At 61.6% G+C, this 57,671-nt stretch carries 48 protein-coding genes; 23 read left to right on the top strand and 25 right to left on the bottom strand.

What is annotated here, in order from left to right:
• Positions 1-310 precede the first annotated feature (310 nt).
• The 6 genes from FSO04_RS22985 (at position 311) to FSO04_RS22960 (ending at position 11,117) form a co-directional block, all read left to right on the top strand.
• On the top strand, positions 311-1,723 hold the full coding sequence (locus FSO04_RS22985; protein ID WP_154562819.1) for an efflux transporter outer membrane subunit: 1,413 nt from the start codon (positions 311-313) through the stop codon (positions 1,721-1,723).
• Between the two features lie 212 nt (positions 1,724-1,935).
• Entirely contained in the window at positions 1,936-4,542 is a 2,607-nt protein-coding gene (locus FSO04_RS22980; protein WP_154562774.1) for an FHA domain-containing protein, read from the top strand.
• Positions 4,520-5,893 carry a beta-barrel domain-containing protein gene (locus FSO04_RS22975; RefSeq protein WP_168435797.1) on the top strand — a complete coding sequence of 458 codons (1,374 nt, stop codon included), beginning with the start codon at positions 4,520-4,522 and terminating at the stop codon, positions 5,891-5,893. The genes FSO04_RS22980 and FSO04_RS22975 overlap by 23 nt, the downstream gene beginning before the upstream one ends.
• A 37-nt stretch (positions 5,894-5,930) precedes the next feature.
• A complete protein-coding gene (locus tag FSO04_RS22970; protein WP_154562772.1) occupies positions 5,931-6,683 on the top strand; it encodes a peptidylprolyl isomerase in 753 nt (250 codons plus the stop codon).
• Between the two features lie 22 nt (positions 6,684-6,705).
• Entirely contained in the window at positions 6,706-9,762 is a 3,057-nt protein-coding gene (locus FSO04_RS22965) for a peptidase domain-containing ABC transporter (RefSeq protein WP_154562770.1), read from the top strand.
• Entirely contained in the window at positions 9,759-11,117 is a 1,359-nt protein-coding gene (locus FSO04_RS22960; protein ID WP_168435796.1) for a sigma-54 interaction domain-containing protein, read from the top strand. The genes FSO04_RS22965 and FSO04_RS22960 overlap by 4 nt, the downstream gene beginning before the upstream one ends.
• 35 nt (positions 11,118-11,152) lie before the next feature.
• On the opposite strand, the gene FSO04_RS22955 is transcribed toward FSO04_RS22960, so the two are convergent.
• The 3 genes from FSO04_RS22955 to FSO04_RS22945 all read right to left on the bottom strand — a co-directional run bounded on the left by FSO04_RS22955 (position 11,153) and on the right by FSO04_RS22945 (position 13,271).
• Positions 11,153-12,004, bottom strand: coding sequence for a hypothetical protein (locus tag FSO04_RS22955; protein WP_154562766.1), 852 nt, complete (start codon positions 12,002-12,004; stop codon positions 11,153-11,155).
• A gap of 203 nt (positions 12,005-12,207) precedes the next feature.
• Positions 12,208-12,978 carry a PP2C family protein-serine/threonine phosphatase gene (locus FSO04_RS22950; RefSeq protein WP_168435795.1) on the bottom strand — a complete coding sequence of 257 codons (771 nt, stop codon included), beginning with the start codon at positions 12,976-12,978 and terminating at the stop codon, positions 12,208-12,210.
• A 5-nt stretch (positions 12,979-12,983) separates the two neighbouring features.
• Positions 12,984-13,271: a hypothetical protein gene (locus FSO04_RS22945; protein WP_154562764.1), complete on the bottom strand. Its 288-nt coding sequence runs from the start codon at positions 13,269-13,271 to the stop codon at positions 12,984-12,986.
• A gap of 459 nt (positions 13,272-13,730) precedes the next feature.
• On the opposite strand from FSO04_RS22945, the gene FSO04_RS22940 reads away from it, so the two are divergent.
• Both FSO04_RS22940 and FSO04_RS22935 read left to right on the top strand, forming a co-directional pair.
• Positions 13,731-14,234: a lecithin retinol acyltransferase family protein gene (locus tag FSO04_RS22940; RefSeq protein ID WP_154562762.1), complete on the top strand. Its 504-nt coding sequence runs from the start codon at positions 13,731-13,733 to the stop codon at positions 14,232-14,234.
• Between the two features lie 63 nt (positions 14,235-14,297).
• Entirely contained in the window at positions 14,298-14,552 is a 255-nt protein-coding gene (locus FSO04_RS22935) for a hypothetical protein (protein WP_154562760.1), read from the top strand.
• Here FSO04_RS22935 and FSO04_RS22930 read toward each other — a convergent pair.
• Entirely contained in the window at positions 14,549-15,427 is an 879-nt protein-coding gene (locus FSO04_RS22930) for a LysR family transcriptional regulator (protein WP_154562758.1), read from the bottom strand. The two genes, FSO04_RS22935 and FSO04_RS22930, sit on opposite strands and share 4 nt — an antisense overlap.
• A 99-nt stretch (positions 15,428-15,526) precedes the next feature.
• Between FSO04_RS22930 and bla the strand changes: the two genes are divergently transcribed.
• Positions 15,527-16,462 (top strand): class A beta-lactamase, encoded by a 936-nt coding sequence (gene bla, locus FSO04_RS22925; RefSeq protein WP_154562756.1) that lies wholly within the window; start codon positions 15,527-15,529, stop codon positions 16,460-16,462.
• 167 nt (positions 16,463-16,629) lie between these two features.
• Here bla and tehA read toward each other — a convergent pair whose 3' ends face one another.
• Positions 16,630-17,637: a dicarboxylate transporter/tellurite-resistance protein TehA gene (tehA, locus tag FSO04_RS22920; RefSeq protein WP_154562754.1), complete on the bottom strand. Its 1,008-nt coding sequence runs from the start codon at positions 17,635-17,637 to the stop codon at positions 16,630-16,632.
• Between the two features lie 303 nt (positions 17,638-17,940).
• Here tehA and FSO04_RS22915 point away from each other — a divergent pair, with 303 nt between their 5' ends.
• Positions 17,941-18,705 (top strand): IclR family transcriptional regulator, encoded by a 765-nt coding sequence (locus FSO04_RS22915; protein WP_154562752.1) that lies wholly within the window; start codon positions 17,941-17,943, stop codon positions 18,703-18,705.
• Here FSO04_RS22915 and FSO04_RS22910 read toward each other — a convergent pair.
• From FSO04_RS22910 to FSO04_RS22890, 5 genes are all read right to left on the bottom strand, one after another.
• A complete protein-coding gene (locus FSO04_RS22910) occupies positions 18,693-19,517 on the bottom strand; it encodes a citryl-CoA lyase (protein WP_154562750.1) in 825 nt (274 codons plus the stop codon). The two genes, FSO04_RS22915 and FSO04_RS22910, sit on opposite strands and share 13 nt — an antisense overlap.
• 2 nt (positions 19,518-19,519) lie before the next feature.
• Complete coding sequence (locus tag FSO04_RS22905) at positions 19,520-20,719, bottom strand: CaiB/BaiF CoA transferase family protein (RefSeq protein WP_154562748.1); 1,200 nt, start codon at positions 20,717-20,719, stop codon at positions 19,520-19,522.
• Between the two features lie 43 nt (positions 20,720-20,762).
• The gene (locus FSO04_RS22900; protein WP_154562746.1) at positions 20,763-22,196 is read right to left on the bottom strand and encodes an MFS transporter; all 1,434 of its coding nucleotides are present in this window, start codon (positions 22,194-22,196) and stop codon (positions 20,763-20,765) included.
• A gap of 123 nt (positions 22,197-22,319) precedes the next feature.
• The gene (locus FSO04_RS22895; RefSeq protein WP_154562744.1) at positions 22,320-22,670 is read right to left on the bottom strand and encodes a response regulator; all 351 of its coding nucleotides are present in this window, start codon (positions 22,668-22,670) and stop codon (positions 22,320-22,322) included.
• 6 nt (positions 22,671-22,676) lie between these two features.
• The gene (locus FSO04_RS22890; protein ID WP_154562742.1) at positions 22,677-23,015 is read right to left on the bottom strand and encodes a hypothetical protein; all 339 of its coding nucleotides are present in this window, start codon (positions 23,013-23,015) and stop codon (positions 22,677-22,679) included.
• Between the two features lie 304 nt (positions 23,016-23,319).
• On the opposite strand from FSO04_RS22890, the gene FSO04_RS22885 reads away from it, so the two are divergent.
• The 3 genes from FSO04_RS22885 to FSO04_RS22875 all read left to right on the top strand — a co-directional run bounded on the left by FSO04_RS22885 (position 23,320) and on the right by FSO04_RS22875 (position 26,075).
• On the top strand, positions 23,320-24,366 hold the full coding sequence (locus FSO04_RS22885; RefSeq protein WP_154562740.1) for a phytoene/squalene synthase family protein: 1,047 nt from the start codon (positions 23,320-23,322) through the stop codon (positions 24,364-24,366).
• 192 nt (positions 24,367-24,558) lie between these two features.
• On the top strand, positions 24,559-25,710 hold the full coding sequence (locus tag FSO04_RS22880) for an acyltransferase family protein (RefSeq protein ID WP_154562737.1): 1,152 nt from the start codon (positions 24,559-24,561) through the stop codon (positions 25,708-25,710).
• A 116-nt stretch (positions 25,711-25,826) separates the two neighbouring features.
• The gene (locus FSO04_RS22875) at positions 25,827-26,075 is read left to right on the top strand and encodes a hypothetical protein (RefSeq protein ID WP_054035535.1); all 249 of its coding nucleotides are present in this window, start codon (positions 25,827-25,829) and stop codon (positions 26,073-26,075) included.
• A gap of 303 nt (positions 26,076-26,378) precedes the next feature.
• Here FSO04_RS22875 and FSO04_RS22870 read toward each other — a convergent pair whose 3' ends face one another.
• From FSO04_RS22870 to FSO04_RS22855, 4 genes are all read right to left on the bottom strand, one after another.
• Positions 26,379-26,696 carry a DUF4148 domain-containing protein gene (locus FSO04_RS22870; protein ID WP_154562735.1) on the bottom strand — a complete coding sequence of 106 codons (318 nt, stop codon included), beginning with the start codon at positions 26,694-26,696 and terminating at the stop codon, positions 26,379-26,381.
• 227 nt (positions 26,697-26,923) lie between these two features.
• The gene (locus tag FSO04_RS22865; protein WP_154562733.1) at positions 26,924-27,787 is read right to left on the bottom strand and encodes an ABC transporter permease; all 864 of its coding nucleotides are present in this window, start codon (positions 27,785-27,787) and stop codon (positions 26,924-26,926) included.
• A 16-nt stretch (positions 27,788-27,803) separates the two neighbouring features.
• A complete protein-coding gene (locus FSO04_RS22860; protein WP_097395642.1) occupies positions 27,804-28,598 on the bottom strand; it encodes an ABC transporter ATP-binding protein in 795 nt (264 codons plus the stop codon).
• Positions 28,599-28,665: 67 nt separating this feature from the next.
• Entirely contained in the window at positions 28,666-29,685 is a 1,020-nt protein-coding gene (locus FSO04_RS22855; RefSeq protein ID WP_154562731.1) for an ABC transporter substrate-binding protein, read from the bottom strand.
• 283 nt (positions 29,686-29,968) lie between these two features.
• On the opposite strand from FSO04_RS22855, the gene FSO04_RS22850 reads away from it, so the two are divergent.
• From FSO04_RS22850 to FSO04_RS22825, 6 genes are all read left to right on the top strand, one after another.
• A complete protein-coding gene (locus FSO04_RS22850) occupies positions 29,969-30,646 on the top strand; it encodes a response regulator (protein ID WP_027778124.1) in 678 nt (225 codons plus the stop codon).
• The gene (locus tag FSO04_RS22845) at positions 30,636-32,030 is read left to right on the top strand and encodes a sensor histidine kinase (RefSeq protein ID WP_154562729.1); all 1,395 of its coding nucleotides are present in this window, start codon (positions 30,636-30,638) and stop codon (positions 32,028-32,030) included. The genes FSO04_RS22850 and FSO04_RS22845 overlap by 11 nt, the downstream gene beginning before the upstream one ends.
• 185 nt (positions 32,031-32,215) lie before the next feature.
• Complete coding sequence (locus FSO04_RS22840) at positions 32,216-33,598, top strand: sensor histidine kinase (RefSeq protein ID WP_168435794.1); 1,383 nt, start codon at positions 32,216-32,218, stop codon at positions 33,596-33,598.
• A gap of 25 nt (positions 33,599-33,623) precedes the next feature.
• The gene (locus FSO04_RS22835; RefSeq protein ID WP_154562727.1) at positions 33,624-34,322 is read left to right on the top strand and encodes a response regulator; all 699 of its coding nucleotides are present in this window, start codon (positions 33,624-33,626) and stop codon (positions 34,320-34,322) included.
• A gap of 229 nt (positions 34,323-34,551) precedes the next feature.
• Positions 34,552-35,307 (top strand): COG4705 family protein, encoded by a 756-nt coding sequence (locus FSO04_RS22830; RefSeq protein ID WP_154562813.1) that lies wholly within the window; start codon positions 34,552-34,554, stop codon positions 35,305-35,307.
• 74 nt (positions 35,308-35,381) lie between these two features.
• Entirely contained in the window at positions 35,382-35,801 is a 420-nt protein-coding gene (locus tag FSO04_RS22825; RefSeq protein ID WP_233464950.1) for a histidine kinase, read from the top strand.
• 95 nt (positions 35,802-35,896) lie between these two features.
• On the opposite strand, the gene FSO04_RS22820 is transcribed toward FSO04_RS22825, so the two are convergent.
• Positions 35,897-36,175 carry a transposase gene (locus FSO04_RS22820; protein WP_154562725.1) on the bottom strand — a complete coding sequence of 93 codons (279 nt, stop codon included), beginning with the start codon at positions 36,173-36,175 and terminating at the stop codon, positions 35,897-35,899.
• Between the two features lie 435 nt (positions 36,176-36,610).
• On the opposite strand from FSO04_RS22820, the gene FSO04_RS22815 reads away from it, so the two are divergent.
• Positions 36,611-37,492 (top strand): EAL domain-containing protein, encoded by an 882-nt coding sequence (locus FSO04_RS22815; protein WP_154562723.1) that lies wholly within the window; start codon positions 36,611-36,613, stop codon positions 37,490-37,492.
• A gap of 208 nt (positions 37,493-37,700) precedes the next feature.
• On the opposite strand, the gene FSO04_RS22810 is transcribed toward FSO04_RS22815, so the two are convergent.
• From FSO04_RS22810 to FSO04_RS22795, 4 genes are all read right to left on the bottom strand, one after another.
• Positions 37,701-38,969: an isoprenylcysteine carboxylmethyltransferase family protein gene (locus tag FSO04_RS22810; RefSeq protein ID WP_154562721.1), complete on the bottom strand. Its 1,269-nt coding sequence runs from the start codon at positions 38,967-38,969 to the stop codon at positions 37,701-37,703.
• A 77-nt stretch (positions 38,970-39,046) separates the two neighbouring features.
• On the bottom strand, positions 39,047-40,543 hold the full coding sequence (locus FSO04_RS22805) for a collagen-like triple helix repeat-containing protein (protein WP_154562719.1): 1,497 nt from the start codon (positions 40,541-40,543) through the stop codon (positions 39,047-39,049).
• 267 nt (positions 40,544-40,810) lie between these two features.
• Positions 40,811-41,971 carry an iron-containing alcohol dehydrogenase gene (locus FSO04_RS22800; RefSeq protein WP_154562811.1) on the bottom strand — a complete coding sequence of 387 codons (1,161 nt, stop codon included), beginning with the start codon at positions 41,969-41,971 and terminating at the stop codon, positions 40,811-40,813.
• 165 nt (positions 41,972-42,136) lie between these two features.
• Positions 42,137-43,651, bottom strand: coding sequence for an MFS transporter (locus FSO04_RS22795; protein WP_233464954.1), 1,515 nt, complete (start codon positions 43,649-43,651; stop codon positions 42,137-42,139).
• Between the two features lie 319 nt (positions 43,652-43,970).
• On the opposite strand from FSO04_RS22795, the gene FSO04_RS22790 reads away from it, so the two are divergent.
• Entirely contained in the window at positions 43,971-44,888 is a 918-nt protein-coding gene (locus tag FSO04_RS22790) for a LysR family transcriptional regulator (protein WP_154562715.1), read from the top strand.
• A 55-nt stretch (positions 44,889-44,943) separates the two neighbouring features.
• Here FSO04_RS22790 and FSO04_RS22785 read toward each other — a convergent pair whose 3' ends face one another.
• Entirely contained in the window at positions 44,944-47,133 is a 2,190-nt protein-coding gene (locus tag FSO04_RS22785) for a TonB-dependent siderophore receptor (protein WP_154562713.1), read from the bottom strand.
• Between the two features lie 412 nt (positions 47,134-47,545).
• Between FSO04_RS22785 and FSO04_RS22780 the strand changes: the two genes are divergently transcribed.
• Complete coding sequence (locus FSO04_RS22780) at positions 47,546-49,774, top strand: NADP-dependent isocitrate dehydrogenase (protein ID WP_154562711.1); 2,229 nt, start codon at positions 47,546-47,548, stop codon at positions 49,772-49,774.
• Between the two features lie 161 nt (positions 49,775-49,935).
• On the opposite strand, the gene FSO04_RS22775 is transcribed toward FSO04_RS22780, so the two are convergent.
• The 5 genes from FSO04_RS22775 to FSO04_RS22755 all read right to left on the bottom strand — a co-directional run bounded on the left by FSO04_RS22775 (position 49,936) and on the right by FSO04_RS22755 (position 56,496).
• A complete protein-coding gene (locus FSO04_RS22775) occupies positions 49,936-50,163 on the bottom strand; it encodes a hypothetical protein (RefSeq protein WP_154562709.1) in 228 nt (75 codons plus the stop codon).
• A gap of 398 nt (positions 50,164-50,561) precedes the next feature.
• Positions 50,562-51,368 (bottom strand): alpha/beta fold hydrolase, encoded by an 807-nt coding sequence (locus FSO04_RS22770; protein WP_154562708.1) that lies wholly within the window; start codon positions 51,366-51,368, stop codon positions 50,562-50,564.
• Positions 51,369-51,506: 138 nt separating this feature from the next.
• Positions 51,507-52,901: an MFS transporter gene (locus FSO04_RS22765; RefSeq protein WP_154562707.1), complete on the bottom strand. Its 1,395-nt coding sequence runs from the start codon at positions 52,899-52,901 to the stop codon at positions 51,507-51,509.
• Between the two features lie 140 nt (positions 52,902-53,041).
• Positions 53,042-55,279, bottom strand: a complete 2,238-nt coding sequence (locus tag FSO04_RS22760) for an acetate--CoA ligase family protein (RefSeq protein WP_154562706.1) — start codon at positions 55,277-55,279, stop codon at positions 53,042-53,044.
• Positions 55,280-55,287: 8 nt separating this feature from the next.
• The gene (locus FSO04_RS22755; RefSeq protein WP_154562705.1) at positions 55,288-56,496 is read right to left on the bottom strand and encodes an acyl-CoA dehydrogenase family protein; all 1,209 of its coding nucleotides are present in this window, start codon (positions 56,494-56,496) and stop codon (positions 55,288-55,290) included.
• A 143-nt stretch (positions 56,497-56,639) separates the two neighbouring features.
• On the opposite strand from FSO04_RS22755, the gene FSO04_RS22750 reads away from it, so the two are divergent.
• Positions 56,640-57,491: an IclR family transcriptional regulator gene (locus FSO04_RS22750; protein WP_174825306.1), complete on the top strand. Its 852-nt coding sequence runs from the start codon at positions 56,640-56,642 to the stop codon at positions 57,489-57,491.
• Positions 57,492-57,671: the final 180 nt, after the last annotated feature.

Below are 57,671 nucleotides of genomic sequence, written 5' to 3'. Positions count from 1 at the left end.
AGGCTCTCAGGCCTCCGCGGGACGCGCAAGCTCAGGCAACCCCCGCGCGTCAAAAAGATTTCGCATCCAATCGTTCTTTCCACACGACCCCAGCGTCACCGCCCGATCCCCGCGCCGACCTTCCTGCACCGCTTCGATGGTGAAGCCGGGCAGGACATGCTTTACTTAAATAGCGCGTTCTCCTCGTGCAACGTAGCCGGTGTCATCGGAGAAAATCGTGTCAGCGTTGCTTGATTCAATGGTTCGTCAGCGCTTTTTCAACGCCACAGCGCGGTGCTGTCCTGGCCGCCGGCCGGCGAGTGCGAGCCGCATGGCAGCGGCGCTGCGCGGACTCTGCGCTGCAACGGTTTGCGCACTGTCGCTGAGTGCGTGTATCGATGTCGGCATGCCCGACTACAAGCGGCCGGATACGCCTGCCAAGGCGTCCTGGTCGGATCAGAAAGGCTCGCCGGTATCGGCGGCCGCGACCATCGAGCCGGACTGGTGGAAAGGCTTCCACGATCCGTATCTGGACACGCTGATCGCGAAAGCGATCGCGAGCAACTTCGATATCAAGGTGCTGGCCGCACGTATTGACGTGGCCGGCACGCAGATCGGCGAGGCCAAGGCAGGCGCGTTGCCGACCATGGATCTCGGCGGCGGCGCCGATTTCGAAAAGACTACGCGTCAGACGTTTTCCAAACAGTACAACGTCGCGACGCAGGTGAGCTGGGACATCGATATCTGGGGAAAAGTGGAGAAGGGCGTGCAGGCGCAAAAGGCCGAGTTCCACGCCAGCGAAGCGGATTGGCGCGCCGGCTATCTGGAACTGGTGGCGAACGTCTCGAGTACCTACTTCCAGATTCTGCAATTCGACGACCAGATCGAGCAGCAGCAACAAACGCTGGTCACGAACCGGCAAATTCTCACCATCTACGACGGCCAACGCCGCAACGGCCTCGTGCCGCAAACCCAGGTATTGCGCCAGCAAGCCGAGATCAACCGTCTAACGAATCAGTTGCTCGAACTGCGCCGCTCGCGCGATGTCGCGAACAACGCGTTGTGCACGCTGCTTGGTGTGCCGGCGGGTGAGTTCCAGTTGCCCAAGGGACATTTGCAGCAACGCGTGCAACTGCCCGTGGTGCCGGACGGCCTGCCCGCGCAACTGCTTGCGCGCCGGCCTGACGTGGTGGCCGCCGAGTTCAGAGTGCTGGAAGCTTACGACCTGGTCGGCCAGGCCAAGCTCGCGCAATTGCCCACCATCAACCTCACCGGCCACGGTGGCACCGCGAGTTTCGCGTTGACCGATTTGCTGAAGTCGTTCACCTACGGATTCATGCCCAGCATCAACATCCCCCTGCTCGATCCCGGCGTGCGGGCTCATGTGAAGGTCACGCAAGCGCAATCGACGGTCGCGGAACAACAGTACCGCGTGGCCGTCATGGGTGCGTTCGAGGAAGTGGAGAATGCGCTGGTCAATCTGAATTCGCACAAGGCGCAGCGGGTGGAATTGCAGCAGGAGGTGTCGCGTTTACAAATCGTCGCCGAGCAGATCCAGTCGCAATTGCGTCTCGGCGTGGTGTCGCAACTGGAAGTTTTCGAAACCGAGCGGACCTTGCTGGAAGCGCAGCAGGAACTGCTTTCTAACCATCAGTTGATTCTGTCCGACACGGTGTTGCTTTATAAGGCGCTGGGCGGCGGTTGGCCGAGCGTGGATGTGCAGGCGGAAGTAAAGGAACACTGAGCTAATCCGAGGCACGATTCGGCTGCATATGACGCATGAATGGCCCTTTCAACCGACGATCAGAAAATTGACACTTGCCATGCGTGACTTAAAATTTGTAAGGAGCCCGGTTCTGCCGGGCTCGCTAAAATATCCGCAATTCGCCGTAGTTCTTCTTGCCGTTCCCGTTGCGCGCTCGTCGCAGCGGGTAAACGATTAGTGATCCAGATAAAATGACTACCGGCGAAGCCCAGATTGCTGAGATGCGTGCAACACAGGACTCCGCGTTCGACGTGGTGCTGTCGCCGGTTGCGTCCGCGCAGCGTCCCGCACTCGACGCGATCCGGATCGTCGACAGCCTGTTCGCGATCGGCCGCAGCGAAGCGCCATTCACCGACTATCCCGCCGAACGCCTTACCCGCCTGTCGCGCCGCCATGCGCGGGTTTTTACGGAGCACGGCGCCGTCTATGTCGCCGATCTCGGCAGCAAGAACGGCACGACGCTCAACGGCAACGCGGTGCGGCAAGCCCCCGCGCGGCTGCGTGCCGGCGACGAACTATGTTTCGGCGGCGAGCTTTGCTACCGCGTGAGTATCGAGCCGCGCACGCGGATCGTCGTCGCGCGCGCGGCGCCCGCACCCGGCCTGCTGCTGGTGCCGCAGCGCGACGACCTCGAGCTTCAGCCGATCGACGTGCAGGCGTTCCCCTTTCTCATCAGCAAGGCTGACGAGGTTTTCTCGCGCTACAAGGATCGCTATCCACATCAGGTCAACTACATCTCGCGGCGTCATGCCCACATCTTTCTGAAGGGCGGTGAGCTCTACCTCGAAGATCTCGGCAGCACCAACGGCACATTCGTCGGCGGAAAGCGGCTCGACGAAACCGCGGTGCCGCTTGTGGAGGGGGACCTCCTTGCATTTGGCGGCGACCACTTCGTCTACAGGGTGACGCTGCAGAAACCCCCCGAAGTCGAGCCGACCGTGACCCAGCTATTCCTCAATCCCGCTACTGACGAGGCCGCCGACACGGACAAGACCACGTTCGTTGGCGCCGCGCATTCGTTCCTCGATATCTTTTGCGTGGACCCAGGGCTACAACGCGAAGACGAAGTCAACGAAGCGGCGCAGGCCGCATCCGCGCACGCGAAACGCGACACGCCGACAGGCGGTGCGAATACCACGAACGGAACTAACGGCACGCATGGCGCAAACGGCACTCATGGCAAGCAAAGCGCAAACGGCGCACATGGCACGAACGCAGCACAGAGCCGGCCGCAGCGTTGGCGGCTGCTCGCGGGAGAACTCAGCAAGGCCTTTGCGGGTGGCGATCACACCCTGTCGCGTCGCGCCGTATGGTGGAGTGGCGCGGCCTTCGCCCTTCTGGTGGCCATTGCGCTGACGCTCTACTTGCGCGGTTCGTCAGAGCGCGAGTTAAGAAACCTGCTGGCGAGCGGCGATTACACCAGCGCGGTGACGGCGGCAAACGGCTATCTGGCGCAGCACCCCGCCGACACGAAAGTCAGTGCGTTGGCGAGCGAAGCGCTACTGAAGGCGAAACTCCCCGGCTGGCTGGGTACGCTGCAAAAGGCGCAGTTCGATCAGGCCGACACGCTGCTCAAGGAGATGAGAGCGTTGAGTGCGAACAATGCGGACGCCACTTCTCTGGTCGGCGAATTGCAGTGGGTGGGCGACCTGGAGCGTTTCGTGGCGGGACGCGGCGGGGTGGACGCACCAATCCGCATGTACGCCGACGAGGCGACCATCAGCGGCCTGCTGCAACGCTGGGACGACGACGCCAGGGGCCATCAGCGCGCACTCGACCGTATTGCCTCGTATGTGCCCATTTTTGCGGAGCCGTACGCGCAGGCGTTGAGCCATCTGCGCAAACTGGAAAGCGACGACTCGGTCTATCTCGCCGCCATCGACCGCCTGAACGGCACCATTCGCACCGAACTGGCGCGCGACAAACCCGACGCGCTGCCTGCCGTTCTCGACGATTACGCGCAGCGCTATCCGCGCCTCGCCGGCCTCGATCGTGTGCGGGAAGATTTGCGCCACTACACCGATGTGCTGAACGCGGCGCTCAGCCGGCAACTGACGCCATTGCTTGCCTTGCTGAAGACGGTGCGTTTCAACACCCCGCCGTTTCAGGCGCAGTTTCAGCAACTGTCCGCGAGCCGTTTGCCGTCCGCGGACGTCATCCAGCGTCATGACACGGCGACCGCTGCCTGGCAGCGCGGCGACACCCAACAGGCGCTGGCGGATTTGCAGGCCATGCCTGCCGGGCCGTGGTCCGACGTGATCGCCGCGGAACTGGCGCACAAGAAAGCGCAGCTTGACCAGTTCGCCGACTTGCAGAAGACGCGCGGCGGCAAGGACTATGACGAGCGCCTGCTGTCGTTCTACGCCAGTCTCGATCCGGTGGCGGACATGTGGTTCGTGCAATCGATCCAGAAAGACGTCGCCGCGCTGCACGACAAAGCGCTGGCGCGCGCTCAGGACCTGATGCTGCGCGCGCAGAGCCTGTGGAAACAATATCGGGCGAGCGGTCCGATCGGCGGCACGCAGCGGCTGGAAGCGGGCATTTCGCCCGGCTTTCGCAGCGAGGCGCGTCTGCTTTCCGATGCACAGTCCGCCGCGCAACAAGGCATGCGTATCTATACGCAACTGAAGGCGGATCATCCCGCGGACTTCGACCGCCTGCTCGCGGATATCCAGGCCGAAGCGGATTTGCAGCGCCGCTCGCTGACCGAATTGCGTATGGTGCTGGACCCCGGACTCTTGAAGGCGAAGCTGGCGTTGATCGGAGGCGAGCAGAGTGAAGCGCGACAATCACCCTAGACCGTTGTCGGAGGCGCTGGAGGATCACAGCGTCGAAGGCATCGCGATTCTGACCGCCGAGCCGGTGCGGCTCGCTCGCGCGCTGATCTGGGCGATGGTCGCGCTGGTGGTGGCCGGCTTGCTGTGGTCGTTCGTGGGGCGCGCGGATGTGATCGTCAGTGCGCAAGGCACGCTCTCGCCGGAATCGGAGGTGCGTCGCATCTATGCGCCGATCGACGGCGAGCTCGCCGATCTGTACATCGCCGAGGGGCAGCCGGTGTCGAAGGGCGACGTGCTGGCGCGGCTGAATGCGCGCGGCGCGATCGAAGCAGCGAGCAACGCGCTGCAAGCGCAGCTCAAGCTCGAAGACGCCGAGCGCGACTGGAAGCAGTTCCCCGAGAAGAAGGCGCTGATGGAACGCAAGGCGGCCGCGCTGAAGGCGCAGATGGAAGTAGAAGCCCGCCTGCACGAAAATCGCGTCTCCGAGGGCACAACCAAGCTCGCCGAAGGCCAGAAGGCCGAACTCGACGAAGCGCGCAGCGTGCTCGACAACGCGCGCCGCACGCGTGAGGCGGCGCGTCAGGAGCTGGATCGTTACTCGCGGCTGTTCGCTCAGCCGGGTGGCGGCGGCATCGCCGAGCTGCAGGTGGAGCAGAAGCGAACCGCCGCGATGGAAGCGGATAACGCCTACCGCGTCGCGCAATCGAAACTCGCGGAACTGGATTTCCGCCTGAGCCACGAATACGCGCAGGCCAATGCGCAACTCGAAACCAGCGGGCAGCAGACCACCGACCTGCAACTCCAGTACGACTCGGCAGTCCGCGACATCACCGACGCCGAAGACAAACTGCGTCTGCAACTTCAGACCGCGCGCCTGGTGTCCGAAGCCGCCGCGCGGATCCGTTTCGAGAACATCGACAAAGACAACTTCCTGCTGATCCTCGCGCCGGTCTCCGGCGTCATCACCGACGTGACCTCCACGCAGCGAGGCGACAAGATCCAGGCGAACGCGCCGCTCGGCGGCATCGCGCCAAAAGATGCGAAGCCCGTGCTGAAGATCGAAATCGCCGAACACGATCGTGCTTTTCTGCACGAGGGCCAGCCGGTGAAGCTGAAATTCAACGCGTTCCCATATCAGCGCTACGGGCTGATCAACGGCACGCTCGCCTATATTTCGCCGGCCACCAAGCCGTCCTTGCAGGACAAGCAGCCGGTGTACGAGGGCCGCGTCACGCTCGACAAGAACTACTACCAGATCGCCGACACCCGCTATCCGCTGCGCTATGGCATGACGGCGAGCGCGGAGATCGTGGTGCGCGAACGGCGCCTGATCGATCTGGGGCTCGATCCATTCAGACAGGTGGCGGGATGAGCGCGCCGATCACACGTCAATTAAAGGAGCGGATGACATGACCGCGATAGTGCGAATCGATGACGAAGTCGTGGACGTTTCCGAGTTCATTCGTCTTCTGAAACTGACCGGCCAGTTCGATAGCCTGATCGAGCAGATCGTGCGCGACAAGCTCACGGTGCATGCGGCCAAGAAGCAGGGCATTGCCGTTACTGCCGACGACATCCAGCAGCGCGCCGATCAGTTCCGCCGCGTGCGCGGCTTGCATCGCGCGACGGATATGAATCAGTACCTCGATGCGCTCGGCGTGAGTCTCGACGAGTTCGAGGCCTTCATTACGGACGGGCTGTATCAGGAGAAGATGCTCGACGTGGTCGGCAACGAGGCGGCGATCAAGGATTACTTTGCGCTGAATTCGCCGAAGTTCGACGCGATCGAGGTGAGCCATATCGTGCTCGACAGCGAAGGCAAGGCGAAGGAAATGATCTCGTACCTGCACGACGATCCCGACAGTTTCGCCGACATGGCGCGCGAGCATTCGATTGCGGATACGCGCGAAGCCGGCGGCGTGATCGGCAAAGTGTTGCGCGGATCGTTGAAGCCGGACATCGAGGCGAAGATTTTCAACGCGGCGGTGGGCGACTTGCTTGGGCCATTTCCGTCGGCGGATCGCTCGTGCTTCGAGATTTTTGCCGTGACGGCGAAATATCCGGCGATGCTCGACGCGGATGTCGCCTCTGAAGTGAGACGTCTGCTGCGCGAGAGCTGGCTGATTGCGCGCTCGCAGGAACATGTGATCGAAGCACGCTAGCCGAACCGAGGTCCGCAAGCCCATGGATGCACCCCAGACCGCGCCCTCCGCTGCCGAGTTTCTCACCTCGGTGGAAATTCTCTCGCCGTTTTCGCGCGACGAGATCGAGCGTCTTGCCGAATATGCGCAGGCACGCTTCTATTCGTTCGGCGAAACGGTGTGCTCGGCGGGTGAGACGGCAGACGGTCTTTACGTGGTTCGCTCAGGCTCGGTACGTATCTTCACCGAGGAGCATGGCAAGGAAACCAGCATGGGCGTGCGCAAAACCGGCGAGATTTTCGCCGACATTGCGATGTTGCGCGCGTACGTGCATGAGGCGTCGGTGCGGGCGTCGGCGAAGACCGAACTGCTGTTCATTCCTCGTGCCGCGATCGAGCCGGTGATCGCCGGCAATCAGGCCGCGTTGGCGTTTATCGCGAGCTATGTAGCGATCAGTTCGGCCGGCGGTTTCGTCGCTCAGTTGTTCGATCTGCGCGGCAAGCTCAACAAGGCGGAACTCGAAGAATATGTGCGCAGCGTCGGCGTGAAGCGGGTGGCCGAGGGCAAGGAAATTCTCAAGCAGGATGGGCGCGACGATCGGCGGCTCTATGTGGTGCGGCAAGGCGGCGTGCGCATTGTCCGTCACGAGGAAGGCCACGACTACACGCTTGCGACCTTAGGCGAAGGCGAAATCTTCGGCGAAAAAGCGTGTTTGATGCGGCAGGAGCAAATGGCGTCGGTGGTGGCGACGACCGACACGCGGCTGCTGGTGATCCCGGAGCGAACCGTCCATTTCATTCTGGAACGCAATCCGAAGCTGCGCGAAGTCCTGGATGAGCGGATTCGTTACGGCGACCGCGAATTGCAGCGGCAAAAGCGCCTGGAGCAGCGGCGCAAACTGCCTTTGATGCTCGACCTGCAGACCAAACCCGAGTTCGGCGAAAAGGTCATCAAGCGCTTTGCGCTGGTCGAACAGGCCGAAGAAATGGATTGCGGCGCCGCGTGTCTCGCCATGGTCTGCCGCCACTACAGCATTCCGATGACGCTCGGCAAACTGCGTGAACTCGCCAACGTCACGACACAAGGCGCCACGCTCGACAGTCTTGCGCGCGCGGGCGAATCGCTCGGCTTCACCGCACGCGGCGTGCAATGCACATTCGATTCATTGCGCGGTTTCGATCTGCCCTTCATCGTGCATTGGGAGGGCTACCACTATGTAGTGGTGTACGGGCTCTCGAAGGACTACGTGTGGGTCGCCGATCCGGCACTCGGCTTCCGGAAAATGACGGTCGAGGATTTCGAACGCGGCTGGAGCGGCACGTGTCTGCTCTTTACCGGCGGACCGAATCTCATGCAGATGTCCGCCGCGCGTTCGCCGTGGATACGCTTTGTCGGCTACCTCAGGCCGTACAAGAAGATTCTCGGTCACCTGTTCCTTGCCACGTTCGTGATTCAGGTACTCGGCGTGATTCCGCCGCTGATCATCCAGAACATTCTCGACGGCGTGATCGTGCATCAGAACGTCAGCCTGCTGCATCTGCTGATCGGCGGCCTGATTATCGCCAATGTGTTTTCGCAATTGATGTCGACGATTCGCGCGTATCTGGCGAATTTCATGGTGCGCAACATGGACTTCGCGATGATGTCGCAGTTCTTCAAGCACACCATGTCGCTGCCGTTCTCGTTTTTCGCCAAGCGGAAGACCGGCGACATCTTCGCGCGTTTTCAGGAGAACCAGACGATCCGCGCCTTCCTCACCGAATCCACGGTGACCACCGCGTTGAATCTGCTGATGGTGTTCATCTACTTCACGATCATGTTCGTCTACAACGTGAAGATGACGCTGGTATTGATCGCGTTCGTGATACCCATCATGGCGTTGACCGCGCTAGCCACGCCGAAGATCAAGAACTATGCGCGTGAGGTATTCACGGCCTCGACCGAGTCGAAGTCGTTTCTGATGGAAGCGCTCGCCGGTGTCGAGACTATCAAGGGTATGGGTATCGAACGACCGGTGCGCTTGCGCTGGGAGAAGAAGTACGCGAAGGCGCTCGAAGTGCAATACCGGGCGCACGCCTTCAACATTCTCATTGGGCTCGGCAGCCAGTTGCTGAACGCGGCGACGACGATCGCCATCCTTTGGGTCGGCGCAAATCTGGTGCTGGCGCGCGAAATGACCATTGGTCAGTTGATTGCGTTCAATGCGTTCATGGGCAGCGTGCTGGGTCCGCTGATGGGACTGGTCGGCTTATGGAGCATGTTGAACGACGCTGGCGTGGCGATGGAACGCCTCGGCGATGTGCTCGATATCGAGCCGGAGCAGAAGCCGCAGGATTTGCCTTCGCGCGTGATGCTGCCGGAACTGCAAGGCGAAATCAGTTTTAGCGGCGTCTACTTCCGCTACGGCGAGGACGACTCGGCGTACGTACTGGAAAATATCAGCTTCGACATCAAGCCCGGTGAACTGGTGGCGATTGTGGGTCGCAGCGGTTCCGGCAAGACGACGCTCGCCAAGCTGCTGGTCGGCTTTTACGCGCCGACCGAGGGCAAGATGACCATCGACGGCTACGACCTCGGCGTGGTCGACAAAGCCTATTACCGCGCGCAGATCGGCTATGTGATGCAGAGCAATCTGCTGTTTTCCGGCACGATTGCCGAAAACATTGCCAGCGGTGACGACGCGCCCGAACGGCGCCGCATCGAGGAGGTCGCGAAAATGGCCGACGCGCACGCGTTCATCAGCAAGATGCCGCTCGGCTACGAGCAGATTGTCGGCGAACGCGGCATTGGCTTATCCGGTGGGCAGATCCAGCGGCTGTGCATCGCGCGGGCGCTGTATCACGATCCGCGTCTGCTGGTTTTCGACGAGGCGACCTCGGCGCTGGACTCGCAATCGGAAAGCAATATCCTCGGCAATATGCATGACATTCTGAAGGGCCGAACGGCGGTGATCATTGCGCATCGGCTCAGCACCATCATGCGTGCGGACAAGATTCTGGTGCTGTATGAAGGGGCGATTGTCGAACAGGGCCGTCACGATGAACTGATCCAGCGCGGCGGCATGTACTACCAGTTGGTCCAGAAACAGTTGAGTGCGTGATGAAGATACTCGACCAGGTAGAAGAGCTCAGCCCGGCGATTTCATACGCGGGTTTGATCGAACGCATCGAGATTTTGCGCTCGACGCTGCGTTGGTCATCCCGGCTCGAGCGCGCCGACATCGACAAGCTGCTCCGGCAAGCCACCTCGTTGCGCGACGAAGTCATGCAACTTTCGCACAAGGAGCGCTTCGTACAGGCCGCAACGGCCGCTGAGCCCGCTGCGGCTGCGGATCAATCGCGTGGTGCGCGCAGAAAGGCATTGATCGAGCGCAGCTTCATTTTCGAAGGGACGTTCGGTGACAATCCGCGTTTGCTTGAATCGCTCGAAATCGCCGAGAAGGCGGCGCCGACCGATTTGCCGGTGTTGATCGACGGCGAAAGCGGCACCGGTAAGGAGCTGATGGCGAAGGTGATTCACGCGAATGGTTCGCGCTCGGACAAGCCCTTTATCTCCGTGAATTGCGGTGCGATTCCGGACAATCTGCTGGAGTCGGAATTGTTCGGTCATCGCAAGGGCGCGTTCACGGGAGCCTCGAACGACCGCAAAGGCAAATTCGAAAGCGCGCATACCGGCACGATCTTTCTCGACGAAATCGGCGAGTTGCCGCTGGCCGGCCAGGTGAAGCTGCTGCGCGTACTGGAAGCGCACGAGATTCAGCGCGTGGGCTCCGATGAAACGATTGCTGTCGATACACGCATCGTCGCCGCGACCAATCGCAATCTGCGGCAACTCAGCGAAGAGGGCAAGTTCCGCGAGGACCTGTTCTACCGTCTCAGCGTAATTCATGTCACGTTGCCGCCGCTGCGCGAGAGGCGCGATGAGATACCGCTGCTGATTGCCTGGTTCGGCGATGAAGCCGCCGGAACGCTAAAACGCAGGCCGGTCAGATTGACGCCGCGGCTTCGGGACTTTCTGCTGAACTATGCGTACCCGGGCAATATTCGTGAGCTGCGCAACGTGATGTATCGCGTGTCGTGTCTGGCCGGCGACATGGCGGATGTCGATCATCTGCCGGTGGACATGCGGCCGGCCGCGCCCGGGTCAGCCGCGGCTGTGTCCAATGTAGTCACTGCGACGGGACAGGAGCCGATCAGCGTGGCGAATCTGATGTCGCTGAGCGACGCGAAGCGCGCCGCGAGCGACGACGCGGAAAAAGCCTTCCTGGAGCGTGGCTTGCGCGAAGTGAGCGGCACCGTTGCGGAGCTGGCGCGGCGCATCGATATGAACCGCTCGCATCTGCAAATGCTTCTGAAGAAGCATGGCCTGCATTCGAAGGATTTTCGCAATCGCAATGCACCGCCCACGAACAGAAACGGCGCTGACGAGCACGATGAGGAAGACAGCGATAGTTGAGGCTGGATGCTTCGACGGCTTTCGGGCGTGCCTGATCAGAGCCTCTCGAGAACTTCAAGAAAGAGCAATATGCCGATGAAGAAGCCAATCCATCTTACCGTGGTCATGAGGCTGGTGAGCCTGACAGCCAGTGAGTTCACGGCGTCCGCGACAGGATTCGCCATTAAGTCATCAGCGCGGCCGCCGCTCGTCGTTGCGCTACGCAATTGAGCAGTTGCGAGGTCGATACGAAGGTGGGTGACGTAGCCAACTGCGATTTCCGGACATTCAATTGCGCCGTCGCTTTTGTTGGGCCTGAGAAAAAGGTCCGGCTCGCGCCGAGGGTTAGCCATAGCACTTTCGGCCGTGTAGAGGTGTCGCAGCGCCAGTCCCAACTCGACTGCGCCAAACCGGCCGTCAGACGTCGCCTTCGAAAGCGCATGTATACAGGCTTCGGGAATGTGGCAGGCGAGCCACCACTGATCGGGTTCGCCGGTCTCTGCGTCGGCCCGATTGACACCGAGACGAGCAGTACCGAGCGGCACGTCGGCAAACGAAGTACCGAGTTCGTCCTCCAACTCGCGCAGACCTAAGCGGTCAGCCTTGCTGACGTCGCGGGCCTCGAAGGACACCTCAACGGCGAGCATCGCGTGTTCAGCGTCGCCGATGATCGACAGCTCCTGGCCATCGAGATGTGCCACTCCGTGCAGCGACGTGGAAAGTGTTGGCTGTTTGTCTGCGTCCAGAGGCTCTGCGAGCTGTTGCGCCACATGGAGCTGTTCCAACCGCAACCACATTGACCTGGCCGGGAAATACGTCCGCTTCTCGCCATCCAACCCGACATGTTCGAGGGCGTGATCCTTCCGCTCGATCAATTCCGTCGCGACGTTTTTTTCCAAAAACTCCATGGCGCGCCCCACTCGTGATTGCGTCAAGCCCTTGAGCGATCAAGGCCAAGGGCGTGGGTGTTGTCCGCCTGAACGCGTGGACAAGGCGCCGACGGTTGCGTATTGCAATGCAGTACGCTCACGGGAGGGATACTACCCATCCGAATGTTGGGTGGATATTAGGAAGAACACACATAAATTGCAATTTCTTTCCAACTGTGTGTTCAAGGCGCGGGGTTCAGCAGGGTTTTGTCTGACGCATACGGATCTTCAGCCTGCACCACCACGGCGGTGACATTGTCACGTCCACCGTGCGCAATGGCCAGTTCGACCAGTTCATCGGACGCGCGCTCGCATGCCACCGAGGTCAGCACCGCCAGTATTTCCGCATCGCTGACTTCGTTGCTGAGCCCATCGCTGCAAAGCAGGAAAACGTCGCCGTCCGCGACTTCGATTGCATCGTCGTCGAGTTCGAGCACGTCCGTGGCGCCCACCGCGCGCGTGATCATGTGCTGCGCCGGGTGATGGCGCGCTTCTTCGTCGGTAATCACGCCGAGCGATTTGAGTTCTTCCACCTGACTATGATCGCGCGTGAGTTGCCGCAATTGCCCTTCGCGATACAGATAGAGACGACTGTCGCCGGCCCATAGGTAACCGCAGAAGCGGTCGCACGCGAGCAGCACGATGACGGTGCTGCCGATCCGTTGCACCTGGCGGCGCGCGGCTTCGTCTCTCAGTTGGCGGTTGGCCTTTTGCAGCCGTGCTCGCGCGTCGGCGATGCAGGTTTTCATCGCGAGCGGCGGCGCGAGCCGGCTCAGCGAATCGATCACCACGCGGCTCGCCAGATCGCCGACCGCGTGCCCGCCCATGCCATCGGCGACGGCCCAGCGTCCGGGTTCGGGCTGGGCGAGGCAGGCATCTTCGTTGATTTCACGGACGCGTCCGGCGTCGGACCGCGCGGACGACGTCCATCGAAATTGGCTCGGACAGGTCACAAGGGTTACACCGTATCGTTTCTGCTGCGTGCGTCCGGGGAGACGTTGATGTTCGAGTTCGCACCGGTGTTGCGTACGTCAACCGACTGGAACGTGTTGATCATCTGGTTAGCATAGAAGTTGTTCGAGATGTCGTACAGGTTCACGACGGGACCGATGCTCGGCGTTTCCCGCACATAGGGCTGAATCCAGCCGTACACCCACGGCGCACCGCCGCCGCCGCGGATCGCCGTCATTGCTTTACGGTCGAGCGCGAGGTTCAGCGAGAGGTCGTTTACTGTGATGGAAGCCATATCGTTCTCCGGTTGGCCGCGTGCGTCGGGCGCGCGGTTGAAAAGGAATTGAACGTGATGGTGCAAGTGCTGTGCCAGTTTGCGGCTCGAGCGGGCGCTTTCTCGTAACGCATTGATTGGTGGGCGATTCCGCGCACGTGGGCAGGCAGCGCCTGTTCGTGCAGAGCTGGAGAGGTCGGGATGCAGCCAACATCCGGGCACTCACACCGGTGCAGGACCCAACACATTGGCCGGACTCCCGGCCCCTGGCGAACCGACTCGCTGTGGCTCAACCTACGCTCCAAATGATCGACGTCTGCCAACAGATCGGCTTGATTTGTGTCGGATCTCAACGGACATCTGCCGCACTCAGAATGCCTCCCAATTCCTGTCAGCCCTTTAAATAAAGGCTTTTCCCGACATGGCCCGGATGATGCAAAAGATCTCGCAACAGTGTTGGATATTGAAGCGAGACCAGCCATGAACACGAACCACCTCCCGACGAGCAGCGAAGACCAAGACGAACGCTGCAATGAAACGTCGACCATCGACCTGCCGATCGGCGCGCATCTCGTGACGCAACGGCGCGGCTACGAACATCACGGCATTTATGTCGGCAATGGCCGCGTGGTTCATTACGCGGGTTTTGCGAGCTCGGCGCATCGCGGTCCGGTGGAAGAAGTGGAATTGACCAGCTTCGCCGCCGGTCATCCGTTGACGATCCGCCCGACCCCGAGCGCCCGTTACGTCGGCGATGAAGCCGTGCGCCGCGCGCGCTCCCGCCTCGGCGAAAACCATTACCGCCTGCTGACGAATAACTGCGAGCACTTCTGCGCATGGTGCCTGCTTGGCGAAAGCCGCAGCGAACAGGTGCATTGCTGCTTGACGCATCCCCGTGCCGGCGTGCTCACGCTGGTGTGTCTGGTGAAGGCGTTTGTCGAACGTACCGCGAAGAATGGTCAGGTTGCCGCCCAACTCGCCTGAGCGAGCGGTAACGAGCAGGAACGAGTTCAGCAATTCAGGGATTCAAGGATCGAGGAGAGCATCATGGTTGCCGCAGAAAAGACCTTGCACTGGGCCGTCGATAAATGGCTTGCGCCGACCCCGTCGATGCCCGCACGTGTCGTTCAGTTTTGCCACCGCGCGTCGCAGCATCAGCGTTACGTTTGTGTAGAAGCTCTGCGGCCGAGCGGTTTGTTGTCGATCTTCTTCTTCCGTCATGACGACGGCTCGTGGAACGTGTTCCCGCCGCAAGCCGAGCGGCCCGCCATGAACGGCCATCGACGCACGGCAGTTTGCTAGCTTTGTGTGTGCGAGGCCGCTTCCTTGACGATCCACTGACTGAACAGCAGCATCGCCGACGTCATCGGTTTGCCTTTCAACCACGTCAGCCAATAGCTGCCGGCGTGAACTTCCACCTCGAAAGGCCGCACCAGCCGGCCCGTGTTGATCTCGTGATCGAACATCAGCGCCGGCGCCAGCGCGATACCCGCACCCTGCATCGCCGCTTCCACCATGAGCCGCGATGAATCGAACACCGGGCCGCGAATCGGCCGCGGCGGGATGCCGGCGGCCGTGAACCAGCTCATCCAGTCGTCGACGCGATAGGAGCGCAGCAAAGTTTCATTGGCGAGATCCGTTGGCACGGACAGACGCCTGGCGATCTCGGGCGCACACAGAATCGCGAGCGGTGCGTCGAGCAGCCGGGTGGCGAGCGAGCCTGGCCAGGTGCCGTCGCCGAAACGGATCGCGAAGTCGAGGCCTTCGGTGGCGAGATCGACCAGATTGTTGTTCGTCAGCAGCCGCAGCTCGACAAACGGATGCGCGTCGCGAAACGACTTGAGCCGCGACATCAGCCAGCCCACCGCGAAAGTGCCCACCACGCCGACCGTCAACACCTCGTGGAAGTGGCCGCCGTCGAACTGTTTGAGCACGGCTTCGATGCGATCGAACGCATCCGTGAGGACAGGGCGCAGCGCGAGGCCTTCGTCGGTCATGGCCAGTCCGCGGGGCAGACGTTTGAAGAGCGCCGTGCCAAGCCGCTCCTCCAGCGTTCTGACCTGCTGGCTCACGGCCGCCTGGGTGACGTTCAATTCGAGCGCGGCGCGCGTGAAGCTCAGATGCCGCGCGGACGATTCGAAGGCGCGCAGCGCATTCAACGGGAGATACGGTCTCATGGCGGAGGCATAAGATTTTCTAGGGGTTAGGCTAACTTATCATCGTTTGCCAGCGGGTGCCGAAAAACCGATAGTTGCGGCTTCACATAAGGAGCGGCGATGATCACAAGACGGAAATTCGCGGGCGCGATGCTCGGTGTTTCGATAGCTGGGGTTGCGGTTGGCAGCGGCGGCGCGTTCGGGAAAGCGGTGAAGGCGGGCACGGCAAAGCAGGGCGGCAGCGTGGCCAAGGCGGACGCCATTCGTCAACGGCTCGCGCAGATCGAAGCGGAAAGCGGCGGCCGGCTCGGCGTGTCGATCGTCGACACGACCTCCGGATTGCACGCCGGTTTGCGGACGGACGAGCGGTTTCCGATGTGCAGCACGTTCAAACTGCTCGCGGCGAGTTTCGTGCTGACGCGCGTGGATCACGGACAAGAAGACCTGGAACGGCGCATCGTGTTTTCCAAAAGCGATCTTGTGCCGTACTCGCCCGCCACCAGCCAGCACACCCGTGAGCGCACCAGCGAAGCGGGGATGAGCGTCGCCGACTTGTGCAAGGCGGCCATTACGCTCAGCGATAACACAGCGGCTAATCTGCTGCTGGCGAGCTTTGGCGGCCCCGCGGCTTTGACCGCGTTCGCGCGCAGTATCGGCGACGGCATCACGCGCCTGGACCGCAATGAGCCGACGCTGAACGAAGCGACGCCCGGCGATCCACGCGACACCACCACGCCCAATGCCATGCTCGGCAATCTGCGCGAGCTGCTGCTGGGCGAGCGTTTGTCTTCGTCGTCGCGTGCGCAATTGCTGGCCTGGCTCGCCGCCAATCAGACTGGTGGCGAACGGATTCGCGCGAAGCTGCCGAAGGATTGGGGCGTCGGCGATAAAACGGGTACGGGCGATCACGGCACGGCAAATGACGTCGCGATTCTGTGGCCGCCGGGACGCGGGCCGATTCTCGTGACCGTTTACCTGACCGAAACGAGTGGAGATGCGGCGCGCTGCAATGCGGCGATTGCTGACGTCGGCGCGTTGATCGCGGCGTCGGTTTGATGGTGTGAGCGTTCGTTCAGGTAAGCCGTCGCGTGGCCAACCGCACAGGATCTGCGCATTTGGCAAGCGACGGATTTTCGCTTACAATTTTTTCCGCCCAAGGGCCACGATAAATACCTGACTAGCAACAGACGGTCGGCTATCCGTGGACTTGGGCGTTTTCATTTCTAGGCGCGTGCGATACGCGAGTCAGCCGGAATTCGAGCGATAGGCTGAGGAGCAACCGTAGCCGGAATCAACTTCCCTTGCACCAGCAACCCAAGCGTCTTCACCACGAAAATTCCAATCACCACGTTCGCCGCGATGAACAAAACCGGCGCGAGCCATTCGAGCGGACCCGTTGCGCCTCGTTCGACCATGCGGATCGCCATCGTCGGCAATGCGGCTACACCGAAGCTGAACGCCCAGTATCCCGGCACGAATGCTTGCTGGCGAATCCACGGCAGCAGACGCAACAGCAGCAACGCCTGGTAGAGCCCATAGCCGAGCAGCATCAGCGCGACCAGATCAGGCGTGCCACTGCTTAAGCTCAGATACGTCACACCGCCCACCACCGGCGGCGCGAGCTGAATGCCGAGGATCGGACGCAGTGCTTCGGGCAGCGCTTCATGCACGGCGGCGCGGTGCAGAATCATCGATTCGATCGCGAGCCAGGACAGCACGCCGGCGCCGAAGAACAGCCCGCCCAACTGATGAAAACCGAAGGCAGCCGCCGCCGTGCCCGCGACAAAACTCGACGCGACGGTCGGCAGATAAATGGCCGGCGTGATCAGTTCAGGCTTGCGCCCACCCTGCCAGAGCCGTCCATGCAGGTACACGCCGAGCACCAATTGGGCGACCACGGCCACGCCGAACAGTGCAAGCGCAACCGAATGCGCATAAGGCTGCAAGAGCTGCGCGGCCAGCAAACTCGAAACCGGCCCGAGCGCCGCAAACGACGATTGCACCGGATGCTGCATTTCCGCGCGAGCCTCGGCTGCATGCGTCAGCCACTTATGCCCGTATGCGAGCAGAACGACGAGCCACACCACAAGCGCTGCGACGCTGAACACGTCTCCAGCGATTGTGGGCAAATGCCACACCCTGATCGCCACACGCCACAAGTTGGCGAACGCCAGCGCGCCCACCGCGATGCCGAAGAAAGAAACTGGAATCGTGCCACGATTGCTGTTCATCTCTGATCCTCCGAAGCGTTGCGACGCGCTCCGATGTTCCGGCGTTGCGCGTTCGATAACGTACTCTAGAGGGCGGTGGCAAAACGCTGAATGCCGGGACGGCTCAACAAATGGCGCGATCGTCTCAACGTGCATTCACAGCGCGTGCTTTGCCCCAGTTGCGGCACGTTCCGTCGGGTTTCGCCGTCCAGCCGCTGATTTCCGGCTGTTTCGGCCCCGAAGAATCACTGCCTGATATGACAGCCCCGCGTCATGGCGTAAAATTTCCACTTCGATATGATGTAACGTCATTTACGCTAACTCATGCCAACGCCTGCGGACAAATCAAACTCAAAGGAAAGCGAGGGCGTTGCCGTCATCGATCGTGCTTGCGCGATTCTGTTCGCCTTCAGGCCGGACGACGTCGCGCTCACGCTCGCCGAACTCGCGGCGCGCACGGGGCTCTACAAGAGCACGCTGTTGCGGCTTGCGGGCTCGCTGATCCAGCACCGCCTACTGCTTCGTCTGGATGACGGCCGCTATCAACTCGGCTCCGCGACCTTCATGCTCGGCGCGCTGTATCAGCGCAGCCTGAACGTCGGCGACATTCTGGTGCCGCTGATGCGCGAACTTGCGGAAACGAGCGGCGAAAGCGTCTCCTTCTATGTGCGCGACGAGGCGGTGCGTGTGTGCTTGCATCGTGTGGATTCGACGCATGCGGTGCGATTTCACGTGCGCGAAGGTGACGTGCTGCCGCTGGAAAGCGGCTCGGGCGGTCTTGCATTGCTGGCGTTCGGCGGCATGCCGGGCGAGCCGTACGAGAAAATTCGCGAGGACTTCTACTGTGTGTCGATCGGCGAGCGTGATCGGGAGACGGCGGGGGTTTCGATGCCGGTATTCGGTGTGCGCCAGAGTTTGCGTGGCGTGCTGACGCTTGCAGGCCCGAGTTCGCGCATCGATCAGGCGTTCCTCGAGAGCAATCTCGGCGCGCTGTTCGATTGCGCCGCAGGCGCAACGGATGCATTAGGCGGCGACTCGCGCGCAATGCGCAACGCGCAGCGGCGCGCGGCCGAAGTTCAGGACAGGTGACGCTCGGGCTTGCCCGTGTACGTGTAGCTCATCTGGCGCGGCATCGGGCCTTTGTTGCGCTCGTTGCGTCCGCGTTGCTCCCAGGCATGCGACAGAATGCCGACCGCGCGTGACAGACAGAACACGCCGCGCGCCAGCTCCGGCGCAAAGCCGAGTTCCGCGTAGATCACGGCCGTTGCGCCGTCGATATTCATCGGCACGGGTTTGTTCTTGCGCTGCTTGAGCAAGGCTTCAATGCCGCGCGCGATAGCGGCGTATCGTCCGCTGATGCTTTGCTGTTCGACGCTGTCGTCCACGAGCGAAAGAAGCCGGATTGCGCGTGGATCGACCGGATGAAAGCGGTGCCCGAAGCCAGGCAAATACTTGCCGTGTTCGACGGTAAAAGCATCGACACCTTGCTCGACGGCTTCTTCCAACGTGGCACCTGCTTGCACGCGTTCGGCAATCGAGTCGTACAGTTCGACCGCCTGTTGACCGGCGCCGCCGTGCACATCATCCAGCGCATTGATCGCGGAGGCCATCGCGCCGTTCAACGGCAAACCGCAACTGGTCGCCATCCGCGAGATTGCAATCGACGGTGCATGCGGACCATGATCGACCGACGCCACCAACGCCGCTTCGAACAACCGCGCTTGTGCGGCATCAGGCAATTCGCCGCGCAGCATCAGCCAGATCATCTGCGGAAAGCTGACGTTGCCGATCAACTCCTGAATCGGGAAACCGCGCACCTTGATCGAGCCGGGATGGATATCGATGATCGAGGTGCTCCAGTACTCGGCGGCGAGCTTGGCGGCGTCGAATGCTTGCGTCATGTTCAGATGACTCCTTCGGAGCGTAGGTGGTCGATTTGTGCGTCGTCGTAACCGAGCGAGGCGAGATGCTCACGCGTGTGGGCGGATAGAACCGGTGCGGGCGTGGTCGGCGCCGTGTCGGCATCGGATAGCCTAAAACCCGCACGAGTGACGCGTTGCCGCTCAGTGGTGTCGTCGCCGGCAAATTCGCGGATGAACTCGCGCGATGCCAGATGCGGATGCGCGAGAATCTCCGGCACCGACATCACGCGTCCGGCCGGCACGCCTGCTTCGAAGAATTTCGCTTCCCAGTTTGTGGCGTTGTCGCTTGCAAGCGCCGCTTCGATTTCGGCTTTCAATGTCGCGCGATTCGCTTTGCGTGCGTTGCGCTCGGAAAAGCGCGCGTCGTCGAGCAGATCGGCGCGGCCGATCAGATGGCAGAGGCTCGCGAACTGCTTGTTCTCGTTCGCGGCGATATTGAGGGGGCCGTCGCCGGTTTTGAAGGTGCCCGAAGGTGCCGCGGTGAAATTCTCGTTACCCATCGGGGCGGGCGTGACACCGGCGTTCAGGTAGTTCGACACGACCCAGCCCATCGTCGCCAGCGTGGCTTCCAGCATCGAGACGTCGAGCATGCGGCCGTGTCCGCTCGCGCGGGCATCGACCAACGCGGCGCAGATGCCGAATGCCGCCGTGAGACCGCCCACGGTATCCGACACCGGATAGCCGACGCGCAACGGTGCGCTGTCGGCATCGCCGGTCACGCTCATCACACCCGAGATGCCCTGAATGATCTGGTCGTAGGCGGGGCGTTTCGAAAACTCGCCGTCCATGCCGAAGCCGGAGATCGCGCAATACACGAGCTTGGGATTCACTTCACGCAGGGCGTCGAAATCGAGGCCGAGCCGCGTCATCACACCCGGTCGGAAGTTTTCGACCAGTACGTCTGCGGTTTTGACGAGCTCGCGCAAAATGGCCTTGCCGCGCGGGTCTTTCAGATTGAGCGTGATGGACTGCTTGCCCGCATTCACCGCGACGAACGAGGCGCCCATGTTGCGCATGGACGCTTCCTTGTCGGCGCCTAAACGCCGCGCAAGATCGCCGCCTTCGGGGTGTTCGACCTTGATCACCTCCGCGCCGAGCAGCGCGAGTTGATATGCGCAAAACGGCCCCGCCAACACATTCGATAAATCCAGTACCCGCACTCCAGCCAACGGCAGCGTCATCTTTGAAGCCTCTTGTTCAATGCGTTCAATGCGTTCAATGCGTTCAATGCGAAATTTCGTCGAGGTTGCGATTGTTGGTGCGTGGCCCGAAGATGCCGATCGCGCCCATCACCATTACCATCGACACAGTGATCAACGCGAATACGCCCGGCACCTGGAAGTGGCGCAGCGCGAAGGCGATCATGAAGCCGGAAAACATCGCGGATAACCGCGACATCGAGTAGACGAAGCCGACCGCGCGCGCCCGCAAGCGCGTGGGGAACAGTTCGGTCTGGTACGCGTGATAGCCGACGGAGAGCAGCGTGCCGCTAAGCGTGATCAGCACACCGAGCATCATCAGCATGGCAGGCGAGGTTTGCATCGCGAACAGGCTGCCGAACACGGCGATACCGAGTGCCGACAACACGATCAAGGTCTTACGTTCGATGCGGTCCGCGATCGCCATGCCGATCAGCGGTCCGAACGGATTCGAGGCCGCAATAACGAACGAGTACATCAGGCTGTGCGTGATCGTTATGCCTTTCGAAACCAGCAGGGTCGGCACCCATGACGCGAAACCGTAGAAGCCGATCGCCTGGAACAGGTTGAACACGAGCATCGTGATCGCGCGTTTGCGATACGGCGGCTGCCAGATTTCGCGGAAGGCCGCCTTGGTGGTGGCCGGCTCGACTGTCGGGACAGGCGCGGGCAATGGCTTCCCGTATTGTTTCGCGACTTTCGCTTCGATTGCCTGCAGGACCTGTTCCGCTTCGGCGGCGCGGCCTTGCTGCGCGAGCCAGCGCGGGCTTTCCGGCACGCGCCGGCGAATGGACCACACCACGACCGCGCCGAGCGCGCCGATGATCACGACCCAGCGCCAGCCGTCGACGCCGTACGGCGCTTGCGGCACCAGCCACCATGCAAGCAGAGCGACGGACGGCACAGCGGTGTACTGCACCAGATGAACGAAAGCGAACGCGCGGCCACGCAGATGTTTCGGCACGAGTTCGCTGACGTACGTGTCGATCGTCACCAGTTCGACGCCCACGCCGATGCCTGCGATCAGGCGCCACAGGTTGATGGCGGGCGCGGTGGTTTGCAGCGCCATGACCAGTGTGGCCGCGGAATACCACAGCAGGGAAACAGTAAACACGGTTCTGCGGCCATAACGGTCCGCCATGCCCGCGAAAAAGAACGTGCCGATGAAGAGCCCCGCGAACGACGCCGCCACGAAGGCGCCCAGCCCGGACACGCCGAAGAACGACGCAGTGGTAGTCGCGTAGAGCCCGCTTTTGACGAGGCCCGGGCCGACATAGGCCGTAAAAAACAGATCGTAGAACTCGAACCAGCCGCCGATCGACAGCAGGAACACCAGCATCCATACCGTGCGCGTCGCCGGCAGACGGTCGATGCGCGCGTTGATGCCGGTCGTGAGTCCCTGCGCACTGGCGCTTGAATCGGGCGACGCGCCGGGTGCGTCGATCGGCAGGCTTGCCATGGAATCCTCCTTGGAGTGTCTTTTGTCGTATCGTTCTGTCTGACGGAACGACGTTCTATTTAATGAGTGTGCCGAGGTTAGTCCGTGTGGCGTCTGCCAGGAATTCGGGGTTTTACCTAGCCGTCACCCCCCCATTCGCTGCAACATCGCGAGAAGGGCGTCGAATGAAAGCGGCTTGCGCGCGTAGGCGATGGTGGAATTCGGTTGCACGGGGATATCCGCGGCGGCGCTGCACAGGATGATCGGAATCGCGCGCAGGTTGGGGGCGTTGTACAGTGCGGCGCACAGTTGCAGCCCCGACATGACCGGCATCATGCAGTCCGACACGATGATGTCGGGCCGGGCAAGGCTGATCTGTTCAAGCGCGGCCGCCCCGTTGGACGCCGTCAGTACGGTATAGCCATGCCGTTCCAGCAACAGTCGCCAGACCGCAAGGATGTCGAATTCGTCGTCCACGACCAGAATGGTTTTCATGGGCGGCTACGTTTTTCGCCGCGGCGTCAGCGTGGCCGACAGGCCTTGCGCTGAAACCACACTGGCGCCGCTGACCAGACCTCCGCCCAGAATCTCATCGAAACCGGGGACACCTGTTTCCATGTTGGAGCGGGAGGATGTCTGAGATTCGTGGATAGTCATTGTCGATATGTCGTTCAAAGTACGGAGAAGCGACAGCTTGCAAATGAAATCAAGCGGATGCGCATCGCTCAACCTAACCGCGTCGCAATTCGCGTTCCCGCTGGTGGGCGGCGCTGCGCTGCGCGTGTTGGCATTCGACGAGGGGATCCTGCCTTGGGCCGTCTCCCGCTTGGTGAACTGCATGCGGGAGGCCGCCGGGTAGCGTGTGCAAGGGACCGGGAGGGATTGCTTGCAAGGTGGTGCAGCGCAAGCGTGGCGGCGTTTTTTTCAAATTTGCGACTTTATTGGCAACGCTCAATCGCAGCGCGATCGGCGGCGCAACCACGATCGCCGGTATCCGGCTGATGGACGCCGCCCCTTTGCTCGATCTCGGAGTAAGGCACGCGTCGTTCGCTGACTCCAGGTCCCTCGTCGCACGGCAAAGGCGCTTCGCCGTATACAATTCGGCAGCGCCTGATTTTTGCCCAATACTGCCCTGATCCCACTCATGCCGAATCCGACCCGGGCCTTTCTTCTCGGTCCGCTCCTGAAAGGCGTTTCACGCTCCTTCTACCTTACCCTGCGCGTGCTGCCCGTCGGGATGCGCGATCCGATCGGACTCGCGTACCTGCTCGCGCGCGCGGCCGATACGATTGCGGACACCTCGCTGATCTCGCCCGAGCAACGTCTTGCAATGCTGCTGTCGCTGCGCGACCAGGTCAACGGCGCCCCGAACGACGGCGCGCTGTTCCAGCGCATGGCCACTGAAGTGGCGGGCCAACAGGTCCAGTCCGATGAAAAGGTTCTGCTGGAATCGCTAGGACCCGCACTCGAGGTGCTGCTGCAACTGAGCGAGTCCGACCGCAAGGCCGTACGCGAGATCGTGTCGACGCTGACCGAGGGCATGGAATTCGACCTTCGCACGTTCCCCGACGAACGTTCCGGCCAGATCGCCGCGCTGCGCGAGTACGACGAACTCGACCGCTATACCTACCTGGTGGCGGGCTGCGTCGGCGAATTCTGGACCACGATGACCTACGCGCACATGCCCGGCACGCTGAAAGAGCGGCCCGAGACGATGGCGCGCCGGGGCGTGCGTTTCGGCAAAGCGCTGCAGATGACCAACGTGCTGCGCGATTGCGGCAAGGATTTGCGGATCGGCCGCTGCTACCTTCCGCAGACCATGCTCGATCAATATGGTTTGAGCGCGCAGGATCTCCTGCAGCCGGCAAATTCTGTTCGCGCCCGGCCTCTGATGGTGGAACTCGTGCGCAGGTCGCTCGATCATTTTCGCGAGGCGTTGGACTATACGCTCGCGATCCCCGCGTTTTCAGTGCGTTTGCGCCTCGCCTGCTTGTGGCCGATTCTGATCGGCCTGGACACGCTGCTGTTGCTGGTGGATAACGAAGCCTGGCTCGACCCGGCGAAAGTCTCCAAGGTGCGGCGCAATCAGGTGTATCAGATCATCGCCTCGTCGCTACTCCTGGTGCCTTCGAATGGGCTGGTGCGCAAGTCGGTTGAAACGCGGATCAAGCAGATTGAAGCTCGGCTTTGAGTATCTGCTTCGCTATACGAATCATTTTGCTGCGTTGCGTGCGAACCTGATTGCACCAGCAGTACCCCAACGGATAGCGTGTTGGCGTGCGGCGCGTGTGCCGTGCGTGTGCAGTGTGGGCAAGCGTACTGAATAAAAGCGCCGTGGGCCGTAGTTTGGCGGACAAACCTCTTTGTCCGATTCCAGACTCCCATGGCGCCCACCGGAAAACAGCATTGCGACACGTTGGATCTGATCCGTGCGCTGGCGGCAGGCGCGGTGTGCATCAGCCATTTGCGCAATCTGATGTTCGTCGACTACCGCGCGAATGCCGGTATCGGACTCGCGGGCAAGGCGTTCTACTTCATCAGTAACTACGGCCACACCGCGGTGATCGTTTTCTTCCTGCTGAGCGGCTATTTCGTTGGCGGCTCGGTGTTGCGGCAGGTCGAGACGGGAACATGGAGCTGGCAGCGCTATCTCACCGAACGCATGTCGCGGCTCTGGATCGTGCTGATCCCGGCCTTGCTGCTGACGCTGTTCTGGGACCGCATGGGCATCGCGCTTGCCGGTGGGCCTTTTTATCTTGGGACCGAGGGCACGTTCGATCAGCAGATCAACGTCGCCTCGCATCTTGGCCAGGCGACGCTGCTATGCAATCTCGCCTTCCTGCAGACGCTCGCGTGCGGCACGTACGGCTCGAACGGACCGCTATGGAGCCTCGCCAACGAGTTCTGGTACTACATGTGGTTTCCCGCCTGTTATGTACTGCTGCGCCGGCGCCGCGGATTGAGCGCCATCGTCGCGGGTGTGCTCGCGCTGGGTACGATGGTCGCGTTTCCGTCGCTCCTGAACGGGTTCGGATTGTGGATGCTTGGCGTCGTACTCGTGTTGCTTGAAAAGCGCTTTCCGTCGCGCAGCGCACGGACGGGTTTGCCATGGTTCACGCTCGCCAGCGGGACAGTTCTTCTTGTGGCGCTGATGCTGACGCGCATGTTCTTGTTGAGTAACGACTGGATTGTCGGTGTGCCGTGTTTCGTGTTTCTGCGTTGCATACTTTGGGAAAACGTCCGACTGCGTCCCGCGCCGCTGTCGCGTATCGCGGTTCTCTTTTCCGGATTTTCCTATTCGCTGTATCTGACGCACTTCTCGTTCATTCTGTTTGTCGCGGCGGTCGTGGTCGGGCAGCGCATCGAGTTCGACGGCCGGGGCGCGCTGGTGTTCGTGACCATGCTGGTTGTCTGCTATGTGTACGCGTTCGCGGTGTACCTGCTGTTCGAGCAGAATACGAAACGCGTGCAACGTGGCATCCGGCAGTTCCGCCTTCTACGAGCCAAGCCCGATCCAGCCACGCCGCATAGCTGAATAAGGTGGCATGATCGGTTGATTTATTCGGCATCATTGAATAGCCGCCAATCGGGAAACCCCTAGCATCCTGCATCGATGGTTCGCGTTAGTCTCTTCAAAAGAGGAGACGATTCATGAGACAAGCGTTCAATATTGCAGTGGTGTTGTTGCTTGGTTATTTGATGGCGGATAGGGCGCTGATGCGCGCGCAAGCCGGAGAGATGGGGACAATTACGTGCCACCAGGGCGCGGAACTGGTCAAGTCGAATGCGTTGAAGAAAGGCTTCGGTGACGCCGGGGCCAGCAGCCAGGGTGAAAATTTCCTGTCGAGCTGTCTCGTCACGGGGCGCGGTCAGGTAGGCGATCTGATCGCCCGGGAATAACGCAGGCAGCCTGGTACCGCTGAGGCTCAGACCAGACGTAGCAGGACATAAACAAAAAAGCGCCCAGACCGTGAAGGTCCAGGCGAAGTCATCGGGAGCCCGATGACGGAGGTATCGAATACAGAACTGGCCCGCGATCGGGGATACTCGGTCGCGGGCCAGTTCGTTTGAATCAGAGCGTGCGGCTGTGTTGCTCGCTTGGGCGGCCGATCAGGGCAAACGGCGTGGCCTCAGCGGTTCGTTCCGCCGGGAAGCTTGTTCACCGGTCTGGTTGCGAGCTGAGATGTCAGCCTGGTTGCCAGCTTAGTTGCCGAAGTAAACCGACTTCGGACCGTTCGCCTGAACCGGGTGGCCCGACTGCGACGAGCCATTCACCGCACCGCCGTAACTGCTTTCTGCGGCTTGGGCAGTGCCGTTTTGCTGGGCGACACGGGCTTGCGCAGCCTGGATGTCAGCCGGATAGTACGGGTCGGAGCGGCCCGGCTGGTAGCCGGCCTTTTCGAGTTGAATCAGTTGCGCGCGGACCTCGGCGCGGGTCACGGGCTGGTTGGACTGCGCAAACGAGGCAACAGGAGCGGCCAGCACAGCGGCGATAACAACAGCTTGAATGAGCGATTTCATGATGAACTACCTCCAGTTCGGTCTTTATCTTGCTACGAGCAGTGTTGTTCGCAGTCAGTGATTGCATTGTAGTTTTGCGATCTGACCGGAGTAATCATCGAATCAGGTAAAGTTTGTTGCGGGATTTGAGATAAAAGAAGAGTGCTTTGTTTGATGGGCCCTTGTGCGCAACGTGAAAAAAAGGGCGCCGACGGCGCCCTTTCTCCCTTTACGACCTGACGGTCAACTCAAACCGCAGCGGGCCGCCATTTCAACAGCCGCTGTTCGACCGTCGTCAACAGATAGTCGGCAGCCAGCGCGACCACGGCCAACACGATCATTGCAGCAAACACACCGCTTGCATTGAACGCGCCTTGCGCAGTGGAGATCAGCAGACCGATACCTTGCTTCGAGCCGAGGAACTCGCCCACCACCGCACCGACCAGCGCAAAGCCGAAGCTCACGTGCAAGCTGGCAAGAATCCAGCTCAACGCCGACGGAATCACCACCGAGGTCGTCACCTGACGGCGCGACGCACCGAGAATCTGCGCATTCGCGATCATGTAGCGGTCCGCTTCACGCACGCCCTGGAACGCATTGGCGAACACGACGAAGAACACCATCACCACTGCCAGCGCCACCTTCGAAGCCATCCCAAGACCGAGCGAAATCACGAAGATCGAGCCGAGCACCACGCGCGGAATCGAATTGGCGATCTTGATGTAGAGGCTGAACACATCGGAGAGCAACTTGTTGCGGCCGAGCACGATGCCGCAGAACACGCCCGCCACTGAACCGATGATGAAGCCAAGACCGGTTTCTTCCAGCGTGACCCAAACCTGGGTGAGCAGCGGGCCTTGCGATGTGCCGTTCACGAACCAGTCGATGATCTGATTGAAAATCGCGGTCGGCATCGAGAAGAAGAACGGATCGATCCACTTCAGGCGCGCGGATAGTTCCCACCCGCCGAGCACAACCACCAGCACGATAATGCGCAGCGAGATCACCAGCGCATGGCGTTGCCGGATACGTTTTTGCGCGACGCGCTCGACCTGGGCGAGCGTCACGGGATCGATGCCCGAAGGCATCGTTTGTTGAGGGGTAGTAGACATATTTGCCGTTCCTTGATTAACCGATCTGCACTTCTTCGCGCAGGTCATGCCAGATGTCGCGCGAGATTTCGATGAAACGCGGGTCGTAGCGAACTTCCGATGTGACGCGCGGACGCGGCAGATCGATTTCGTACACTTTCTTCAGCGTGGCCGGGCGTGCCGTCAGCACGAACACACGGTCGGCAAGCGCAATCGCTTCTTCCAGATCGTGTGTGACGAACACCACCGAGCCGGCGCCACCCCACAGTTGCAGCAGTTCGTCCTGCATCAGCGTGCGCGTCTGCATGTCGAGCGCCGAGAAGGGCTCGTCCATCAGCAGGATTTCCGGCTTGTTGATGAAGGTTTGCGCCAGCGCCACGCGCTTTCTCATGCCGCCGGACAGTTGATGCGGATAGTGCTTGCCGAACTTGTCGAGGCCCACGCGGCGCAGCCATTCGTTGGCTTCGTCGTACGCGGCGGATTTCGAGCGGCCCCGATACAGCGGGCCGGCCGCCACGTTGTCGATGACCGAGCGCCATGGAAACACGGCGTCGGCCTGAAACACGAAGCCGATGCGCGGATCGATGCCGTCCACCGGCGCGCCCATTACGCGCACTTCGCCGGTGGTCGGCTTCAGCAAGCCGGTGATCATGCTGAGCGTGGTCGACTTGCCGCAACCCGTCGGGCCGACAACCGCGACGAACTCGCCGCGTGCCACCGACATGCTGAAGTCGCGCAACGCGATCGTCGCTTTGCCATCCGGGGAGATGAAACGGCACGATACGTTGCGCATCTCGATGGCGGGCGTATCGCGTGACATAGGTTGATTCATCGGCTGGTGCCTCGCAGTTCTCTTGATGTTGAAAGGGGGTTGCTTCGCGGGCGTTGCTTCGAGAGCGTTATTTCGCCGCCGTCTTGACCGCTGCCGACACGTAGTCGTTGCTGTAGGTCTTGGCGAGGTCGATATGCTTACCCTTCACCGAAGGATTGAACGCCGACAGCACCTTCAGGACAGTGTCCGGGCCGTCGGCGGGCATCTTGCCGTCCTTCGTGAACATCGGCAGCGACGCCTTCAGCGCGCCGACGTACAGGTCCTTGTTGTTGCCGTAGTAGTCCTTCGGCATCTTCGCGGCGATCTCTTCCGCGCTATGCGTCGCGATGAAGTTCAGCGTCTTCGCGAATGCGTGTGAGAGCTTCGTGGCGTCGTCCTTGTGCGACTCGGCCCATGCGCGCTGCACGTAGAAGCTCGAAGCCGGGTACGTGCCGCCGAGCGCGGCGCGGGTGCCTTCCAGCGTGCGCATATCGACCAGCACCTTGGCGTCGCCGGTCTTCAGCAACTGCGAGACGGTCGGCTCGGTGGTCATGCCCGCGTCGATGCGGTTCTGCTTGATGGCGGCGATAAAGCTGTTGTCCGCGCCAACTGGCAGCAGCGTGTATTGCGTGGACGGCACGCCCGCGCGTTGCGCGAGGTATTGCGTGAGGAAGCTGGTCGACGAGCCGAGGCCGGTCACGCCCAGTGTCTTGCCCTTCACGTCCGCCATGCTCTTGAGCGTTTCGGACGCCTTGGTGGAGACCATTTCCACTTCACCCGGCACCTGGCCGAAAATCACCAGCGCCTGGACTTCCTTGCCCTTGCTCTGCAAGTCGATGGTGTGATCGTAGAAGCCCACCACGCCTTGCACCGCGCCCGCGAGCAGTTCGTTTTCCGCGTCCACGCCGGCCGGTTGCGAAAGGATTTCGACGTCGAGGCCTTCGTCCTTGAAGTAGCCGAGCTGCTCCGTGAGCTTGGCCGGCAGATAGATGATCTTGGTGGCGCCGCCGACCATGATCGTCAGCTTCTCCGCATGAGCCGCGGCCGAAGCGGCGGCAAGGGTAAACGCAACACCTGACACGGCGGCAATCTGGCGCAAGTTACGCATGAAGCAGTCTCCTGAGGTTTAGTCGCCGCCCGGTGCGGATGCGGCGCTTTCTGGATGAATGAGGGCGATTATAGAAATCTGAAACCTTCTGGTAGCTTTCGGAGCTGTGGGCAAATCATGGGTGTTAACCCGAGAATCCACCGCAATCGCGCGGCCACCCCCTGGCAAACCCCATAACGTGGGCCACAAACCACGCAAGCCGCGCGCAAAGCCCTTGTTTTACGGCACAATCGGCGTCCTGACTTTTGCCGCGCATTGAGTTGCCTATTTCGCCGTTCTCCCCATGAAGCTGCTGCTCATCGAAGACAACCCCACGCTGGCGCACTGGCTCGCGAAGATGCTGGAGCAGGAGGCGTTCGCGCTCGACGCGGTGCAGGACGGCGACGCCGCCGACCGTTTGCTGCGCACCAATCACTACGACGTGATCCTGCTCGACCTGAATCTGCCGAAGCTGTCGGGCAAGAACGTGCTGCGCCGTTTGCGCCAGCGCGGTGACGCCACGCCCGTGCTGATCCTGACGGCGAGCGGTTCGATCGACGAAAAAGTGGAACTGCTCGGTGCCGGCGCGGACGATTACCTGGTCAAGCCTTTCGAAGTACGCGAGCTGATCGCGCGCATCAAGGTGGCGATCCGCCGCCAGTCGCCCTCGAAGGCGAGCGAGGTGGTGTGCGGTGATCTCGCGTTCGACATCGACACGCGCCAGTTCACGCTGAAGGGCGCGCCGCTGAACGTGACGCCGCGCGAGCGCTCGGTGCTCGAAACGCTGATCCTGCGTTTGGGCAAGACGGTAACCAAGCCCGCGCTGGTCGACGCGATCTTCACGCTCGCGGACGAGCCGAGCGAGGATGCAGTCGAAATCTACATTTCGCGGCTGCGCAAGAAGCTCGACGGCAGTTCGGCGGCGATCGTCACGCTGCGTGGGCTGGGTTACCTGCTGCGCAAGAAAGAAGATGACCAATAGCCTGCGCATGCGCCTGCTGTGGTGGCTGCTGGTGCCACTTGCGTTATACGTGTTCGTCACCGGCAAAGCGGAATACGACAACGCGCGGCGCACGGCGGACCTGGTGCAGGACAACCAACTTATCTCATCGGCGCGGATGATCGCCGGTGAAGTGGAATGGGTGGATGGTTTTCTGCGCGTGGATGTGCCACCCGCCGCGCTTGAAGTGTTCGTGTCGCCGTATCGCGATCAGGTGTTTTACAGCGTGCGGGTCGACGATGGCCGGCTGCTGGCGGGTACGCCGGATTTTCCGCAGCGCGCGGCGCCCTCGCCCGACACGGACGATCACTACGACACTGAACTCCATGGCCAGCCCGTGCGCGCGGTCGGCCTCGTGCGCCTGATGTACGACAACGGCGCGACACGCCGCGTACGGGTGACAGTGGGCAAGACGGTGCGCTCGCGCGATGCGATGGCGCAGCAATTGTGGCAACCGCAACTTGTGCGGCAGATCGAGATGATCGTGCTGGCGGTCGCGCTGGCCTGCATCGGCCTCACCTTCGAATTGCGGCCGCTGATGAAAGTGAAGGAAGAGGTCGCCGACCGCGATCCCATGCAACTCGAACCGATTCGCGTCGAGCGCCTGCATACGGAGTTGCGGCCGATCGTCGAAGCGATCAATCAATGTATCGCGCGGCTTGGTGTACAGGTGGCCGCGCAGCGGCGTTTTATCGCCGACGCCGCGCACCAGTTGCGCACGCCGCTCACGCTGCTCGGCACGCAGTTGCAGTTCGCGCGCCAGCAGGACGGCCTGAATCCCGCGCTCGACGAGGCGCTTGCCGCGATGCACCGCAGTAATCGTTCGATGGTCGGACTCACTAACAAGCTGCTGTTGCTCGCGCAGGCCGAGGCCGCAGACAACAAGCAACTGGCGGTGGAAACGGTCGATCTGGTGCCGCTGGCGATGGAAGTGGTGGAGGATCTGGCGTTGCTCGCGCAGGCCCGGGATATCGATCTGGGTGCGGAACTGAACGGCTCCGCGCCGGTGGCAGGGCATCGCGGCCTGCTGCAGGCGTTGATCGCCAACCTCGCGGAGAACGCGATCCGCTATACCGGCAGTGGCGGCCACGTCACGGTGGCGGTCAGCGCAGAAGCCGATACGATCACCGTGGCGGTGCTGGACGACGGTCCAGGCATTCCCGCCGAGTCGCGCAGTCGAGTGTTCGAGCCGTTCTTCCGGGCGTCGACAGATACTGAGGGAACCGGGTTGGGTCTCGCCATCGTGCGCGAAATCGCGGATGCGCATCACGGGGAGATCGTGCTCAAGCCGGGCGAAGGCGGCAAAGGCGTGCACGTGACCGTCTCGTTTCCGCGCGCGCCGATGGAAGGACCTTCGCCCGTTTGAATCAAGCCCTTTAAATCGGCGGCGTTACAGGTAGTCGGGACAAACCCGCAATCGGCACAGGAAACGCGTGTTCGAAAGCTTACAGAAGGATTTGTAGCGCTAGAATTTTGGGCAGGCGATTCATCGAACGCCCACCGCGCACGTGGGATATAGCGGAGACAGTCAGCAGAAAGGAACGACGAATCGTGTTTTCAGGCAGTTTGCGCGGACGCTTGCTGTGGTGGCTCTTGCTGCCACTGGCGGCGTTCGTTTCCATTTCCGGCATGATTTCGTATCGCAACGCGCAGACCACGGCCGACCTGGTTCAGGATAACGCGTTGCTATCGTCGATACGCATCATTGGCGAGGACATCGATTGGGATAACGGCCACGTGTCGGTCCAGATTCCGCCGGCCGCGCTCGAGCTGTTCGAGTCGCCGGAACAGGACAGCGTGTTCTATCGCGTCGAAGCGAGCGGCCACCGCCTGCTGGCCGGCAGTCCCGAGTTACCGGTGCCGCGCGGCGTGAGCGACGTCCCCATGCTGTACTCCACCCATCTCGAGGACGGCCGTGCCGTGCGCGCCGCTACCTACGTGCGGCAGCTATACGACTCGGGCCGCACCGAAGAAGTCGTCGTCGCGGTCGCAAAAACGGAAGGTTCGCGCGACGCCATGGTGTGGCGCCTGTTGCGGCCGCAACTGTTCGGCGAGGTGCTCACGCTGGTGCTCGCGATGGTGTTCGTCTATCTCGGGCTGACTTTCGAATTGCGGCCGTTGATGAAGGTGAAAGACGACGTCGCCGATCGTAACGCGTCGCAACTTGAACCGATACGCGTGGCGCGCTTGCATGTCGAATTGACGCCTATCGTCGAAGCGATCAACCAGTGCATCGCGCGCATGGGCCAGCAGGCCGCGACGCAGCGGCAATTCATCTCCGACGCGGCGCATCAGTTGCGTACGCCGCTCGCGCTGCTGGTGGCGCAGATCCAGTTCGCGCGGCAACGTGAGAATCGGGACGTGCCGCTCAGCGAAGCACTGGCCGGCATGCATAAAAGCAGCCGCAAGCTGACCACCTTGACCAACAAGCTGTTGCTGCTCGCGCAGGCCGAGTCCGCCGCGCCCTCCAATACGCGCGAACGGGTCGATCTGAGCGCGTTGATCGCGGGCGTGCTGGAGGAGTTGATCGCTTTCGCGCAGTCGCGTGAAATCGATCTGGGCGCTGAGTTGGAAGACGGCCTATACGTGACCGGCGACGAGGCGCTGACCGCGGCGCTGGTGACCAATCTCGTCGACAACGCGCTGCGCTATACGCAACCCGGTGGCCGCGTCACCGTGCATACGCAGCGCGGTAATGACAGGGCGATCGTGCGGGTGATCGACAATGGGCCGGGTATCAAAGCCGAAGCGAGGGCGCGCGTGTTCGAGCGTTTCTATCGCGCGTCGAACCACGCTGACGGAACCGGCCTCGGCTTACCGATTGTGCGCGAGATCGCCCGCCGGCAAGGCGGCACGGTTACGCTCGAGCCGGGAGAGGGCGGTGTTGGCCTCGTCGCCACCGTCGAGATGCGACTATGGTCGGCGGCGGTTTGATGCGTCGCCAAATCAGGGGAAACCGATGAAACTGCTGCTCGTTGAAGACGACGCTGACCTCGCGCGCTGGGTGATGAACCTGATGCAGGTCGAGAATTTCGTGGTTGACTGGGCGCAGGACGGCGAGCGGGCGGAGACGCTGCTCGGCGTGCAGTGCTACGACGCGGTGCTGCTCGATCTGCGCTTGCCGGGCATTGGCGGCAAGGACGTGCTGGCGCGTCTGCGCCGCAAACGCGACAACGTGCCGGTGCTGATGCTCACCGCCAACGGTTCGACTGACGACAAAGTAGCCTGCTTCTCGGCCGGCGCGGACGACTACGTCGTCAAACCTTTCGACGCGCGCGAGCTGGTGGCGCGCATCAAGGCGCTGATCCGCCGTCAGGCGGCGGGCGATAAGGGCCAGTCGATCGACTGCGGCGATCTGCGCTATCTGTTCGATTCCCGTGAATTCGTATTGCAAAACGAGCCCTTGCCGTTACGGCGGCGCGAACACGCCATCCTCGAAACGCTGATGCTGAAGCAGGGCAAGACCGTCTCGAAGTCCACCCTGATGGACAAGGTCTTCACGCTCGACGACGAACCCAGCGCCGATGCCATCGACATTTACATTCACCGCTTGCGCAAGCATCTGGCGAGCTCCAGCGCGAAGATCATGACCTTGCGCGGGCTTGGCTACATCCTGCGCGAAGAAGTGTCGTGCGAAGCGTTTGCCGAGTCGCTTTAGCGCATCAGAGCAATCCTTAAGGATTTCTTGAGGGTCGTTCAAGACGCCTCTCGACCACCCGCGATTCGCGCCGTTTCATTGGCACCTTCCATAAGGCTTTCATAAGGTTCCCCATTGCATTATTCGCCGCATCGAGCGAGCGCAAGCGCGCCTGCTCGCAACGTCGAATTAAATGCCTATTGATGGGAGAACCCGCTTGCTAGAGACCTCGACTTATCGCGTTGCGGAGATGCGCAACAAAGTGCCCGAGGCAACACTTGTCTTCTGGGCAATCAAGATCATGGCGACCACCGTCGGCGAGACCGGCGCGGACTATCTGGCCGTGCACGTGGGGCTCGGCACCGCGCTCACCGGCGGGATGATGCTCGCGTTGCTGATTGCCGCATTGGCCGTGCAGCTTCGCATGCGCAAGTACGTGCCGTGGATTTACTGGCTGACCGTGGTGCTGGTCAGCGTGGTCGGCACGCAGATTACCGATGCACTGACCGACAAGCTCGGCATCAGCCTCTATGCCAGCACGATCGCGTTTGCCCTCGCGCTGGCCGTGGTGTTCGCGCTCTGGTACCGCAGTGAGCGGACACTGTCGATTCACACCATCTACACGACGCGGCGGGAGCTTTTCTACTGGGCCGCAGTGTTGTTCACCTTCGCGTTGGGCACCGCGGCCGGCGATCTCGCGACAGAAGCGCTGGGGCTCGGCTTCATGATCGGTGTGGTGGCATTCAGCGCGCTAATCGCATTGGTGTGCGCCATCTACTACGTCGGCGGGAATCCGGTGCTGACTTTCTGGCTTGCCTACATTCTGACGCGGCCGTTGGGCGCCTCGTTCGGCGATCTGCTTTCGCAGTCCCGCACATACGGTGGTATCGGTCTCGGCACGATCAATACGAGCGTGCTCTTTCTGAGTGCCATCGTCCTGCTGGTCATCTTCGCGAGTGCAGTCGAACAGCGGTCCACACGCACTATCGCCGCACGTGAACCTTGAGCGCGTGTCGCTCGACAAGTCGCAGATGTAGCCCTTTTTCAATCGTATGTCGAATCAAACGGAAGAGAACAATCATGAACCAACGCACGCTCAACAAAGCCGTCATCGCTTCTTTCATTGCCCTCTCCGCCATCAGCTTCGGGCATCGCGAGGCGGGTGGGGTCGGCTTTCCCTCGGCCGAGGCAGCCGAGCCTGTCAAGGCGTCGAAGCTCGGCGACCTCTCGCCGTTCCGCAAGATCGCCGCCGACACCGCGGTACTCGTCGGCCAGGGCAATCTCGCGGGCGGTAAGGTGCGCATCAAGGATCTGGAACTCGCATGGGACGACGCCGAGCCTTCGCTGAAGCCTCGCGCCGCAACGGACTGGCACACCGTCGACAAAGCGATCGACCGCGCGCTGAGCGCGTTACGCGCCGGCACGCCGAACGCAGCGGAATGCAAGCAGACGCTCGCTGATCTGCTGGCGGTGATGGACAGAATGAACGGCAAGGCCTGACGCGCCGAAAGGCGCGAGCGATGACAGAGGTCATCCGTGAAACATCTGTTCGCCTTTGAATCGGTACGGTATGCAAACCAATTTTTACCGCTGATTCAGCAGGTGGAAAGCTCCTGGTCGCACAAGGGCAGGAGCTCATTCACCTGGTCAAGAACGCCCGTTTTTTTCCAGGCCATGTACCGAAGATAACAAGTCTGTTGCGGCGGAAAAGTCGCCGGCAGCCTGTGCCACTTTTCTTTCGTCTGCTGTACCCAGAGTATCGCGTTGAGGATCTCGCGATCGCTGCGACGGGGTCGCCCGCGACCGGACGAAACCTCGGGAAAAAGACTCTGAACACGCGCCCAATCGGCGTCGGTGAGGGGGATCTGAAGCATCTGCCGCCTTGAATGACTGTGTGGGGAATGCGCAGTCGTTGCATGCTGCGTTTGCTGCCGATACTAGTAAATCTTTTTTTCTCGGTCAAATTTTATTGTTGCACTGCGATGCCCTCATTCATCGCTTGTTGTTTAGCGATCTTATTCACTATGCATGACACGGTTTCCCCGTTTGAAACGATGGACTTGTGGTAATCGCCGCGTTCAACGCCCTGTGCGATGGTCCCGTAACGTTGATGCGAAACGCTACGTAACATCGGCGTTCATACAAACGTTTGGCGATTGAAATTGCGCCTCGACAGGTTTGATCGGATGGTCGTAAACCATTGATCAGTAGGGCTTGCCGGCCATGGTCGCTGATAGGTCGCGCAGTGAACGTGCCACTTGGCACGACATGTGCATGCTTTAGCTAGGTTAATAAATTGCGCCTACGCCATGCTATCGCTCGACTATGAAAAGCCTGTATCGCTCGCAACTACGTTCGGCACACGTACCGCTTGCATTGAACAGACCGATTGGAACGACTCGCGCGACGATTCCATGGCGCTGAGCGAACTCGAAAGCCGCGTCCGCCAAGGTCTGCGCGCGGGTGAGTTTCATCTCGTGTTTCAGGGTGCTTATCGCGCGGCAGGCGGCGCGCTGGCGCGTCTCGAAGCGCAGGTTCGATGGACGCATCCCGACTACGGGCTGCTGCTTCCCGGCGTTTTCATGATGCCGCTCGAACACCCGCAGGTCGCGCTGGAGATGGCCTTGTTCGTCGTCGACGGCGTGTGCCGTGAACTGCGCGAGTGCCTCTCGTCGAAGATGGCGCTGCTGCCGGTCGCGATCACGGTGCCGGCGCAAGTAGCCGTGCTCGAATCGTTTGCCGACGACCTCACGCGCATCGCGCGATCGTATGGCGTGCCGGGCAACCTGCTTGAAATCGAAGTGCCCGATAGCGCAGACGCAGCACGTCTGCTGTCTTTGCGTACCTTGACGGCCGGCCTTCGGTCTGCGGGAACCGGCATCTTGCTGGGCAAGTGGGGCAACGGCGCGTCTTCGCTCGCACTGCTCGGCGCAATCGACGTGGACACCGTCACGATCGCGCCTGAGTTGATGGCAGCGCTTCCACGCGATCCTCGTGCCTGCGTGGTGATGTCGGCGTTACTGGATCTGCTTCACGCGCTTGACGTGCAGGTCGTGGTGAATGGTGTGGAGACCAAAGCACAGTTGCAATGGTTGAGCGCGTCATGGCCAGAAGCGTTAGTGCAAGGCTTCCCGTTCTCTCGCCCGAAGGCCGGGCTGGCGAATGTGCTGGCGCCAAGCCGCGACTCGTGACCACGGCAGAGGACGTTACGTAACGTCCCGCGTGCGATGTCGTTGAGGCGAGCACCCACTGCTCGCGGAAAATCGGCAACTGGCGCTATCGTCTGCTTCCACCGGCGACTGCTTGCCGGTGGTCAAAGAAGCTCATCGCCATCGTCACGCCGCTGAAGAATGGTGCGCTGCAATAGACGCGTTCGACCGCGTTCGTAGCATAAACATCTTATTGAAACGCACGTGTGATCCTGGCGAACAGCCCGTTCCTCGCGATCCATTCTGCGTAGGCACGATAGTCGGGATCGTTCATCAGATGCCGCTCCTCGGTTTTAGCGCGCATGAAATACAGCAGATTGACGCACGCCAGCGCGAAGCAGTGCGTGAGCGCGACTTGCCAGCCCATGGGTTCGATGAACGGCACCGAGACCATCCAGAACGAGAGGTTCTTCGTGATGTAGGCGGGATGCTTCGTGAAGCGATAAGGACCCGACGTGATGATGCCGCGATTGGTCAAGTTCGAAAATCGCAATCCGAATGCGATGGTGGAAAGCGCGTAGCAGAAGACCAGGGCGATAATCACGGTGCCCCAGATGATTCGGACAATCGGCACGGATATCAGCCAGTTGTCCCAGAACATCGCGCCCTGGTAGTGCATGTACTGGGCCGAGATCAGCGACCAGAACGGCTGATAACAGAGAAGTGCAACCAGCCAGCCGAGCGTGGTCGGCTCCGCGCTGCGCACGTGGGTATCGAGAATGCGTAGTGTGCACAGATAACCTACCGTGCCGAACATCAGGTCCATCGTGAAGGACAGGTCGTACATGAACCTGAACGTCGCCAGCGAGAACGGCGCGTTCATGGCGGTCGCAAGCGATGCGCCGATATGGTCCGCATCGGTGGAAAGATAGGTGATCATCAGCGGCAGGAAGAACGCTTTCACCATCCAGCCGGCGAGCATTTCACGCACGGGCTTCCAGTTGCCTGGGCGCTGCCCGAGGAATACGAGGCGGCCCCACAACATATAGGCATCGTCGACTTCGCGTTGACGCCTGTCCATCCACGCAAAGTAAAACGGCGCGGCCACGATCAGATACGGTGCGAGCGTACGGATCAGTGACCAGAAGGGGTTATAGAACGTGCCGTGATACTCGGGCAAGAGCCAGTAGAGCACACCGATGCCGACATACACGGAAGCCAGCGCGGCAAGACGCAAACTCACACGCGCGACACTGAGCGGCCGAACCGCCTGACCGGTCAGTCCGGCGCTTGGGCGTAGATACACGCGTGCGACGAACAGCTCGTACAGGGCGATCGTCGCGATGATCGCGAGGCAGGCGGCGGTGCTGCGGCGCGCGCCATCCAGCGCGGTACTGTCGCGTAGCAGCCAGAGCGTTAGAAGGCCGACGGCGATGCCAAGCAGGCCGACGGAAAACGGCGTCGCCGAACGCGGCCGCTGCTCCTGCACGTGCGCTACGTTATCCAGAGTGGAGTTCATGTCATCCTCGTAGTCATGACATAGATAGCGGCCGGGCTTCTGATTTTTTAAGTCCCGACCGCTGTGCTGATTACCGCTTATTTACCTGCGACACCACCCAGCAATCCGGTGACGAGGTTCGTCACCGGCGCCAGCGGATTCGTGCTGGTCGAACCGCTCCCCGCACTGCCCGCGTTGCCGGTCAGGCCGGTCACGAGGCCCGTGACCGGCGCGAGCGGCGAGGCCTTACCGGATGATGCCCCACTCAGCGTCGAAGTCAGTGTCGTGACGAGACCGGTGACGGGCGCGAGCGGTGAGTTTTGGCCCGCGGCGCCACCCAGCGTCGAGGTCAACGACGTGACGAGACCCGTGACCGGTGCGAGCGGACCGGCGGCGCTGGAAGTGCCGCCGAGCGAACCCAGGTTGCCGAGAAGTCCGGTGACCGGCGCGAGCGGACTGCCGGCGCCGGAGGTGCCGCCGAGCGAACCCAGGCCGCCGAGGAGTCCGGTGATCGGCGCGAGCGGATTACCGCTGCTGCCGGTCCCACCGAGCGAACCGAGGTTGCCGATCAGGCCGGTCAGCGGCGGGATGCTAAGGCCGCTACCCGATCCACCCAGTCCGCCAAGCGGGCCCAGCAGGCCGGCGATCGGCGCCAACGGGTTGGTCGTCGCGCCCGTTAGCAGTCCGCCTGCGCTCGTGACCGTGTTGCCAAGCTGACTTACTACGCTGCCGACGTCTTTACCCACCTGATTACCCGTCGCGCCGGACACTTGCTGACCGGCCGAATCGAGTCCGTTGCCGATGGTGCCCAGCAAGCCGTTGAGCGGCGCGCCGAGGCCCGTGGTGTTGCCGATGGTCTGCGTCGTATTCGAGACGGCGAGGGTGATCGGGTTGATAACCGAGCTCAGTTGGGTTTCGACCTGTTGAACCGGCGCGCTGGTCAGCGCCGAGTTCAATCCCGAGCCAACTTTGACGACGCCGTCACCCACGCCGCCGACAACGGTACCCAAGGTCGACGTAACGGGTGCGAGCGGCGCAAGAGGCCCGGTTCCGAGACTCGTCACCACACCGCCGACCGCGGTAACGGCCGCGCCTGCATTGGTAACGAGACCCGATGTGGAGGTCAGGGTCGGGCCAAGCGGATTGGTCGAACTGCCCAGCGTGCCCAGACCTGTGGCCACGCCGTTGCCGAGCACGTTGACGCCGTTGCCGAGATCGGTGATGGCGGCGCCGAGATTCGCAGTCGTTGCGCCGTTGACGCCGGGGACTGAGGTGCCGGTGATCGTGGAACCCGTGTCAGCGATACCCGTGCCCACGGCAGTGATGACGTTACTGACTTGGGTGACGACGGTGCCGAGAGGGGTCGAGGAGGCGCCCGAGCTGCTGGAGCTGCTAGAACTGCTGGTACCGGAGCTGCTGGTGCCAGAGCTGGAACCAGAACTGGAGCCGGAGCTTGAACCCGAGCTGCCCGAAGTGCCGCCTAGTCCACCGCCACCAAGCCCGCTGGGCGTGTTAAGGGTCGATCCACAACCGTAGAGCGCGAGTAATGTAAATGTCGCGACAGCGATGGCTGTCCGACCGGTGAATTTTTGCATGATGTCCCCGTTGAACGACTATTGGCGGGGTTGACACTGCAAGTTGCGCGCCAAATGCGAGTTATGGCTTCATCTCGGTGATTCAGCGTATATATGGTTGAAGATATTATGATATGAAGAATTTACCGCATCAAAAACACGATTCAGCCTGAAGTGGCTGCGCCGTGTTCCACGTACATGCTACGTAACGCGTCCGGCGGGCGTAACGGCGCGGAGCCGCCGCCAAACACCGCAGCGATTCCCGCCCTCAATTACGCCCTTCGCCGATTAAAACGCAGCGGTATAGATCGCTAACGCATCGGCCTCAGTAACAGGCCGGGGGTTGTTCACCAGAAGCCGCGTTTGCAGCATCGCGTCGCTCGCCATCCGTTCGAGTCCGCTACGTTCGATGCCGACATCGCGCAACCGGGCCGGAATCGCGGTCGCGGCAATCATCTGTTCGAGCCGTTCGATCAACGCCTGCGTCCTGCTTTCGGCACTGCCCGTGATACCCGGCACGACCACGTCCGCGAGTTCCGCGTACAGATGCGCCGCGGCCTCGGCGTTGAAGCGCAACACGTGCGGCAGCACAAGCGCATTCGAAAGACCGTGCGGGACGTGATAAATGCCACCGATCGGATACGCGAGCGCATGCACTGCGGCCACCGGTGAATTGGCGAACGCCTGGCCGGCGAACGCCGCGCCGAGCAGCATCGCTTCGCGCGCCGCGCGATTCTGGCCGTTCTCGCATGCGGGCAACAGATTGCGTGACAGAAGTTCGAGCGCCTTCACCGCCAGCATGTCGGACACCGGGTTTTTCAAATGCGCGGACGTGTACGCCTCGATCGCGTGAACCATCGCGTCGACGCCGGTTGCCGCGGTCGCGGCAACCGGCAGTCCGAGCGTGAGTTCCGCGTCGAGAATCGCCAGATCGGCGACCAGTTGCGGCGCGACCACGCCCATCTTCTTCGCCTCGCCCACCGTCACGATCGACACGGCCGTGACTTCGGAGCCGGTGCCTGCCGTGGTCGGCATCTGCACGAGCGGCAAACGCGACACGGTGATCTTGTTCACGCCGTACATGTCGGTGAGCGCCTGCTCTTGTTGCGGAGCCAGCACGGCGATCAGCTTCGCCACGTCCATCGACGAACCGCCGCCGAGTCCCAGCACGATCTCCGCGCCGGCTTCGCGTGCGCGCGCAGTCGCCTCGAGCACGATGTGCTCGGGCGGATCGGCGATCACGTCGTCGATCACGGTGGCATTCCAGCCGGACGCCGCGAGATCGGCGAGCGCCGGATTCAGCAGCCCACTCTGGTGAAGAAACCCATCCGTCACCACGCACAGGCGTGTGAGCGACGGAAATTGCGCGCGCAGCAAAGCGCCGAGACGGCGCGCTGCGCCAAATTCGACGACCATCGTCGGCACGGTTTGAAACCGGAATGCGTTCATCATTTCACCTGCAGGTCAGCACTGGCCATTGATTACTCCAGCAAGATCGGTACTTCAAACGTTCAGAATCCAGATTCCACCATTCGCTATCGCGGGTGGGCAGGCAGACGTCAGTTGTACCAGATTCGGATCGCTTTACTACAGGCACCAGGCGACCGTTGGCATTTAGCAGGAGTCGCATCGAACCGCTTGCTGCGTTGAGATCGTTTCTATTTTTCTCAGCCTTCTCGAAGCACTTCCCGAAATCACAAAACTCAGCGCGGCGAGTACCCAGACTCCGGCGCCGCCATAAAGCATCACCCAGCCAAAGCCGTCTATTAGCGCGGCGTGAACGGCAGTTCCGGATGGGTCCAGTGTAGCGAGTGCAGGGATTCCACGTCTGACCGCTTCGACGTCTCCTGCGGCAATCTTCTCCGCCAGTCGTCCGAGCGGGGCGGTGTCGAGCGTCGCAGGAAGTCGCGCCCTCAGATTGACCAGGATGCCGCCAACCAGGATCGCCCCCATCAACGCGATGTTGATCGCAAGCGTAATCATGCGCGCGCTCATATCGATCCCGGATGCCATGCCCGCCCGCTCCGCCGGAACCGCACCGGTCGTCGTATTGGTGACAGGCGTGTTGGTGAGGCCGAGGCCGGCGCCGGCGAGGATGCAACCCGGCAACATGGTCCACACGCCGGGATGCGGGACGTTGCTGCCGTATTTCATCAGCATGAAGCCAAGGCCGATCGTAAACAGGCCTGCAGGTATCGCGATTCCCGATCCATAACGCAGCGCAAGACGTTCACCGAGCGGCGGAAATAACAGTGTCGGCAGTGTGTACGCGAGTAGCGCAAGACCGGCGCTCACGCTGTCGTAGCCGAGGCCGATCTGGAAATAGATCGGCAGATAGATCATGAACGGCCAGAAGCTGAAGTTCATCCCCGCGGAGCCCATCAGCGCGCCGGAAAATTTCCGGATCCTGAATACGGAGAAGTCGAACATCGGGCGAGCACTGAGTCGCTCAGCGCATAGAAAAGCAATGAAGGCGACGGCCGTTGCCACCAGAATCAGGATCGCGCGAAGACTCGCGAAACCAAGATCCGAGCCCTGTGTGATGTAGTACGTGAGGCCGAACACCGCCAGCGAAAGCGTGACGATGCCGGCCACATCGAGCGTGTGCGCGTGCGGATCGCGCGACTCCCGGACGCCGCCGAAAACGAGCGTCAACGTGACAGCGGCAAGCAGCGCGTGGATCCAGAAGACCCATTGCCATCCCGATACCGCAACGATCATCCCGCCGATGATCGGTCCAAAACCAAGCCCGATACCTAGAATGATGCCCCACGCGCTGAAGGCCCGGACGCGCTCAGGTCCCTCGTTGAATTGATGCGAGAGCACGGCGACCTGGCATATCAGCATCGCGCCGCCACTCGCGCCTTGCAGCAAGCGCGCGACGATCAACGTCGGCACGCTCTGCGCGAAACCGCAGATCAGCGAGGTGAGGCCGAACAGCGCGATCCCGATGACGAAAATACGTCTGCGGCCGAATCGGTCCGCCAGCGCGCCGGTTGCCATCAGCACCGTCGTCACCCCGAGCGTGTAGGCATTCATGATCCACTGCATGCCCTTGAAGTCGCCATGCAGGACGCGCTCGAGCGTCGGCAGGATCACCGGCACGCTGGAGATTTCGAGGCCGAACATCAGTGAAGCCAGGCACACGGCGCCCAACGCCAAAGTGTTTTTGCGGATGGAGAAGCGAGCCGTCGATTGCGCGGCGTTGCTCGAAAGGGCGTCGGCTGCCCGCGTGTCCGACAAGCTTGATGGATGTTCTTCTGCGATAACCGTCTGGGAACCTTCGTCGTAGGACGGCGGCGCGTTTCTGGACCTGGACATAGGAATTCACCTCGATAGTCGATGGCTTTGGCCACCATGGACTGTGTAATATAGAGGGAATCTAAGTCCCTATTGACGCGAATAAATCCCGGAAATGCGTCCTCCATGGAACCAATAAGGTGAGGGTATGAGCGACATTCTCGACGGCGTGACAACGTTCGTGCGTGTGGTTGAGACGGGCAGTTTCGCGTTGGCTGCCGAACGCATGGACCTCACACGCTCGGCGGTCGGCAAAGTCATCGTGCGGCTCGAAAAGCGTCTCGGCGTGCGTCTGCTCAATCGCACGACGCGCAGCCAGAGTCTCACCGAGGCCGGGCAAGCGTATTACGACCGTTGCGTGCGCGCGCTGGCTGAACTCGAGGCCGCCGAAGCCGATCTGGACTCGGGGCGTCGCGAACCGAAAGGACGTCTGCGCGTAAGCGTACCGCAGGCCTTCGGTCATCATTGTGTAGCGCCGGTGCTGCTTGGGCTTGCGCGCAGGCATCCGCAATTGAAGATCGACATTTCGGTCGCGGACCGCTTTGTGGATGTCGTGGAAGAGGGCTTCGATCTCGTCGTGCGGATTGGTCCACTTGTCGATAGCGTGAGTCTCGCGGCGCGGCGGCTCGGTGTTCAGTATGCAAGTATTGGCGCCGCGCCGGCGTATCTGGCGCGCTGCGGCACGCCGGGCCGTGTGGCTGAATTCCACGGGCACACGATCATTGCTTATTCACGCAACGGGGTTATCGAGCCGTGGAATGTGCTCGATGTCGATGGGCAAATCCGCCGCGCGGATGTTGTGCCGCAGCTTAGCTTTGACGATATGCAGGGGATCGTGGACGCCGCGATTGCGGGCTTCGGACTGGCGTGGCTACCGAGCTGGCTGCTCGCGCGTTTTGAGGCAACAGGTCAGTTGCAGACCGTGATGGAGAATTGTTTTCGACCTTCACAGGAGATCCACGTTGTGTGGCCGAAGAGCCGGTATCTCGCGTTGAAGACGCGCTGCGCGATCGATGCGCTTGTCGCCGAGATTCCCGCGATGCTTGGAGCGCCCCCAGCGAACTGACAAGGAGGCGCACCCCCGCTGCCACTGCAGGCGCGCCACCGTTTGTACGTAATGCCTAGAATTGCAACGTAGCGCTAGCCACGGCAGTTCGTGTCGGCGAAGGCGCCACGTAATAGCCCCACGCGGTGGTCCAGTAGCGGCGGTTGAACAGATTGTTGATCCCCGCACGGAACGTCACATCCTTGCCGGCGATTTTCGTCTCGTATCGGCCGCTCAAATCGTAAGTGACATAAGCCGGCACGAACTGTGTGTTGGCCGCGTCGACCGCCTGGTTGCCGACGTACTTGCCGCCGAACGCCAGCGTCAGCGGACGCAGATATGACGGGTTGTATTCGATCCGGCCGGTCACGGTGAATCTCGGCGCGCCATACACGCGCTTGCCTTCGACACTGGCGTCGTCCACGTCGACCGCCTTCGTGTCGAGCCACATCACGCCGCCCATCACGCGCCATTCGCTCGTCAGCGCGAGCCAGCCGCTTGCGTCGACGCCGGTATAGCGCTTCGTGCCGTCCTGCACGAAGATGTTGGCCGAGTTCGTATAGTTGTAGCCCTGATCGACACGGAACAGCGCAAGATTGGCGCCCCACTTGCTGTGGTCCGTCTTGAAGCCGACTTCGTACTGCTTGCTCTTCAGCGGGCCGAATGTGTCCGGGTAATTGAGGTTGGTGTTCGATGCCGCGCCACCCTGTTCCAACGATTCGACATAGCTCGCGTACACCGTCGAGTACGGGTCGGTCTTGAACATCAGCGCGAAGGTCGGCGTGACCGGATCCGCGCTGTACTGTGACGATACGGCGCCGCTCGTGTCGTACACGTGCTCGCGGTATTGCGTGTAACGCACGCCGACCAGGGCGGACAGACGCGATGTGAGCTGCACCGTATCGCTCGCGTACACGGCGGCCTGCGTGGTGCGCTGCTGACGATAGAGATCCGAGCCGATGCTGACTTCATCGTTGGTCAACAGCGTGCTGTTGTACAGATTGCCGTTGCCGAGGAAGTAGCCGTTATTCCAGCCTTCGCTGTTGCTGTACTCGCTGGTTTGCGTCTCGAAACCCGCGCCGATCACCACGTCGTGCTTGATGCTGCCGGTGTTGAATTTGCCCTGCACCATCGCGTCGACGTTCTGGTAGAAGTAACGCGTCATCGCCGCATAAAGCGTGTTCGAGTAGTTGCCCGCGTTATCGGTCACGAACAGGAAGCTGTCCGAATTGGTGCGGTTTTCTTTGGCGAAACGGTACTTCACGTTCGCATGCCAGTTCTCGGAGAGGCGGTAATCAAGCCCCGTGCCGAACGAAGCCATCTCGGTCTGATAGTAATTCTGCGGTTGCGTCAGCGCGTGGGTGACGGTGCTTGCGTCGGGAATGCCGAGGCCGCTGCCGAACATCAGGCCGAATAGCGTGCCGTTGGTTTTGCGCTTCTGATAGAAGGCGTCGGCGGTAAAGGTCAGGTCCGGCGTAATGCGGAAGTCGAACGCGAGCGAGGCTACCTGGCGGCGGATGTGACCGTGATCTTCCGCGGTGTTGCCGTCTTCGTTGACGAGGTTCAGGCGGTAGCCGAAGCGGTTGTCATTGCCAAAGCGGCCACCCAGATCGACCGCCTCGCTGAACACGCCAGCCGACTTGTAGCCGATCGAGATGCTGCGGTAGGGATCGTCGGTCGGGCGCTTCAGCACGTAATTGACGATGCCGCCCGGCGAACCGAAGCCATACATGAAACCGGACAGACCCTTGAGCAATTCGACCTGCTCGAACGGCTCGAGCGAGAGATCGGTGTCCCACGAGGGGAAGGTCTGGCCGTCGACCTTGATGCTGTTCAGCGTGTCGATCGGCATGCCGCGCACGGTGAAGATCGCGTTTTCGCTGATGGCGTTTTCGCTGATGGCCGATACCGCCGGGTCGTACTTGAACAGATCGTTGGCGGTTGCCGCCATCAGGTCCTGCGCCTCGTCGCTCGTCACCACGCGCGTCGAAAACGGCGTGTCGACCTGTTTGCGCGAGCCCAGTGCGCCGGCGCTGACGGTGTCGGCCTGCGCCACGGTTGTGTCTTTCGTTGCCGACACACTCACCGCAGGCAGGGTGGCGGCCGTGTCGCTTGCCGCGACCTGCGCCCATCCCGAGGACGACAGCGTAGACAACGATAAGCCGACGCTGACGAGGAGCCCCGCACTGAGTAGCGACGGAGCACGGCGGTGGCCGCGCAAAAAGGTTGGGCGCGCTGGGCGTCCTGCGACAAATGAATTCTGCATGTTGTTTGAGTTAGGCAGCGTGACGCCGCCGCGCACCAAAGATGTGCGAAACGGCCAGTTTCGAGCGAGTGGTTGTTAAACGGATGGTTCAAACTGCGACTTCATACGAATGGTAATGCATCTGATTCGCATTAACAATCGCTAGTTTCGCATCGCAAGTCATCTATAAGACATCTGTCTTAAGGCATAGGGCATTCGGCTCAAAGCCTTATCTGGCGGGGCTTGACCCTGTGCGGGGCGTGGCGGCGGCATGTTTGTTTCGCAGCGAGTACTGGAAAACACGCATATACTCACGGTCGGGCCGTAAAAAGTAGTGCCGTGGGTCGCGCTGCGTTCTTGCTGCTTTGTCGCCACCCCGCGGCTCAGCGCCACCAACGCTCTGTCTAACACTTCACCAAGCAAAGCATCAAACATGTCCACATCGCCGAAGATCATCTACACCCTGACCGACGAAGCGCCTGCTCTGGCGACTTATTCGCTGCTGCCGATCGTCAAGGCGTTCACGCGCTCGTCCGACGTGATCGTTGAAACGCGCGATATCTCGCTTGCCGGCCGGATCATCGCTGCATTCCCGGACTACCTGACCGCGGAACAGAAGGGTTCCGACGATCTGGCGGAACTGGGTGGACTCACCACGCGTCCGGAAGCGAACATCGTCAAGCTGCCGAACATCAGCGCATCGGTACCGCAACTGAAGGCCGCGATTACCGAGCTGCGCGATCAGGGCTTCAAGCTGCCGCCCTATCCGGATGTGGCGAATACCGACACTGAAAAAGACGTCAAGGCGCGTTACGACAAGATCAAGGGCAGCGCGGTGAACCCGGTGCTGCGCGAAGGCAATTCGGATCGCCGCGCGCCGTTGTCGGTGAAGAACTACGCACGCAAGCACCCGCACAAGATGGGCGCGTGGAGCGCGGACTCGAAGTCGCACGTGGCGCACATGAGCGGCGGCGATTTCTACGGCAGCGAAAAATCGGCGCTGATCGCAGCAGCCGGCGCCGTGAAGATCGAACTGATCGCCGCCGACGGTTCGGCGAAGGTCCTGAAAGAAAAGACGGCCGTGCAAGCGGGCGAGATCATCGACGCTTCGGTGCTCTCCAGGAACGCGCTGCGCAGCTTCATCGAAGCAGAAATCGCTGATGCGAAGAGCAAGGGCGTGCTGTTCTCGGTGCACCTGAAAGCGACCATGATGAAGGTGTCGGATCCGATCATCTTCGGTCACGTGGTCTCGGTGTTCTACAAAGACGTGCTGACCAAGCACGCTGACGCGCTGGCGCAAGCCGGCTTCAACCCGAACAACGGTATCGGCGACCTGTACGCGCGCCTGAAGGATTTGCCGGAGCAAACGCGTGAAGCGATCGAAGCCGACATCAAGGCTCAATACGCGCAACGCCCGCAACTGGCCATGGTCAACTCGGACAAGGGCATCACCAGCCTGCACGTGCCGAGCGACGTGATCGTCGACGCTTCGATGCCGGCCATGATTCGCGAGTCGGGCAAGATGTGGGGCGCGGACGGCGCATTGCATGATGCCAAGGCGGTGATTCCGGACCGTTGCTACGCCGGCGTCTACCAGGCAGTGATCGAAGACTGCAAGAAGAACGGCGCATTCGACCCGGTCACCATGGGCACGGTGCCGAACGTCGGCCTGATGGCGCAAGCCGCTGAAGAATACGGTTCACACGACAAGACGTTCCAGATTCCGGCGAACGGCGTGGTGCGCGTGACCGACGCAGCCGGTACGGTGCTGATCGAGCAGGCGGTTGAAGCGGGCGACATCTGGCGCATGTGCCAGACCAAAGATGCACCGGTCCAGGATTGGGTCAAGCTCGCGGTGAACCGCGCACGCGCCACCAACACGCCGGCTATTTTCTGGCTGGACGCAGCGCGCGCGCACGACGCCCAGATCATCAAAAAGGTCGAGCAATACCTGAAGGACCACGACACCAGCGGTCTGGATATCCGCGTCATGACGCCGGTTGAAGCGACCAGGTTCTCGATCGAACGCATCCGCGCCGGCAAGGACACGATCTCGGTCACCGGCAACGTGCTGCGCGACTACCTGACCGACCTGTTCCCGATCATGGAACTGGGCACCAGCGCGAAGATGCTCTCGATCGTCCCGCTGATGGCTGGTGGCGGCATGTTCGAAACGGGCGCTGGCGGTTCGGCGCCGAAGCACGTTCAGCAACTGGTCGAAGAAGGTTTCCTGCGTTGGGACTCGCTCGGCGAATTCCTGGCGTTGGCGGCTTCGCTTGAACACCTGAGCGGCGCGTATCACAACCCGAAGGCGCAGGTTCTGGCCAAGACGCTGGACCAGGCAACGGGCAAGTTCCTCGACAACGACAAGTCGCCGGCGCGCAAGATTGGCGGTATCGACAACCGCGGCAGCCACTTCTACCTGGCGATGTACTGGGCGGAGGCACTCGCTGCGCAAACCGAAGACGCTGCCTTGCAGGCGCAGTTCGCCGGCGTGGCGAAGGCGATGGCCGACAACGAAGCGAAAATCATCGAAGAGCTGGGTGCAGCGCAAGGCAAGCCGGTGGATATCGGCGGTTACTACCGTCCGAATGTCGAACTGACGAGCAAGGCCATGCGCCCGAGCGCCACGCTGAACAAGATTGTGGACGCGGTCGCTTAATGGTCGGAATGACGTGCTGAGTGAGGTGCCGAATGAGGTACTGAGGCCGTTGCTCAAAGTACCGAAGCAGGCCCTGAAGTAAGCAGCAAACAAGACGATGGCGCTCCTCAGGAGCGCCATCGTCGTTTCTACGCATACGTGAGTGGCGGTCATGCCTGCCCTCACACGTGAACGATTTCCCAATCGCTGAGTTTTTCTGGAATGTCGAGCGTCGACGTGTCGATTTCGGTCAACTGCGGGCAGGTCAGGCCGCGTGCGACTTCATCGGCTGCCTGTTGCGGGCTGGAAAATTCACCGAGCGTCTCGTTACCGTAGGTTGCCTCCCAACCGCCCTGGCCCGGCAAAATGTAGAACGCTCCCTGGGTCGATCCAAAGCGAAAGCCTTTCATTTTTAGTCTCCCAATTGCCATTTAAAAACCGCTGCGCCGCGGCGGCTTCATGTATGGAGCGGGGGGACACACTGCCACTGCGTTTTCGTCCCGTCTATTTTGCTGCACCACATGAAGCGCCGGCTCTTGTAAAAGAGTCTACGTCAGCAGGTCACGGCGCAAGGGGCTGTTAGACGGTTCATTCGATCAAAAAATATCGTTTAAAAATAAAGGCTTGTTGTCGTCATTTTGCGATGTGCAACGTGGGGCGGCATTGCGAAATGGCGAATTTGTGCCACGCACCACGATTTTTTACGAAGCAAGGGCTCATGCCACATCGTGAAATTTTGGCGGGTTGGCCAAATAGTGGGGCAGGGCGCATTCGGGGCAGAGCGCGGTTGCGCCCGTGATCGTTCTGTTCAGGAAAGAACCTGGCCTAGAAACGCTAGCAGCACGCGGTTGAACTCATCCGGCCGTTGCAGCGGGGCGAAATGGCTCACGCCAGGCAAAAGAATCAACTTCGCGCCGGGAATGGTGCGGGCGAGATAGTCGGCGTGTTCCGGCTTGATGAATTCGTCGTGCTCGCTCTGGACGATCGCAACCGGCACTCGAATCCCGGCCAGATCGCGCGCGGAGTAGTTGGGCTGGGTTCTCATCATTTCGCTGACCGCGCTGACAAATGCGTCGAAGTCGTCCGGCGTTGCCGAGAGTTGCGCATAGTCTTTGGCATGCCTTCCGAAGCAGCGATCGATGATCGGCGTCGGCACGAATTTCTTCGTCCCGCTCGGATCCATGTTGCAGCCGAAGAAAAACACGCCTGCAACCCGCTCCGGCACCTGGCGGGCCAACACCAGGGCCACGCACGCGCCGTCGCTCCAACCGGCTATAGCGGCCCGGTCGAGCTGCAGCGTGTTCATCACGGCCAGCACGTCGGAGGCCATCAGCTCGTACATATAGGGACGCGCATCGCGGGTGCTGCGGCCATGGCCGCGGCTGTCGATGACCACCACGCGATGCCCCGAGCCGACCAGCGCCGGGACCTGATAGCCCCAGTTGCCGCTGTGCCCCAGACCGCCATGCAGCAGGATCACCGGTTTGCCGGTCCCATAGGACGCGTACCAGATTCGCGCGCCTTCGTGCTCGACGTAGCCGTAGTCGTTCGAGACCGGCAGCGGGGCTGCGCCATGGGCTTCGAAATGGGTGAGGTCGTCGTCGTGGGATTGCATGAGGGTGCCTTCCTGGTGAGCTCAGTAACGCAAGGATCCACCAGGTTGCCAGCGCCGCCACCAGAAAATCAACAAAGCTACGAATTTTCGCGCCTGGACGGTGGATGGGCGGCGTCTTTCGGCAGCGGTGTGTCCTGCTTACTGATGAGTCTGACCGAGCCCATGTTGCGCTGGCGCATTCGCATTGCCGCCCGTCGTGGGCACCGCGACTTTTCTCCCCGGCGCCGGAAATACAACCAGCATCAACACGACCCCGGCCAGCAGCACCACCGCCAAGCCAATCAACCCATATTGCGCACTGCCGGTCTGCGTTTTGACCCAGCCGACAAACGCTGGACTCACAAACCCACCCGTGCCGCCGAGACTCGTGATCATCGCAATACCGCCCGCGGCCGACGAGCGCGGCAGGAAGGTCTGCGGAATCGTCCAGAACACGACAAACGAGCCGTACGATGCAGCCGCCGCGAGCGCCAGCAAGCCAACACCGAGCGCGACGTTATGGCCGGCGGCAGGCAGCAACGCGAACGCCAGCGCGGTCACGCAGGCGCTTGCCGCGACATGCCAGCGCCGTTCCATGGTCCGGTCGGAACTGGCGCCCACCACATAGGTGCCGAGCGCAGCCGCGATGAAAACAAGCGCCGACAACAGTCCGACATCCAGCACATTCGCGACGCCCATGTCGCGGATGATGGTCGGTGCCCAGAAGCCGATCGCGTTGAACGGCATCATCACCGCGAAATAGACGAGTGCCGCGAAATACACGCGCGGGTTCGCGAGCGCGCCGCGCAGTCCGTCGAGATGACCGGTTTGCTTGGTCTTCTCGTCGGCGGCGAGTTCACTCGACACCAGCGCTTTCTCGCGCGCGTCGAGCCAGCTCACGTCTTCCGGCCTGTCGCCGAGCATGAGGAACGCAATGATGCCGAGTGTGACGGCCGGCACGCCTTCTAGAAGAAACAGCCATTGCCAGCCCGGCAAGCCGCCGACGCCGGCAAGCCGCGTCATGATGAACCCGGACATCGGCCCGCCGATGATCCCGGCCACCGCGGTCGCCATCATCAGAAATGCGGTCACGCGTGCGCGCCGCGCGCCGGGAAACCAGCAGCTCAGATAGAAGATGATGCCGGGGAAGAAGCCCGCTTCGGTCACGCCGAGCAGGAAGCGCATCGCATAGAACTGCGTCGGCGTGCGCACGAACATCATCAGACTCGACACCAGCCCCCACGCGAACATGATGCGCAACAGCGTGCGGCGTGCGCCGACGCGCTGCATCCACAGATTGCTCGGGACTTCGAACAGCACGTAGCCGATGAAGAAAAGCCCCGCGCCCAAGCCGTAAGTCGACTCCGAGAAGCCGAGGTCGTGCATGAACTGCAGCTTGGCGAAGCTGATGTTGACGCGGTCGATATAGCTGATCACGTAGCAGAGAAACAGCAACGGAATCAGCCGGAAAAAGATCTTGCGGTAAGTGCGTTCGACCTCGACGGGCGTGAGGTTGTCCGTGGTCGATGTGCCTGAATGCGAATAGCCGTGCATGATGGTCTCGCGAAGAATGCCAACTGCGGTGGGTGTCGCTGCGCATGTTGCGATGCATATTGCGGCGCGCGGTGCATAGCACTGTATATAGCGCGGCAAATCAGCGACGTCCGATCTCAAAGCGGCCCGGCACCGCTTCACTATCCGTCCACGACATCTCGAGCACAATGCTCGCTTTCGTGCATGCCGTCGGCGGCGTTGACGGAGCCGGCTGCATTCGCGGCGCGCGGCAGGCAGCGCGCCAGCGCATCGCCGGCACGTACGCCCTTGCCGGCTGGCAGCACGAAAAGCGGATTGATATCCAGCTCCTTCAGGCTCGCTTGCTGGTCGAGCGCCATGGTGGAGAGCGCGACGATCGTCTCGACGAGGGCCTCGATATCACCAGGCGGTTTGCCGCGCGCACCGTCGAGCATCGCGAAGGCGCGCAATTCGCGGATCATCGCGTGGGCGTCGGCGTGCGTGACCGGGGCCAGCCGGAACGCCACGTCCTTCAGCACCTCGGCATAGATCCCGCCTAGACCGCACATCACAGCCGGTCCGAACGTCGCATCGTTCTCTATGCCGACGATCATCTCGATCGCATCGCGGATCTCTTCCTGCACCAGCACGCCTTCGATTCGCGCGTGGGGCACATGGCGGCGCGCATTCGCGATGATTTCGTCGAAGGCATCGGCAAGCGCCACTTCATCGCGGATGCCGACTCGTACTGCGCCGGCTTCCGTCTTGTGCGGAATGTCGGGCGATTGCACTTTGATGACGAGCGGAAAGCCGATCGACCGCGCGATGGCGCATGCTTCGTCGCTGTTGTGCGCGAGCGCGCTCCTGGGCGTTTCGATGCCGTAATCGCGCAGCAACGACTGCGAGGCATGTTCGGTCAGGTCGCCCTGACTGACAGCCAGCAGCGCGCGAGCTTGCTCTGCATCGTATTGCGGACGTGCAAGCGGTTCTGCACTACGCGCCGCCGCACGCATCCGCTGCGCCTGCGCATAGTCCGACAACGCCGCGAACGCGCGACCGCAACGCACGGGCGTCGCATACAGCGGTACGCCATGCGTTTCGATCATTTCGTATGCGCCGGCGGCCATGTCGCGGCGGGCGTTCCAGGCGAGCATCATCGGCTTGGTCGTGGCGTCGTAGACGCGCACGATTGCCTCGGCCATCACGCGCGCGACTTCTCCGCTCGCGGCGGCAGCCATGATCGCGATCGCGTCGATGTTCGGATCGTCGGCAATGATCTGCAGTGCGTCGGCAAAAATCCTCGGCTCGGCGAGAATGCCCGCCGTGAGATCGATCGGATTGTTCAACGAGGCGAACGCGGGAACGATCGGTTTGAGCCGTTCGAGCGTATCTGCCGACAACGCGGGCACGGACATGCCACGTTCGGCACAGGCATCGGTGATCAGAATGCCGGCGCCGCCCGAGAGCGTGACGACCGCGATCCGGTTGCCGCGCGGCAGGCGTTTGGCTTCGAACGCCTTGGCGTAGTCGCCGAGATCCGCGACATCGGTGACTTCGATCACGCCGGTCTGACGGAAAGCCGTGCGATAGAGCGCGGATGCGCCGCCCAGATTCGCCGTGTGCGACGTGGCTGCTTTGGCGCCGTCGGCGGTGTTGCCGACTTTCCACGCGAGCAGCGGTTTGCCGGCGTCGAGCGCGCGGTTGGCCACGTCGACGAGGCGCCGCGCATCCTTCAAGCCTTCGATATACGCGGCAATCAACGACGTTTGCGGGTCCGCGATACAGGCATCGACGAGATCGAGCAGGCTGACGTCGGCCTCGTTGCCGGTGGTGATGAAATGGCGCAAGCCGATGCCGAGTTCGTCGGCCATCAGCAGCAACGCGCAGCCGAAGCCGCCGCTTTGCGAAATCAATGACAGGCCCCCACGCCGGTAATCGACGCCGAACGGTGCGCCGAATCCGGCGTAGACGCCGGCGCCCGTGCTGACGAATCCCTGGCAGTTCGGGCCGATCACGCGGATGCCGAACGCCTGCGCGACTTCCGCGCATTCGCGCTGCAGCGCGGCGCCGGCTTCGCCCGCTTCCGCGAATCCGGAGCTGTAGATGATCGCGAAGCCGATACCTTTTTCGCCGCATTGGCGCAGCATGTCGGGAACGCGACGCGCCGCGACGAGGATCAGCGCGAGATCGGGCGTAGCCGGTAACGCGGCGATGCTGCCGTGGCACGCCACGCCGGCAATCTCGGCGTACTTCGGATTCACCGGATACAGCGCGCCTTGATACCCGTGCTGTATGAGAAAGCGCATCGGCTGGCCGCTGATCGACTTCGGATCGTTCGAGGCGCCGATGACTGCGATCGAGCGTGGATCGACGAGCCGTCGAATGTCGAGCGTGTTTGCAGCGTGCGCGGTGGTGTTCATAAGGGCGCTCATGCGGCACGCGCAGCGTCGGCGTGAACGCTGTCCTTCTGTTTCGTCTGATCCCGTTCAGCCGCGCGCCGCAGCGTAATCTTCGCGATGTTCAACTGATGAATCTGCGTGGTGCCCTCATAGATGCGGAACGCGCGCACGTCGCGGTAGAACCGCTCGACCGCATTGCCCGCGAGATAGCCGCGTCCGCCGAGCATCTGAACCGCGCGGTCCGCGACGCGTCCGCACATCTCCGAGGCGAACATCTTGCACATCGACGCTTCCAGCGCGACGTCTTCGCCTGCATCGCGTTTGCGGGCGGTTTCGAGAATCATCGAGCGCGCGGCGAAGATTTCGGTCTGGCATTCGGCGATCAGCGCCTGCACGAGCTGGAACTCGGCTACGGGCTTGCCGAACTGCTCGCGTTTCGATGTGTACGCAACGGCTTCGTCGAGCATCCGCATTGCCGGGCCCGTGCACAGCGCGGCCAGGTGAATGCGCTGCTTGTTCAATACCTTCATCGCGGTACGGAAGCCTTGACCTTCGACACCGCCGATCAGATTGGCCGCGGGCACGCGGCACGCATCGAACACTACGTCACCGACCGGCGAGCCCGCCTGGCCCATCTTGTCGTAAGGCGCGCTGGTGGAGAGGCCTGGCATGCCACGTTCGACGAGAAATGCGGAAATGCCACCGGCGCCGGGCGTGGCAGGATCGGTGCGGGCCATCACCGTGAACAGGTCCGCGATCGGCGCGTTGGTGATGAAGCACTTGCTGCCATCGAGGACGTAGTGACCACCGTCGCGCCGCGCGGTCGTGCGCAACGCGGTAGCGTCAGAGCCGGCGTCCGCTTCGGTCAGCGCGAAAGCGCCGGTCAATTCGCCCGAAGCGAGACGCGGCAGATAGCGCTGCTTCTGGTCGTCGGTGCCATCGGCGACGAGCGCTTCCGAACCGATGCCGGTATTCGTGCCGACCCGCGCGCGAAATGCCACCGAGGCCTGCGAAAGCGCGAATGCGCCGCGCACGAGTTGCTCCGTGGACAGTCCTGCACCGCCGAAGTCGCGTGGAATGCTCCAGCCGAAATAGCCGAGTTCGCGCATGCGTTCGACGAGATCCGCCGGTACGGCATTCGCCTGCTCGATTTCGTTTTCGCGCGGAATTGCTTCTTCACGGACGAAACGCGCGACGTCGGCGAGCATCGAGTCGAAATGCGAGGGGTTGCTGGTCATGCTTGTCTCCGTCATGTGAGTCGATTTATGACTGCACTATCGAAGATTTACAGGTCGCCGGCGTCATTTGTTCGACTCTGCAGAACAGAGTTTGGATATGCTGAACAGGAGGCGCAAAATTGGCTATCTGAAGGGAGACGACCATGGCAGCCCACAACAAGCTTCCCGAAGCCACGGCGCTGGCAAGCGACTATCTGGATTCGAAGGCGCGCTACGTGCCCGACGAATTCGACGGCGACCGGCAATTCGCCACCACGTTGGCGCGCGGCCTCGACATCCTGCATTGCTTTACGCCGCGCGAATCGCAACTCGGCAATGCCGAACTGGCGGTGCGCACCGGCATGACCAAGGCCACCATCTCGCGCTTCACCTACACGTTGACGCGGCTCGGCTACCTGCGTGTCAATCGCATGAACAACAAGTTTCAGCTCGGCTCGGCCGTGTTGTCGTTGAGCTATCCGTTGCTCGCGAGCCTGAGTGTCCGGCAGATCGCGCGGCCGTCGATGAAGGACCTGGCCGATCAGATTCGCGGTTCGGTCTCGCTTGGCATGCGCGACCGGCTCAATGTCGTGTATCTGGAAAGCAGCCGCAGCACGACGCCTTTGGGGTTGCCGGCGGATATCGGCCTGAGCTATCCGATCGTGCGAACCGCGATGGGCCGCGCGCTGCTCGCCGCGCTGCCGGCAGAGCGGCGCGAGGCGCTCTGCAACGAGATCGCGGTGAAGTCGCCGAATGAATGGAATACGTTTCGCGAGCGCGTGATGAGCAGCATCGATTACTTCTATGAGCGTGGGTTCTGCGTCTCGTACGGAGACTTGCGACGCGAAGTCCACGCCGTCGCGGTGCCGATGAAACCTTCGGCCGATGGCGAGATTCTGGTGTTCAACTGCGGCGTGCCGTCTTATCTGCTGAAGGAGAATCAGCTCGAAGGGGACATCGGGCCACGGCTGGTTTCGATGGTGCGGAGTATTGAAGGGGCGATGGGGATTTATTAGCGGAGGGCGCTTGCGCAGATTCGACGCCACCAGAAACAAACCCGGCTCATGCAGTCTTATACCTTAACGGTACATAGTTCGCGAGCAAGTGGCCGGGGATTCAGTAAGGGCGGTGTTTTAAGCATCAACGCCTTGCGATGTATAAATACATCGTAATACACCGAAACTTCCAAGCGCCAG

Origin of the sequence: Paraburkholderia madseniana (assembly GCF_009690905.1) — a bacterium.
GTDB classification, from domain to species: domain Bacteria; phylum Pseudomonadota; class Gammaproteobacteria; order Burkholderiales; family Burkholderiaceae; genus Paraburkholderia; species Paraburkholderia madseniana.
Note: the sequence above shows the minus strand (reverse complement) of the source record. Positions and strands in the feature narration are given on the sequence as shown.

Excerpts from the sequence above, each read along its gene's own strand:
- FSO04_RS22985 (WP_154562819.1), top strand. The coding sequence starts at position 311 with ATGGCAGCGGCGCTGCGCGGACTCTGCGCTGCAACGGTTTGCGCACTG.
- FSO04_RS22980 (WP_154562774.1), top strand. The coding sequence starts at position 1,936 with ATGACTACCGGCGAAGCCCAGATTGCTGAGATGCGTGCAACACAGGAC.
- FSO04_RS22970 (WP_154562772.1), top strand. The coding sequence starts at position 5,931 with ATGACCGCGATAGTGCGAATCGATGACGAAGTCGTGGACGTTTCCGAG.
- FSO04_RS22965 (WP_154562770.1), top strand. The coding sequence starts at position 6,706 with ATGGATGCACCCCAGACCGCGCCCTCCGCTGCCGAGTTTCTCACCTCG.
- FSO04_RS22955 (WP_154562766.1), bottom strand. The coding sequence starts at position 12,004 with ATGGAGTTTTTGGAAAAAAACGTCGCGACGGAATTGATCGAGCGGAAG.
- FSO04_RS22945 (WP_154562764.1), bottom strand. The coding sequence starts at position 13,271 with ATGGCTTCCATCACAGTAAACGACCTCTCGCTGAACCTCGCGCTCGAC.
- FSO04_RS22940 (WP_154562762.1), top strand. The coding sequence starts at position 13,731 with ATGAACACGAACCACCTCCCGACGAGCAGCGAAGACCAAGACGAACGC.
- FSO04_RS22935 (WP_154562760.1), top strand. The coding sequence starts at position 14,298 with ATGGTTGCCGCAGAAAAGACCTTGCACTGGGCCGTCGATAAATGGCTT.
- FSO04_RS22930 (WP_154562758.1), bottom strand. The coding sequence starts at position 15,427 with ATGAGACCGTATCTCCCGTTGAATGCGCTGCGCGCCTTCGAATCGTCC.
- bla (WP_154562756.1), top strand. The coding sequence starts at position 15,527 with ATGATCACAAGACGGAAATTCGCGGGCGCGATGCTCGGTGTTTCGATA.
- tehA (WP_154562754.1), bottom strand. The coding sequence starts at position 17,637 with ATGAACAGCAATCGTGGCACGATTCCAGTTTCTTTCTTCGGCATCGCG.
- FSO04_RS22915 (WP_154562752.1), top strand. The coding sequence starts at position 17,941 with ATGCCAACGCCTGCGGACAAATCAAACTCAAAGGAAAGCGAGGGCGTT.
- FSO04_RS22910 (WP_154562750.1), bottom strand. The coding sequence starts at position 19,517 with ATGACGCAAGCATTCGACGCCGCCAAGCTCGCCGCCGAGTACTGGAGC.
- FSO04_RS22905 (WP_154562748.1), bottom strand. The coding sequence starts at position 20,719 with ATGACGCTGCCGTTGGCTGGAGTGCGGGTACTGGATTTATCGAATGTG.
- FSO04_RS22900 (WP_154562746.1), bottom strand. The coding sequence starts at position 22,196 with ATGGCAAGCCTGCCGATCGACGCACCCGGCGCGTCGCCCGATTCAAGC.
- FSO04_RS22895 (WP_154562744.1), bottom strand. The coding sequence starts at position 22,670 with ATGAAAACCATTCTGGTCGTGGACGACGAATTCGACATCCTTGCGGTC.
- FSO04_RS22890 (WP_154562742.1), bottom strand. The coding sequence starts at position 23,015 with ATGCAGTTCACCAAGCGGGAGACGGCCCAAGGCAGGATCCCCTCGTCG.
- FSO04_RS22885 (WP_154562740.1), top strand. The coding sequence starts at position 23,320 with ATGCCGAATCCGACCCGGGCCTTTCTTCTCGGTCCGCTCCTGAAAGGC.
- FSO04_RS22880 (WP_154562737.1), top strand. The coding sequence starts at position 24,559 with ATGGCGCCCACCGGAAAACAGCATTGCGACACGTTGGATCTGATCCGT.
- FSO04_RS22875 (WP_054035535.1), top strand. The coding sequence starts at position 25,827 with ATGAGACAAGCGTTCAATATTGCAGTGGTGTTGTTGCTTGGTTATTTG.
- FSO04_RS22870 (WP_154562735.1), bottom strand. The coding sequence starts at position 26,696 with ATGAAATCGCTCATTCAAGCTGTTGTTATCGCCGCTGTGCTGGCCGCT.
- FSO04_RS22865 (WP_154562733.1), bottom strand. The coding sequence starts at position 27,787 with ATGTCTACTACCCCTCAACAAACGATGCCTTCGGGCATCGATCCCGTG.
- FSO04_RS22860 (WP_097395642.1), bottom strand. The coding sequence starts at position 28,598 with ATGAATCAACCTATGTCACGCGATACGCCCGCCATCGAGATGCGCAAC.
- FSO04_RS22855 (WP_154562731.1), bottom strand. The coding sequence starts at position 29,685 with ATGCGTAACTTGCGCCAGATTGCCGCCGTGTCAGGTGTTGCGTTTACC.
- FSO04_RS22850 (WP_027778124.1), top strand. The coding sequence starts at position 29,969 with ATGAAGCTGCTGCTCATCGAAGACAACCCCACGCTGGCGCACTGGCTC.
- FSO04_RS22845 (WP_154562729.1), top strand. The coding sequence starts at position 30,636 with ATGACCAATAGCCTGCGCATGCGCCTGCTGTGGTGGCTGCTGGTGCCA.
- FSO04_RS22835 (WP_154562727.1), top strand. The coding sequence starts at position 33,624 with ATGAAACTGCTGCTCGTTGAAGACGACGCTGACCTCGCGCGCTGGGTG.
- FSO04_RS22830 (WP_154562813.1), top strand. The coding sequence starts at position 34,552 with ATGCGCAACAAAGTGCCCGAGGCAACACTTGTCTTCTGGGCAATCAAG.
- FSO04_RS22825 (WP_233464950.1), top strand. The coding sequence starts at position 35,382 with ATGAACCAACGCACGCTCAACAAAGCCGTCATCGCTTCTTTCATTGCC.
- FSO04_RS22820 (WP_154562725.1), bottom strand. The coding sequence starts at position 36,175 with ATGCTTCAGATCCCCCTCACCGACGCCGATTGGGCGCGTGTTCAGAGT.
- FSO04_RS22815 (WP_154562723.1), top strand. The coding sequence starts at position 36,611 with ATGCTATCGCTCGACTATGAAAAGCCTGTATCGCTCGCAACTACGTTC.
- FSO04_RS22810 (WP_154562721.1), bottom strand. The coding sequence starts at position 38,969 with ATGAACTCCACTCTGGATAACGTAGCGCACGTGCAGGAGCAGCGGCCG.
- FSO04_RS22805 (WP_154562719.1), bottom strand. The coding sequence starts at position 40,543 with ATGCAAAAATTCACCGGTCGGACAGCCATCGCTGTCGCGACATTTACA.
- FSO04_RS22800 (WP_154562811.1), bottom strand. The coding sequence starts at position 41,971 with ATGAACGCATTCCGGTTTCAAACCGTGCCGACGATGGTCGTCGAATTT.
- FSO04_RS22795 (WP_233464954.1), bottom strand. The coding sequence starts at position 43,651 with ATGTTCGGCCTCGAAATCTCCAGCGTGCCGGTGATCCTGCCGACGCTC.
- FSO04_RS22790 (WP_154562715.1), top strand. The coding sequence starts at position 43,971 with ATGAGCGACATTCTCGACGGCGTGACAACGTTCGTGCGTGTGGTTGAG.
- FSO04_RS22785 (WP_154562713.1), bottom strand. The coding sequence starts at position 47,133 with ATGCAGAATTCATTTGTCGCAGGACGCCCAGCGCGCCCAACCTTTTTG.
- FSO04_RS22780 (WP_154562711.1), top strand. The coding sequence starts at position 47,546 with ATGTCCACATCGCCGAAGATCATCTACACCCTGACCGACGAAGCGCCT.
- FSO04_RS22775 (WP_154562709.1), bottom strand. The coding sequence starts at position 50,163 with ATGAAAGGCTTTCGCTTTGGATCGACCCAGGGAGCGTTCTACATTTTG.
- FSO04_RS22770 (WP_154562708.1), bottom strand. The coding sequence starts at position 51,368 with ATGCAATCCCACGACGACGACCTCACCCATTTCGAAGCCCATGGCGCA.
- FSO04_RS22765 (WP_154562707.1), bottom strand. The coding sequence starts at position 52,901 with ATGCACGGCTATTCGCATTCAGGCACATCGACCACGGACAACCTCACG.
- FSO04_RS22760 (WP_154562706.1), bottom strand. The coding sequence starts at position 55,279 with ATGAACACCACCGCGCACGCTGCAAACACGCTCGACATTCGACGGCTC.
- FSO04_RS22755 (WP_154562705.1), bottom strand. The coding sequence starts at position 56,496 with ATGACCAGCAACCCCTCGCATTTCGACTCGATGCTCGCCGACGTCGCG.
- FSO04_RS22750 (WP_174825306.1), top strand. The coding sequence starts at position 56,640 with ATGGCAGCCCACAACAAGCTTCCCGAAGCCACGGCGCTGGCAAGCGAC.